A 57,671-nucleotide genomic window follows, 5' to 3' on the forward strand; every position below is an offset into this window, starting at 1 on the left:
GATCTGGTTCGGTATCGACGAGACCGCGAAGATCGTCGTGATCTGGCTCGCGTGTTTCGCGCCGATCGCGATGGCCGCGCGTGCCGGCGTGCGCAGCGCGAGCGTCGAGCAGGTCAACGCGGCGTGGTCGCTCGGCGCGAATTTCCGCCAGGTGGTATTGCACGTGGTGTTGCCTGCCGCCTTGCCCGAAATCCTGACCGGCCTGCGCATCGCGATCGGCTTCGGCTGGACCACGCTGGTCGCGGCCGAAATGGTCGCCGCCACTGCCGGACTCGGTCAGATGGTGCTCAACGCGTCGAGCTTCCTGCGCACCGACGTGGTCGTGATGGGGATCGTGCTGATCGGTCTGATCGCGTGGCTGTTCGATCTCGGCATGCGCGCGCTCGAACGTAGGCTCGTGCCGTGGAAAGGCAAGCAGTAAGCACCTGCCGCATATCTGATTCGCCGCTTAGCTCGTGACGATTCGTTGGTTCGCCATCGCGTGGGGAGTTGTTACAGTCTGCGGGTCGTTGTCGTGAGGCAGTCGTGAATCACGTCGTACACAAAACATCCAATACAAAGGCCTAACCATGAAAATAAAATTCGTTGGCGCAGCAGTGATGGGGTTGCTGCTCGCGATTTCCGGCGCCGCGCACGCCGATCGTCTCGACGACATCAAGAAGGCGGGCGTGCTGCGCGTCGCCACCTTCGACAGCAACGCTCCTTTCGGCTTCGTCGATCCGAAGACCAATCAGATCGTCGGGCTCGACGTCGACTATGCGCGCGCGGTCGCGAACAAGCTCGGCGTGAAGCTCGAAATCCAGCCGACCAATCCGGCGAACCGCATCGCGTTCCTGAAGTCGGGCAAGGTCGACCTGGTGTTCGCGAACTTCACGATTACCGACGAGCGCAAGAAGGAAGTCGATTTCAGCACGCCGTACTTCGCCTCGGGTACGCAGTTCATCGCGAAGAAGGGCGTACTGACGTCGCCGCAGCAGGTGAACAGCTTGCGCGTGGGTGCCGACAAGGGCACCACGAACGAACAGCAGGTGCGCGCGCAATTCCCCAACGCGACGATCGTCGCCTACGACGACACGCCGTTCGCGTTCGCCGCGCTGCGCGCCGGCAACGTGCAGGCGATCACGCAGGACGGCCCGAAGCTCGTCGCACTGCTCGCGAACGTGCCCGACAAGGCGAACTACGAGATCCCGCCGTTCACGATCTCGAACGACTATGAAGGTGTCGGCGTGCCGAAGGGCGAGACGCGTCTGTTGAACGTCGTCGACGATACGCTGAAGGGCCTCGAAGCGGACGGCAGCGCAGCGAAGATCTACGACCACTGGTTCGGACCGGAGAGCCGCGCGCCGTTGCCGCGTCTGTTCAAGATCGGCGATCCGCAGAAGAGCTGATCCGACGGAAACTTTAGAGCCGGCCTGCCGTGTGAAAACGGCGGGCCGCTTTTCATTGCATAACGAAAGCGCTTGAGTAGAAGGGCAGAATGAACGGCTGGCTGGAACCGAAGTACCTTGGGTGGATCGCGCATGGCTTTCTGATGACGCTGGTGTTGTCGGCCTGCGCGGGCGCGGCGGCGACGCTCGCCGGTTTCGGGCTCGCACTCGCGCGAAATGCGCGCAACGGCATGCTCGCGCGTGCGGCCGCGCTCTACGTACTGGCGTTTCGCAATTCGCCGTTGCTCGTGCAATTGCTGTTCTGGTATTTCGGCGCTGCGACGCTGTTGCCGCAGCCGTGGATGGAATGGCTCAATGCATCGCACACGGTGTCGCTATCTGGCTGGACGATTGCGTGGCCGTCGTTCGAATTCGTCGCGGGCTGGGTCGGGCTCACGTGCTATACGACCGCGTTTGTCGGCGAGGAATTTCGCGCCGGTATGCGCGGCGTCAAGGGCGCGCAGCATCAAGCCGCCGCGGCGCTGGGGCTCACGCCGCTCGCGGCGTTCCGTTACGTGATCCTGCCGCAGGCGATCCGGATCGCGACACCGCCGCTCGCGGGGCAATACATGAACCTCGTGAAGAACTCGTCGCTGGCGATGACGATCGGGCTCGCGGAACTGTCGTATGTATCGCGGCAGGTCGATACGGAAACCTTTAAGACGTTTCAGGCATTCGGCGCGGCGACGGTGCTGTATATCGCGATCATCGCGGTCATCGAAGCGGTGTTGCTGGTGTGGAAAAGGAGCGCCGCGCCGCACAGCGGCGCCCGGCGGCTCTGGCAAGGAGGGCATTGATGAGCGAGCTCGAATGGCTGCCGACGCTGCGCTATCTGCTGCTCGGCACGTTCCCCGATGGGCCACTCGGCGGCGCGGCGCTGACGGTCGTGATGTCGATGGTCTCGGCGTTGCTGTCGGCTTTGGTCGGTCTCGCTGGCGGCATTGCATTGTCGATGACGCGCGGCGCCGCGCATCTCGCGCTCACTGCCCTGGTCGGCTTCTTTCGCGCGATCCCGGTGCTGATGCTGATCTTCTGGACCTTCTTCCTGATGCCGATACTGTTGCACATCGACGTGCCCGGCCTCGCAACCGTGGTTTGCGCGCTCGCGCTGATCGGCGGCGCGTATCTGTCGCATTCGGTGCATGCAGGCATCGCGGCGGTTGGCGCCGGACAGGCGCAAGCGGCGGCGTCGCTCGGCATGACGCGCTGGCAGGCGCTGCGATATGTGCAATTGCCGCAGGCGATACGGATCATGATGCCGTCGTTCGTCAATCAGTGGGTCACGCTGATCAAGGACACGTCGCTCGCTTATATCGTCGGCGTGCCCGAGTTTACGTTTCTCGCCAATCAGGTCAATAATCGGCTGATGGTGTACCCGGTGCAGATTTTTCTATTCGTCGGCGTCGTTTATCTGCTGCTTTGTTCGACGCTGCAGTACGGTGCGACGTGGCTGCTGAAGCACCGCTTTCGTGCGGGCCATTCGGCGGCGAACAGCGAAACGAAGGTCAAATGGCAGTTTCCGTTTGGCGTCTAGCTGCAACGGCTAGAAGGTGGCTACTTCCGCGAGCGAAGCAATGAGTTCAACCCTTACGCCGAGCAACCCGATTCGCAGTGAAATCAATCTGGATGCGCAGGGCAAGCAAGCCGGCTATCTGCGGCTGCCGCATTCCGTGCATCGGTCCGCGTATGGATGGCTGCCGATTCCGATCGCTTCGATCCGCAATGGCACGGGTCCGGTCGTGCTGATCATGGCCGGCAATCACGGCGACGAGTATGAAGGACAGATCCTCGTGTCGACGCTGATCCGCGAAATCGACGCGGCTCAGGTTGCTGGTCAACTGATCCTGTTGCCGCAAGCGAACGCGCCAGCGGCCGAGGCAGGTCTTCGCACGTCGCCGCTCGACGACGGCAATCTCAACCGCACGTTTCCAGGCGATCCGCAAGGTTCTCCGACGCAAGTGATCGCGCATTACATCGAGCATGTGCTGCTCGCGCGAGCGGATTATCTGATCGATCTTCATTCCGGCGGCAGTTCGCTGCTCTATCGTGGCAACAACATGCTCGCGATCGATCCGCGCGACGACGGCGACAATGAGCGGCTGCAACGCGCATTACGCGCGTTCGGGTCGCCGAATGCGTTTTTGCATGCGGAAAACCCGGTGCATGCGGCGACGGCTGCGCGACGGCAAGGGGCGCTGTCGATCACGGCTGAGCTGGGCGGTGGGGGAACTGTCGATGCGGCGTTACTCCGCGAAGCGCGCCAAGGCCTGCTGCATTTTCTCGGCGCGATCGGCGCATTGAGTGGTCCGCTCGTGCCCGAGGCGCCGCCTGCGGATACACGTTTTCTTCGCGTCGCGGGCGCCCGTCACTATGTGTACGCATACGATAACGGTCTGTTCGAGCCGCTGGTCGAACTCGGCGATCGGGTAGTCGCAGGGCAGCCCGCGGCGCGCATCCATTTCCCAGACACGCCGCTCAAGGAACCGGTGACCTGTCATTTCGCGAGCGATGGCGAAGTCGTTTGCAAGCGCGTGCCGGCGCTCGTCAGGCGAGGGGATTGCCTATTTCATCTCGCGGAAGAAGTGGTCTGATGAAGCGGGTGGGGGTGCGTTTGGATTTGCCGAGTTCGTGAAGGCCAGGTCTCGAATCATGCGATCGCTGCATGAAGGCCCACGATTTTCATGCGACGAATCAAAAAATATTGGTTCTTCGCGGATTTCCGGGGAGACCGATTGCGGACAGGCTGTAGTCGGGCAGGAATTGTCAGTTCAGCGGCAACCCTATTCCCGATGAGGCACTAGCTATAATGCAGCAGCGACTCGTTACCATGTCCCGATAGCCCGCGGTATGCGGTACTGGGAGGTAATAATTCATGGCGATTCCAACCCCCAGGCCCGGCGTGCAATCAACCGTCGCGCAGACGTTCGCCCGCTTCTGCACCAGCCTCGAATTTGAGGCGCTGCCACCCCTCGTGGTCGAGCGCGCCAAGCATTTCTTTATCGACTACATTGCCATTGCGCTGCGCGGTTCCATTCTGGATTCAAGCCGACCCATGCGCATGTTGGCTGCCGCACGGCCGATCCCCGGTGGGGCCACGCTGCTCGGCCGCCCCGACCCGGTGCACGCGGCGTGGGCCGCGCTGGCAAACGGAATGGCCGCGCACAGCATGGAACTGGATGACACATTCCTTCCAGGCTCGATTCACAATGAGTCGTTCGTCTTTTCCCCCGCATTGGCGTTGGCGGAAGAACGGGGCGCTAGCGGAAAACGCTTCATTACCGCCGTCGTCGCTGGGTTCGAGGTTGCCTGCCGCGTCGCCGCCGCTCTTAAGCCGGCAGTGACTAACGCGCGCGGCTTCCATCCTACCGGCACCACGGGCGCGCTGGGCGCCGCCGCTACCTCTGCCACGCTCCTCGGGCTGGATGCAGCGCAGGTTACAAATGCACTCGGAGTCGCATGCAGCCAGGCGGCGGGGTTGCTCGAATTCGTCACTGATGGGGCCTGGACCAAGCGCTTTCATGGCGGCTGGGCCTCGCATGCCGGCATGATCGCCGCGGAACTGGCGCAGCACGGAATCACGGCGCCGCCTACTTCCATCGAAGGCAAATATGGCTACCTGCATGCTTATTCCGGCGATCCGTTGCCGCAGGCGCTGGCCGTGGGCGAAGGCGAGATGCTTGCCATCGCGCAGACGGCGCTAAAGTTCTATCCCTGCAACTACTATATCCAGTCGATCAACGATTCCGTGCTGCAGCTTGCCGTGCGCGCGGACCTTCCTCTTGAAGCCATCGAAAGCATCGTCGTTCATACGGTGCAGGCGGCAATGCCGCTGGTATGCGAGCCAATCGAACAGAAGCGTCACCCGAGGCTGATGATCGACGCGCAGTTCAGCGTGCCGTTCAACGTCGCCCTCGGTCTAGTCAAGAGACGTGTCTCTTTCGTGGATTTCACGCCGGCAGAATTCACCAACCCGGCGATCGAGCGCCTGATGGATAGGGTAACGTGCTGCGTCGATCCGGCGCTGGACGCACAATATCCAGCGGCGTGGCCTGCACGCGTTGAGATCACCCTGGCCGACGGCCGCACGCTCGCAGTTGCCACCCAGTATGCCAAGGGCGATCCGCGGAATCCGTTGAACCTGGACGAGGTGATTGCCAAGCACCGCAGCATCGTCGCTGGTGTTGTAGACGAGAGCACCGACGACGCGATCCTCGACTTCATTCTGCGTCTTGAGACAAAATCGGATTTCAGCGAGCTGACCCGCGTCTTGAAGAGGTTCGTGCTGCCACGTTAAAAGATCACGAAGAGACGGCCGTTGGATTTGAAAGCGCTCGGTGCCTCGAGTTGAATGACGGGATGGGGTCGTGCTGAGTCGGTCGCGTGAGGCAGAGGTCGGCCATCAGCGGCCATTCGGCTCGGCTCTCGCACAGCCCTGCGAACGTCTGCTCCGCATGTCGTACTTGCCGTATGGCGTGCAGTCAGCATCGCCCAGCTGTCAGCACGTCAATCCCGGGCTTTGCTTGCCCAATAGCGACAGGGGGAAGCATTGATAATGTTCAACGTGGTACGGCGAGGAAGCGCGTCCCGCGCGGTCGGCTCACAAACTTTCGACGGCCCTGAGCAATTCAATAACCGCGGCCTTGACGACCTGCCACGTCGCTTTGATCCGTTCGAATACTGGCGACTGCGCTACGCGCATCTGGATGAGCGGTCCTGTCCCGATCGCAATCGAACTCCTGGCAGCCCACCCACCTCGATCCCCAGTGGTGGAAGGCCTGTGGCGGCAGGCGGAAAGTACTGGTCGCCTCGGACCAGGAGCAGATCCGAGTGACCGGCAGGCGATGGCACCGGCACCGACTCCCAAGAAGAAGCGCCGCGGATTGACACGGTAAAGGTGACGATCCTGCAAGAGAGCACGGTTTGCACGCCAAAGGCGACGAATGCGGTGGCGGAGGCTGGTGGCTCCAGCTCCGAACTTACCCTGCGGCTAACGCGCAACCGCTTCGAAGCCCTCGACCGGTTCCCGATCAATCGCAAAGCTCAAATCCATAGAGGCTCATCGCCGGCCTCTGCCACAGCTGCTTATTGCAATGATGCTCTCGGCCTTTCAGCCGCGACGGCGCGGAGCAGCTTGAAGAGGCGCAACACGACCTCGTCGAATTTCGCTCTCAGCGCCGCGCATAATGCTGTTCGATGCCTTGCGCGAGCTGTGTGACGAGCCGCTGCATCGCCACCTGAGTCCGCCATGCGACATGTGGAGTCACGATCAGATCCTTGCGCGCGCTGGCTAACAGCGGATGATTCACCGCTGGCGGCTCCTGTTCGAGGACGTCGAGCGCGGCATTCGCGATCAGCTTGCGGTCGAGCGCCTCGATCAGCGCCCCCTCGTCGACGATGCCGCCGCGCGCGGCGTTCACGAGCGACGCGCTGCGCTTCATCCGCTCGAATTCGGCGAGACCGAACAAATGCCGCGTTTCGTCGGTAAGCGGGCAGTGCAGGCTGATGACATCCGCCTCGCGCAGCACCTCGTCGAATGCAGCGTAGCCTTCGCGCACCGCCCGGGCGTGCCTGCGCTCGGCGAAGAGCACACGCATGCCGAACGCGCGCGCCAGTTCGGCGAGTCGCTTTCCGCCGTGACCGGCGCCGACGATGCCGAGCGTCGAACCGTGCAGATCCTCGATCGGATGCAGTTCTGCGTAAAAAGTGGCGGACCCGCTCCAGCCTCCAGCATAGACGTCGTTCCAGTAAGGAACCAGGTTGCGGCGCAGCGCGAGCATCAGTGCGAACGCGTGCTCCGGCACGGAGATCGTCGAATAGCCCGGACATGCGACTACTTCGATGTTCCGTTCGCGGCATGTTTTCACATCCAGATGATTGACGCCTGCGGCCGGCACGCCGATCACTTCCAGTTGCGGCAACTGCGCGAGCACCTTCCCGGTCAGCGGCACCTTGTTGGTCACGACGATCTGCGCGTCGCGGCAGCGCTGTACCACCTGTTCTTGCGTAGTGGACGAATATTCGACCCAGCGATGCGGGAACGGAAATTCGGGTAGATCGGCCGACAGCGTCGCGCGGTCCAGAAAGACTATGGTTTTCAACAAGCTACTCCAGGCTCATTAACGTTCGGACCGGCTCGTGGACACGGTGTCGAGCATGCGCTTTTTGCCCGTCTGCACGTGATTCTCGAAAGCCTGTGCAGCCGCGTCGGCCTGACCCGCACGCAGCGCCTCGAAAAGCTCGCGGTGTTCTTTGGCGGAACGCTGCATCTGCGCGAACGAATAGACGCCTTTGTGAATGTAAAGCGTCAGTTCATCTGCGACAGCCTGGTTGATCGTGATCAGCCGCGGATTCTTGGTCGCTGCCATTAGTTGACGGTGGAACTCGGTGTTCAGACTCTGATACAGAGGGGCGTTGCGCTCAGCCACGGCGAAGTCCATCTTGTCAACGAGAAGGCTCAGCGACTGCTCCTCGTCGGTGGTCAGACGCAGAGCGGCGAGACGTCCCGCGGTGCGTGCGAGCCCTGCTCGAATCTCGTAGAGATCCATCGCCTCTTCGAGCGACAGCCGCCGTACTTCGGCGCCACGATTCGGGACGATTCGCACGAGCCCCGCCTGCTCGAGCGAGCGCAGGGCCTCCCGCGCTGAATTACGGCCGACGCCGATCTGGTTTGCGAGCGCCTGCTCATTCACGCGTTCACCGGGGCGCAAGTCGCCCCGCTGAATCATGGCGCGCACCTGTTCGCGAATGTCTTCCAGCTTCGACGCAATTACCTCGGGCGCTCGCGCGTTCCCCTTGCCGTTCAGTTCACTGTCAAACGCGTTTTTCATGTCCATTGCCTTTTTTGTGCCATTCGATACATTTATTTTGCCTGCAGAAAACCCGTCGATACCCACGGAACCAGCACTATCACGATGAGGGCCACCGCCAAAGCCCCCAGATACGGCCAAACGCGGCGCATCGCGGTGGACGGGTCGACCTTGCTGACCGCGCACGCCGCATAAAAGCCAAGGCCAAGCGGGGGGGCGAACAGGCCCAGTCCCATCGCGAACACCACGACCATTGCGTAGTGCACGTCCGAGATGCCCATCGCGCGCGCAATCGGGAACAGGAGCGGCCCGAACAGTACGATTGCCGGAATTCCTTCCAGAAAGCTGCCGAGCATCACGAACGTAATCGCGGAGATCGCCAGGAAGCCCAGTTTGCCCCCGGGCGCAGCCATCATCAACGTGGCGAGTTGCGCGGAGAAGCCTGACTGCGTGAGCGCCCATCCCATCGCCGTGGCACACCCGATGATGATCAGTATCGCGCCAGACAGCGACGCCGTTTCCACCAGAATAGGATAGAGCCGGCTCCAGTCGAAGCGGCGATACAGTAGCAAACCCACCGCACAGGTGTAAGCCACGCCGATTGTCGCCACTTCCGTCGCCGTCGCAATGCCTTCCACCACAGCCGCGCGGATCACGAAGGGCAGCGCGAGCGCAGGCAGCGAGATCAGGAATGCGCGGCCGACCTGGGCCCGCGAGGCCCGTTGCACGCCTTGGAGGATTTCCCCGCGGCTTCTGAACCACACGACTGCCGCGAGTGCTACCGCGCCGACCACGGCCGGCATGAAGCCGCCTGTGAACAGCGCGGCAATCGAAACGCCGGTTACCGATCCAATCGTGATCAGCACGAGGCTGGGCGGAATGGTTTCCGACATGGCCGCCGCCGAACTGAGCATTGCGACGAGGTCGCCTTCATTCGCACCGCGCTTTTTCATTTCCGGGAACAGGCCCGGCGCGAGCGCAGCCATATCGGCCACCTTCGAGCCGGAGATGCCGGAGACGAGGTACATGGCGCCGATCAGCACATAGGCGAGGCCGCCACGCTTGTGCCCGATCAGCGAAGCGAGGAAACGGATCATCGCTTCTGCAAGCCCCATCGCTTCCATGAGCGCGCCTAGCAGGATGAACAGCGGGACGGCGAGCAGGATCAGGCCCGACATCCCCTGATTCATGGTACTCACGACGATCGTCAACGGCGCGCCGGTGACGGCTGCGAGATAAGCAAACGTGCACACCCCGAAGGCGACCATGATCGGCACACCGAGACAGATGATCGTGACTACGCCGACGGCGAAAAAAAGGACCAGGCTGACTGCGGTCAGTGGCGCGAGCGCTTGCCGTGCGAAATAGAGCGCAATTGCGACCGCGGCCACCAGCGCGAACGCCTTCACGCAATCGCGCAGTGACGAGCGCTCGAGCAACCGCGTAACGGCGAGCACGAGCATCAGCACGGCCGCCACGGGAATCGCGGCCGCGGGGATGGCATTCGGCAGATCGAGCGCCGGCGTGCTGATGATCCATTCGTCCATCGCCCAGTCGGTTGCCGGCCGTACCAGCAGCAGCACGAAAGTCATCACGATGAAATTTCCAAGCGTTTCCGCGAACGCGCGGTTTTGCGGGGACATTCTGGCGACGAACATCGTCAGCCGCAGATGTTCGCCGCGCCGCAACGCCACCACTGCGCCGAGCATCGACAGCCAGATGAACAGGATCGACGCGAGTTCGTCACCCCAGATCAATGGAGCCTGCAGCACGTAGCGACAGAAAACGTTGGTGAGCAGCAGCACCACTTCGGCCACTAGCAGCAACGCAGCGGGCACTTCGGTGATCCACTTGATGGCCGTTTCGAGTGCGCTGCCGACGCGCACAACCTTCGATGCCGCATGTCGTTCCTTCGGCGCGCCCATGTCGTGGGCGAACACCTGCTCGGGATGAACTCGGGAAGTCATGACTCGCTCTCCTGAAACTTTTCGGTGGTCCGCGCTCATGCGAGCTTCTGCGTGTACTTCTCGAGCAACGCCCACGCTTCATCGCCGTATTTCTTGCGCCACTGGTCGTAGAAGCCGGCCTTTTGCAGCGAGGCGCGGAACGGCTGGATATCGGGCTTGTTGAACGCCATTCCGTGTGACTGCAACTTCCCGATCAGCGACGTGCTCAGTGCGGCGACGTCCGCGCGTTCAGCCACCGCGGCCGCATTCAGGTGTTTCGCCACGATCGTCTGCAAGTCCGGCGGCAGCTTGCCCCAGGACCGCGCGTTGCCGAGGAACCAGAAGCCGTCCCAGATATGGCCGGTCAACGAGCAGAACTTCTGGACTTCATAGAAGCGTCCGGTTTCGATCAGCGCGAGGGGGTTTTCTTCTGCATCAACGACCTTGGTTTGCAGCGCCGAATACGCCTCGCTGAAGTTGATGCTGGTGGGCGAGGCGTCGAGCGCCTTGAACATCGAGGTCCAAAGGGGGCTGACCGGCACGCGAATCTTTAGGCCTTTCAGGTCGGCCGGGCTTTGCACCGGCTTGACCGAGCTCGTGAGATGCCGAAAGCCGTTGTCCCACGGTTTCTCCATCGCGACGAGCCCGACCTTCGAGATCGCCGTGCGGATGTGGCTCCCGAGCTCGCCGTCCATTGCTGCCCACACCTGGTTGTAGTCCTTGAACGCGAAGCCGATGCCGTTGATCGCCGAGACCGGCACGAGCGTCGACAGCACCACGCCACCCTGGGTCAGGAAGTCGATGGCGCCCGATCGAACCTGCGACAGCATGTCGGTATCCGTGCCCATCTGACCGTTCGGGAAAATCTGCAACTCGACGCGGCCGCCGGATTCCTTGTTGATGGCGTCCGCGGCTTCTTTCGCGCGAACGTTGAGCGGATGGGACAACGCGAGGTTGTTCGCGTACTTCAGCTTGAACTGCGCGGTCTGCGCCCGAGCGAGCGACGGCAAGGCGCCGGTCCCCATCGCCGCCACCGTGGCGGCCCCGAGCGTTTGAAGAAAGGTACGACGGGAATACAAACTCATTTTCGTCTCGCTCCATGGAAAGAAAGTGCTGATGACGCATTCGGCGGCGCCGGTGGCGTTCTTTTTGTGAACCTCGTCGACTGAAAGTGCATGCGACGAATGATATTTCGCTGACACACACTCTAAAAGTGTTGACACTTCGGTGTCAAGGTGTTGATATAAGAAAAAGAGTGCATACAAAGTGAACCCCGGGAAAGCACCTACCAAGCCGGGAACATCTGGGACACCTGTCAGGAGGAAGCAAATGGAACTAGAGGGGCACTACCGCGAGCACGGCTTGCTGCTCGGGGGCCGCTGGCAAGCCGCGACGGCTGACAACGGCCAGCTTTCGATCAATCCGGCGACGCAACAGCGGCTGGGCTATCTGCCGCTGGCTACGCAGGCACAGGTCACCGAGGCCATCGGCGCCGCGACCGACGCGTCAGCCGCAATGCGCAAGCTCACGCCGTGGGAGCGCTCAGCACTGCTGCGCCGGGCTGCGGCGCTCATCCGCGAACGCACGCCGCAACTCGCGCGAATCGTCGCGCTGGAAACAGGCAAGCCGATCGCACAGGCCAGCGGGGAAGCGAATGCGTCCGCAGAGTCGATCGACTGGTTCGCCGATGAAGCGCGCCGTGTGTTTGGTATGTCTTACGAAAGTCGCGTCAAGGGCGGACGGTATCTGGTGCATTACGAGCCGCTCGGGGTGGTCGCCGCTTTTACGCCGTGGAATTTCCCGCTGCTACTGCTGGCCCGCAAGATGGGTCCGGCGCTGGCTGCCGGCAACACGATCGTGATCCGGCCGTCGAACGAAGCGGCCGGGGCGACGATGGCACTGGTGCGCTGTTTCGTCGATGCCGGGTTTCCCGAGGGCGCGGTCAATCTGGTGATCGGCAAAGCCGACTCAATTACGCCGACGATCATGGCCGACCCGCGCGTGGCGAAGATCAGCTTCACCGGCTCGGTGCCTGTCGGCCGTCAGATCGTCGAAATGTCCGCGAAGACCCTCAAAAAGGTCACGATGGAACTTGGCGGCCATGCGCCCGTGATCGTGCATCGCGACGCCGACATCGGCGCATTTGCGCACCTCGCGTCACTCGGCAAGTTCCGCAATGCGGGCCAGGTTTGCGCGTCGCCGACACGTTTTTACATCCACGAATCGATCTTCGACAAGACCGTGAAGGCGCTGGTCGAGCGCTCCAAAGCGCTTCGCGTCGGCGATCCGTTGCAGCAGGACACCGATCTCGGTCCGCTGACCACGTCGAAGCGTCGCGACGCGATCGAACGTCTGGTCGATGAAGCCGTGAGTGAAGGCGCCAGCGTGCTATGCGGTGGCCGGCGCCCCTCGCAATTCGGTCGCGGCTGGTTCTACGAGCCGACGCTCGTCGCCAACCCCGCTTCGCACATCGGCCTGATGAACGACGAGCCGTTCGGCCCGGTCGGAACGCTCACCCCGTTCGCGACGATGGACGAAGTCATCACCGAGGCGAACCGGCTGCCGTTCGCGCTCGCGGCGTACGTCTTCACGCGCTCGATGCGCAACACGCTGGAAACCACGGAGCGCTTGCAGGCCGGCGTGGTAGGCGTGAACACGTTCGTGGCATCGACGGCGGAGACGCCATTCGGCGGCAGCAAGGACAGCGGGTTCGGACGCGAAGGCGGACCGAACGCGATCCGCGACTACATGGACACCAAATTCATCAACCTCGAACTGGCGAACGACGAGCCTCTCGACGGCACCGCCTGAATGGAATCCCTCATGAGAACCATCAAGAATCACGCGAAAGCGCAACTCGCCGCGGGTGAACTGGCACTCGGCATGGGGCTGCGCCAGGCCCGCACCGTCGACATCGCGCAGATCGCGCAGACGGCGGGCTTCGACTGGCTGTTCATCGATATGGAACACAATTCGATGGACGTCGACACGGCCGCGCAGATTTGCGCGGCCGCTCTGGTGGGCGGTGTGACGCCGATCATCCGCGTGCCGGGGCACGAGCCGTTCCACGCCACTCGACTGCTCGATACCGGCGCAATGGGCATCGTGGTGCCGCACGTGAGTACGCCCGAACAGGCCGCGCGGATCGCCGACATGTGCCGCTTCCCGCCTGCCGGCGGGCGGTCGATCCCCGGCATGTTGCCGCAGGTCGGCTTCCAGGCTCTTCCGATCGCCGATGTGGTTCGCGCGATCAACGAAGAGGTGCTGGTCGTGGCGATGATCGAGACCCGCGAAGGTCTCGAGAACGCCGACGCGATCGCGGCGGTGCCCGGCATCGACGTGCTGCTGGTCGGCGCGACCGATCTCGCGGCGGATCTCGGTATCACCGGACAACTCGGCCATGTGCGCGTAGCGGCCGCCGTCGACGCGGTGTGCGCCGCATGTCACCGGCACGGCAAGGTGCCGGGCGTCGGCGGGGTGTACGACGAGGCACTGATGACCGCCTACGTGCAAAAAGGCGCGCGTTTCATTCTCAGCGGCTCGGATCTTGCGTTCCTGATGACGGGGGCGAAGTCGCGTTCGGAGATGCTGCGTGCAATCCCGCTCGGCCAAGCCGAACAAGACATGGCTCAACGCAAGGCGTCCTGATCGGACAAGGAGGAGACAGAGTGAATCCCGAATACGCAAGCAATCTGGTCAACCGGCGTGACCTGAAACCCTATCTGAATGCCGATCAATTCGAATTTCGAGATTCGGTGAATCGGGTGCTGACGCGCCATGCATCGCCGGAGTACGTTCGCCAGTGCGACGAAGAGAAGCGCTTCCCACAGGAACTCGTGAACGTGGCCGCCGCACAGGGCTGGTTCGGCATCACGCTGCCTGAAGCGTACGGCGGCGTCGGCGGCTATCTCGACATGGCCGCCTATCTGGAGGTCGTCGCGTATCACACCATCGCGCTCGCGCGCTTCTGGAACGCCAACGTGAACATGGTGGGCGGCGCGCTGGCGCGGTTCGCTCCCGACGATATCAAGGCCATGGTGTTGCCGAAGCTAGCCGAAGGGCGTGCCTTTCTTGCCTTCGCACTGAGCGAAAACGGCTCCGGCTCGGATGCCGCGTCGCTGACGACGCGCGGCGTGGCCGACGGAAACGACTTCATTCTCGACGGCACCAAGATGTGGATTTCCGGCGCGCTGCAGGCCGACTACATTCTGACCGCGGTGCGCACCAATCCGGAAGCGAAGAAGCACGACGGCATCAGTCTTTTCCTCGTACCGAAGGAATCCGGAGGCCTGAGCATCAATCCGATCGATTTGCTCGGCGGCCACGCTATCCGGACCTGCGAAGTGGTGTACGACGGAGTGCGTGTCCCGAAAGAAATGATCGTTGGCGGCCTGCACGTGGGTTGGAAGAAGCTCACCGCGGTGCTGTCGAAGGAGCGCATCGCGTTGTCGGCGATGTGCGTGGGCGGCGCGCAGGCGGCAATCGATCTTGCGCGCTGGTATGCGAACGACCGCAAACAGTTCGGGCAGTCGATCATCGATTTCCAGGCCGTGTCGCATCTGCTCGCCGATATGCAGACGCGCGTGGATGCCGCTCGCCTGATGGCGTTTCGGGCGGCGAAGCTGCTCGACGAAGGCGAAAGCTGCGACGTGGAGTCGTCGCAGGCGAAGTACTTCGCGTCGGACACCTACGTGCAGGTCGCGACCGACGGCATCCAGATCATGGGTGCCAATGGCTACTCCGCCGAATACGCGATGCAGCGTCATTACCGCGAAGCCAAGATGTTCCAGATCTTCGGCGGCACCAATCAAATTCAGCGCAACATCGTGGCGCGCGCGCTCAAATCGTAAGCGGAGACAGACGTGACGGCAGTTCGGACATTGGAGAAATTCGGCTTTGGCGTCGACTACGCGCAGGCCGACGTAGTGGTGGTCGGCGGTGGCGGCGCGGCGTCGCGTGCTGCCGTGTCGGCGGCACAGGCCGGTGCGAAGGTCCTCATGCTGGCCAAGGCGCCGGTCGGACAGGGTGGCAGCACGGTGCACGGCGCCAGCGAAATCATGAGCATGGGGGCATCCGGCTACGGCAGTCCCGACGACAGCGCAACCGTGCACTACGAAGACACGATGCGTCCGGCAGCCGGCTTCATCGACCGCGACCTGGTGCGCGTTCTGGCGGAGGACGCACCGAAGCGCATCGCAGACCTGATCGAACTCGGCGTGCCGTTCGACCGCGTCGCTGATGGCTATAAGCTCATCCGCAGCGACTTCGGCAGCTTTGCGCGCGCGCTAGGCGTGAAGGGCAAAACCGGCAAGGCCTTCGTGGGCGCGCTCGCCGAACAAGGCAGAAAGCTCGGTGTCGAGACCCGTCAGCCGGCGGCGTTGATCGACCTTCTGCGCGATTCGACAGGGCGCGTGAGCGGCGTGGTTGCGATGGATCTCGATTCGCGGCGGCTGCTGGTGGTCTCGGCGGGGGCCGTCGTGCTTGGCACTGGCGGCGCGCACGGTCTGTTCTCGCAGCAGGTGTCGACAGCGGAGATGACCGGTGACGGCCAGGCGATCTGCTTCCGCCACGGCGCAGAACTCGTGAACATGGAGTTCCACCAGTTCGGGCCGGCGATGGTGCACCCTTACGTGCAACTCTTCAGCAAGTCGTGCTTCATCCTGCATCCGAAGATGCTCAATCGCGACGGTCGCGAATTCCTCCCGGACTATCTGCCGACGGGCGTGACGCCCGAGGCTGCAATGGACGAGAAGGTGTTTCCGTTCACGATCTCGAACGAGTCGCGCTATATCGATATCGCGATCGCAACGGAAATCGCGCAGGGCAGGGGCACGGAACGCGGCGCGGTGCATTTCTCTTTCGCCGACATCGCCGAGGAACGGTTGGCGGCCACCATTCCGAACACCCTGCGCTGGATGCGCGCCAAGGGGCTCGATCCGAAGCGTGATCTGCTCGACGTCGGGATTGCTTTTCAATGCCTGAATGGCGGTGTCCGGATGACCAACACCGACGCGATGTCGACCATCGAGGGGCTCTTCGTGATCGGCGAACTCGCGGGCGGTGTGCGCGGTCCGGATCGTCCGGGCGGCAACTCGCTTGCAGAAGGTCAGGTTTTCGGTCATCGCGCAGGCGTGGGTGCGGCCGCATTCGCACGCGGCAGCGCGGCGCCCGGCACGTCCGATGTGGCGCCGCTTGCACGGCGTCTCGAAACGGCGCTGAAACGGAATGCGTCGTTCGACGCTCGACGTATCGCCTCCGATCTGCGTGCAGCGATGCAGGCGCATTGCCTCGTCGAGAAGACGGAAAGCGGTCTGAACATCGCGTTAGCCGCCGCTCGCGAGGCGCGCGCGGAGTTTGCCGCAGGGGGCGGGGCCACGCCGCCGCAGGTGATCGATGCGTTGACGATCGACAACATGGCGACGACTGCCGACGTGATCGTGCAGGCGTGCATCGAGCGGCGCGAATCGCGCAGCAGCCACTATCGCACCGACTTTCCTGAGCGCGACGACGCCCGTTTCAGTCATGCATTGACCATCACGCGCGGTGAGGCCGACCCGTTCCGCCTCGCCTTCGACGTGCTCGATTACCCCCGTGCCGAACTCACGGACGCATCGCATTCCCAGGTGGCAAATCATGGATAAGAAGCAAGTCGGCCCGTTGTCGGGCTACCGCATTCTCGATCTCACCGTCATGACCGCGGGTCCGGTCGGTACAGTGCTGCTTGCCGACCTCGGCGCGGACGTGATCAAGGTTGAGGAACCGAAGGCCGGTGACCTCTCGCGCAATCTCGGTAATCAATTCGTCGAAGGCGAAAGCGTGCAGTTCCTGTCGCAGAACCGTAACAAGCGCAGCATCCGCCTCGACCTGAAGTCGCCGAAAGGACGCGATGCATTTCTGCGCATGGCGGAGCACGCGGATGTCGTCGTCGAAAATTTCCGGCCAGGCACGGTGGATCGGCTCGGCATCGACTATGAGGCCGTGAAAGCGCGCAATCCGATGATCGTCTATGCAAGCGTGTCGGCGTTCGGACAGACCGGTCCATACGCCGCGTGGCCCGCAAACGATCCCATCGTGCAAGCTGTCGCAGGTCTTATGGACATGACGGGCGAAGCCGGCGGCAATCCGGTTCGGCTCGGCGCGCCGTTGCCGGACTTCGGCGCGGCTGCGCTGCTGGCGTTCGGCATCTCTGCGGCGCTGTTGCATCGCGAACGGCACGGCGAAGGTCAGCGCATCGATACGTCGCTGCTGTCGGCTGCGCTTTTCAGCACCATCCCGCGCGACGGCGAGACGCTGAGAAGCGGTAAAGCGCCGGAGCGCCTCGGCAGCGGCCATCCGACGATGGTGCCGTATCGCAACTATCAGGGCTCCGATGGCCGCTATTTCTTTGCCGCCTGCTTCACCGAAAAATTCTGGCAGAACCTTTGCCGGGCGTTGGGCCGCAAAGACTTGCTGAGCGATGAACGCTTTGTCGGCAACACCGCGCGGACTGCTAATCGGCATGCGCTCGACGTCATCCTCGAACAGCAGTTTCTGCTGCATACCGCCGAATACTGGGTGGCGCATCTGAGCGCCGCGGACGTGCCATGCGCGATCGTGCAGGACTATCACACCGCGTTGACGCAGGACCCGCAGATCGCGCATAACCACGCGGTCGTCGAGATCGAACATCCGCTTGCGGGCAGGGTAACGAACATCGCGAGTCCGGTGAATTTTCACGGCAGCCCGGTAGCTTACCGCCGTGCGCCGCCCACGCTCGGACAACATACGGCTGAAGTACTTGCCGAGTTCGGTTTCGCCGAGGAGGAGATCGCAGCACTCGAAGGTCGTGAACCGGCCGCCGTCGGAGAGAAGTCATGAAATCGTACACAACTGACTACGTGATCGTCGGCGCGGGGACGGCGGGTTGCGTGCTCGCCAACCGCCTGACCGAAGACCCGAACGTCAAAGTGATTCTTGTCGAAGCCGGCGAGCGCGATCGTCACCCGTTCATCCACGTACCGGCCGGCTTCGTGCGCTTGCTCGATCATCCAACCGTGACGTGGCGCTATCGCACGCGGGCCGACGCCGAGACCAGCGGCCGCGCAATCCTGTTTCCGCGTGGACGCGGACTCGGCGGTTCCAGCGCGATCAATGGCCTGCTTTATGTGCGCCCGTTTGCGGAGGATATCGATAGCTGGGAGCAGTCGGGCGCCAGGGGCTGGACCTTCGGCAACTGTCTGCCGTTCTACCGCCGCTCCGAAACGTGGACCGAGGGCAGTAGTCCGCAACGCGGCACGCATGGTCCGATCCAGGTCAGCCGGGTGGAGAATCCGCCGGAGATTTGCGGTGCGGTCGTGCAAGCCGCCCAAAAGGCCGGTCTCGAGTTTCTGGATGATCCAAACAGCGACACGCGCGGTCCATCGATCTGGTACTACCAGCAAACGCGAGACGGACGTCGCCGGTCCAGCGCGGCGCGCGGTTATCTGCGGCCCGCAATGGCGCGGCCGAATCTCACGGTGGTGACCGGCGTCCAGGTGTCCGGGCTCGACATGAACGGCACGCACGTGAGCGGCATCAATGCGACAACGACCGCGGGCGTTCCGATCCAGTTTCGCGCGACCCGCGAGGTCATCCTGAGCGCCGGCGTGATCGGCACGCCAAAGCTGCTGGAAATGAGTGGCATCGGCGATAAGGACGTGCTCGACAATGCGGGCATTCGAACACGCATCGCGTTACCGGGCGTCGGCAACAATTTGCAGGATCACTATGTAGTCCGGCTCGGCTATCGGGTCCGGGGTGCAGGTACCGCGAACGAGCGCTCGCACGGACTCGCGCTCGCGCGCGAGATGATGCGCTACGTCGTGTCGGGGACCGGCGTACTGACCTATAGTGCGGCGATCGTCGGCGGCTTCGCACAGACGCGGCTCGCAACCCGGCCCGACGTGCAGTTCGTGATCGCGCCAGGCAGCTTCGCCGAGGGACGGATCGGAGTGCTGGAGTCGGAGCCCGGCGTCTCCTGCGGCGTCTGGCAGATGCGCCCGGAAAGCCGTGGGCACGTGCACATCACCAGCAGCGAGGTCGCGGCAGCGCCGACGATCGCACCGTCATACCTCAGCAGCGAACTAGACCGCAACACGATGGTGGAAGGGCTCAAGATCGGCCGCCGGATCTTCGCGCAGCCCGAGGTCGCCCGCTATATCGTCGACGAAACCGTACCGGGCCGTCAGGCGGACACTGATGAGGCGTTACTGCAATACGTGCGTGACAATGGCTCGACTGTGTATCACGCGGTTGGCACGTGCCGGATGGGAGAGGACGAAATGAGCGTCGTCGATTCTGAAATGCGGGTGCGTGGAACGACCGGCCTGCGCATCGTCGACGGCTCGGTGATGCCGTCGATAACCTCGACCAACACCAATGCGACGGTGCTAATGCTAGCCGAGCGCGCAGCTGACATGATCCGTTCGCCGATGACTGCGCGCACGGCTTCGGCAGATTCGAAGGAGACGGTATGAAAGTGCTGGTAGGTGTAAAGCGAGTGGTCGACTACAACGTGAAGGTCCGGATCAAGTCGGACGGCACGGGTGTCGACATTGCAAACGTGAAGATGTCGATGAATCCGTTCGACGAAATCGCGGTTGAGGAAGCGGTGCGGTTAAAGGAAGCCGGCGTGGTTAGCGAGGTGGTGGCGGTTTCTTGCGGTGTTGCTCAGGCGCAGGAGACGCTGCGTACGGCGTTGGCGATAGGCGCGGATCGTGCTGTCTTGATCGAGTCATCCGAAGACCTGCAGCCTCTGGCCGTTGCCAAGCTGCTCAAGGCGCTGGTCGACAAGGAACAGCCTTCGTTGGTATTGCTGGGCAAGCAGGCCATCGACGACGACTCGAACCAGACCGGGCAGATGCTCGCCGCTTTGGCTGACCTTCCGCAAGCGACGTTCGCTTCGGAGGTCGTTGTGGCTGACGGGAAGGCGACCGTGTCCCGCGAAGTGGACGGCGGAGCTGAAACGCTGTCGCTGACGCTTCCCGCCGTGGTCACCACTGATCTACGCCTGAACGAGCCGCGCTACGTGACATTGCCGAACATCATGAAGGCGAAGAAAAAGCCGCTGCAAACGATCAGGCCCGAAGACCTCGGCGTCGATGTCACGCCGCGTCTTAAAACACTGAAAGTCGCCGAGCCGCCCAGGCGTTCCGCCGGGGTGACAGTGCCGGACGTAAAGACGCTGGTCGAGAAGCTGAAGACCGAAGCGAAGGTGCTTTAGATAGAACGGCAACTATGTTGCATGGGACTGGAGTAAGCGCTAAAGCGCTAACTCCAGTCGACACGGAGACAAAGCAAATGACGAATCTGGTTAGCTTGGTAATAGCAGAACACGATAATGCGTCGATCAAGGCAGCGACGCTGACTACCATTGCCGCGGCGAAGAAGATCGGCGGTGAAGTTCACGTGCTGGTCGCGGGTCACAATGCGCAGCCCGTAGCCGACGCGGCAGCGAACATCGTGGGCGTTAGCAAAGTATTGCTGGCCGATGCGCCGCAACTCGAAGTGGGCCTCGCGGAAAACGTCGAAGCGACGGTGCTGAATATCGCAAAGAACTATTCGCACATCCTGGCTCCGGCCACCGCCTACGGCAAGAACGTCGTGCCGCGTATCGCCGCGAAGCTCGACGTCGCTCAGATCAGCGACATCACCGCAGTCGATTCACCCGATACGTTCGAGCGTCCGATCTACGCGGGCAACGCAATTGCGACAGTGCAATCTCAAGACCCGATCAAGGTCATCACGGTACGCACGACTGGCTTCGATGCCGTCGCAGCGGAAGGCGGCAGAGCTTCGGTCGAGGAGCTCGAAGCCGCAGCCGACGCAGGCATCTCGCAGTTCGTGAGCCGCGAAGTGACGAAGTTCGATCGTCCGGAACTGACGTCGGCAAATATCATCGTGTCGGGCGGCCGGGGTCTCGGCAGCGGCGAGAACTACACGAAGGTGCTGGAGCCTTTGGCAGACAAGCTCGGTGCAGCGATGGGCGCATCGCGTGCAGCCGTCGATGCGGGCTACGTGCCGAACGACTATCAGGTCGGTCAGACGGGCAAGATCGTCGCGCCGCAACTGTATATCGCGGTCGGCATTTCGGGTGCGATCCAGCACCTTGCGGGCATGAAGGACTCGAAGGTGATCGTCGCGATCAACAAGGATAAAGAAGCGCCGATTTTCAGCGTCGCGGATTACAGCCTCGTCGGTGACCTGTTCACCGTCGTGCCCGAACTCGTCGGAAGCCTATGAGGCCCTTGATGACTGGCTGCTCGCGTTCACTGGGCGGAGAAACCATTGGATCATTCACAAGAGATCCGGCGAAGCGCAGCGATTGCGGCGAACGCCGAAGATGCGGACATCTGGCGATGGTTTGCTAACCTTGTCGAGGAACGCCGCATTCGCTGGTGTCTTGCCAATGGTAGCTGGTTGGTGAGCGTCGATCATCGTCACGTCGCCACGGATAAAAACTTCGACGAGGCAATTCGTGGTGCCAGACTCCGCACTCAAAGAAGGGATGACGAAACGGTTCGGGGCAATCTTCTACGACGACGCGTCGCGTGAACTGGCATAGCTTGCTGCCGTGCCCTGTCGCCAATCGAAACCTTGTACCGCCGACGTTGCCGTAAGCGATCGCGCGCTTTTTCGCTTTTTCAACATTGGGATACCTGGTGTTCATACCGGCATCATCGACGCCGTTGCCTAACTGTCGGCTTTGACCGGTGTCCTTGAGTGACGGCACAGAACGTCCGTTCCCGCGCTGATACCTGCCTTTTAATCTGCGACGGCCCCCACCGGCGACAATGGGTCGGTTTGGTGCATTCGCCGGCGCGACGGAGGCCGTCACGAAAAAACGTTCGCCAGCAGGCAGGACCCGGCCAACTGCGGTCGATCGTCGATTCCGCAGACTGGCGATTTGAAAGACTGCTTTGCAGCTCAGAGCTGACACCGGACACAGATCATACTTTCACCCAAGAGGAGCAAACGAAAAGTCGCGAATAATTCAACGACATTTAAGTCGCTACATCCCGACGGCGCGCCGGCGCACGCCCAACAATCCGTCGTTCTTCGCTACCGAATTGTCGGGCGCTGATCGCTCACCGCGGTTGTAACGATCCGGGCTTCAAAGCCCCAACTCGCTCAGTCCCGGATGATCGTCCGGCCGACGGCCCAAGGGCCAGTGATACTTGCGCTCGGATTCCTTGATCGGCATATCGTTGATGCACGCATACCGGCGTTGCATAAGGCCATCCTCGCCGAACTCCCAGTTCTCATTGCCGTAGGAGCGGAACCAGTTGCCCGAGTCGTCGTGCCATTCGTAGGCGTAGCGCACGGCAATGCGATTGCCGCCGAACGCCCACAGTTCCTTGATCAGACGATACTCGTGTTCCTTCTTCCATTTGCGCTCGAGGAACGCCTGCGCTTCCGCGCGATTGTTCGCGAACTCTGCGCGATTGCGCCATTTCGTGTCGAGCGAATAGGCGAGCGCGACCTTGGCGGCGTCGCGCGAATTCCAACCGTCTTCCGCGAGACGGACTTTCTCGATGGCCGTCTCCAGCGTGAACGGGGGAAGCGGCGGGCGAATTGCTGCGGGTGAAGTCATTTCGGATCTCCTTGTAGGGTACAGCGCGTTGCTGGTGCTCGACGTGGAGCGCGGCCTCGTCATCGTGCAACCCGAGAGGGCAAGGCCGCCCGAAGCAAGCGCGGCACCGGTGCTCAGTAAGAATTTTCGTCTATGCATCATTGGGTTCAGAACGGCTTGGTCGGCAGATACTTGCCGTTGAGCGTGATGACGGCGCGCTCGCCGCCTTCGGGGTCCGGAACCTTCTGGATATCGAGCTTGAAGTTGATCGCGCTGATGATGCCGTCGCCGAATTTCTCGTGAACCAGCGCCTTCAACGTCGAGCCGTAGACCTGCACCATTTCGTAGAAGCGGTAGACGGTGGGATCGGTCGGCACGCCACCCGGAATGCTGCCGCGCACGGGAATGGTTTGCAGCAGGCGCACGGCGTCGGCGTCGAGCCCGAGGCGTTCCGCGACCAGCTTCGCCGCGTTCTCCGGCAGCGCATGCTGACCGAGCAGCGCGGCTGTCGTGTATGCGAGGCTCAAGCCCGTGCCTTCGTTGATGGCTTCGAAGGTGAGGTTCTTGCGCACCTTCGCGTCGACGATCGTTTCCGTCAATGCTTCGCGTGCGTTCGGTGTGACTTGCGATTGGGTCATGATGTTGCTCCTTGGGTAAAAATCAACCTGGTGAGATCGACAGTCGGTGTGACGAGCCGGGAATCAGAGCGCAGCCACGCACTCGGCGGGCGTCGCGGTGACATCGGGATGCGCAGCGAGCGGCACGAACTGGCGGGTCGCGGCGTCGAGCGCGTCGATCGAGCCGGATTCGATGTCGTAGACCCATCCGTGCAAATTCAGGCGGCCTTGCGCGAGTCCCAGTGCAACTGAGGGGTGGGTCTTGAGGTTGTCGAGCTGGGCGATGACGTTCTCGCGCACCATCGAGTCGACGCGCTCGCGCTCGCCCGCATGTTCACGCGCCTCGTTGACGAGCCTCGCCGAGTCGGCGTAGCGCAGCCAGTTCGCGACAGCGGGCATATGGTCGAGGCACTTGCACGTCGCGACGGCCGTCATCGCGCCGCAGTCCGAGTGGCCGCATATCACCACATCCGTCACGCCGAGCGCGGCCACCGCATATTCGACCGTTGCCGACACACCGCCGGGCTCAGGACCGAACGAAGGCACGATGTTGCCGGCATTGCGGATCACGAAGAGATCGCCCGGTTCGCGCTGCGTGACCAGTTCGGGAACCATGCGACTATCGGAACAGGAAATGAACAGTGTGCGCGGCGTCTGACTGGTGGCCAGCTTGCGGAACAACTCCCTGCGCGCGGGCATGATGTCCCGCTGAAACTTCAGAAAACCGTCGATGATCTCTTGCATGGTCTGCTCCATTCAATCTGGCGTTCGTTGCGGTGTCGCTCAGTGCGATGCGTTGAACAGAGAATGAACCTGTTCCGTCATAGTGTCCAAGACGGGTTTATGATGCTCACCATAGGCAATGCCAATAGTTATCGAGAACGAGGAAATTCGCCATGCTGTTGCGTCATATCCGTTACTTCCTGGCCGTCGCGGAACACCGCAATTTCACGCGCGCCGCCGAGGCGCTGCACGTTTCGCAGCCCACGCTGTCGCAGCAGATACGGCAACTGGAAGACACGCTGCGCACGCAGCTGCTAGACCGTTCGGGGCGGAACGTGCACCTCACGGATGCCGGCGCGGCGTGGATGCGCTATGCGAAGCTCGCGCTACAGGATCTGGAGGCGGGCGGGCGGGCGATACATGACGTCGGCGAACTGAGCCGCGGCAATCTGCGCCTTGCCGTGACGCCGACCTTCACGGCGTATCTCGTGGGGCCCGTGACCGATCGTTTTTATGGCCTGCATCCCGGCATCGCGATCGACATTCAGGAAATCGCGCAGGACCAGATCGAAGCGCAACTTGCCGATGACAGGCTCGACGCCGGGATCGCGTTCGAGCCCGTCCACACAGCGGAAATTGAAAGCGAGCCTTTGTTTCGCGAGACGCTGAGCCTCGTCGTCGGCAGCGGCCATGCGCGTGCGACGCGCCGCAAGCCGCTGTCCGCGCAGGACTTCGCCAACGAACGGCTGGTGCTGCTGAACAAGGCGTTCGCGACGCGGCGTTACATCGACGAATACTGCACTCGGAACCGGATTCGCCCGCAGGTTGCCATCGAGGTCAGTTCCATCAGTGCGATCGTCGAGATCGTGCGGCGTGGGCAGCTCGCAACCGTACTACCCGACGGCATCGCGCGCGAGCATACCGAGCTGCACCCCGTGCTGCTCGACCCGCCGCTGCCGGCGCGCACGGCCGTGCTGCTGCGACGCAAGGACGCGTATCGGACGGCAGCGAGCAAGGCCTTCGTCCAGGTGTTGATGGAATTGACGGAGAACTTCCGACGCTAATGGAGATCGCGGCGCGCGACGCGCGAAGCGAGGAGATCGACACGTAACGCGCTCTCCGTTAGCTCCGACACCTACGCCGCTTCGCACAACCTGCGCCGGTGGTGTCGGCATCGCAAAGCTTCAGCTGAAGAGCATGACCGTGCGGTGAGACGGTGAGGAGTGGGCGCTCGACTTCGGCCAGGAACTGGATTGTGATTTACGCGGCGTTGAAGACAGCTGGGGTTGGCACTAAGCAACTCGAGCACCGGGCCTAGATTCGGCAATCGCGGGACGGAAGCTAGCAACGGCGCATTCCGAGAAGTCTGCAGTCTGGTCAGAAAACGGGCTTCTCAACCCATCACCAGAAGTATTAGCTTAGCCTATAGAGAACATAGGATATCGGTCTTAGACCCTATAGCCGGATTGATGCATTCTTGCTCCGTCGTCACTGTTTCTTTGGAGAGAATCATGAAATCTCGCTTCCTTGCCGTACTCGTTATCGCTGCATCTGTCACCAGCCCCGTTTTCGCAGGCACTGACACATCCGGATTGACTCGCGCCCAGGTTCACGCGGAACTCGCGCAACTGCGTGCTGTGGGCTACGACCAGTCTCGTGGAGAAGACCCCAACTACCCCGCCGAGATTCAGGCGGCCGAAGCACGCCTGGCAGCGCAACGCGGGGATGCGAGCTATGGCGGTGTCGCCGAGGCAGGCTCGTCGTCAGCGGGTGTTCCCAAGACTGCTCGTCACCTCGACAACGACGGCATGCAGCCAATCTATTTCGGCCAATAGCCGTCCAACGGCAGCGCGGATACTAGACGCCACGCGATCTGAAGTATCGCGCAAGTCCTGGCATGTCCGCGTGCTTCATTCTCGCCACATTCAGTCGTAACGATTCGCTCGCTAGTTTGCCTGGCGAACGAACCGAACCCGGGCAATCGCGTCGCCCATCGGATACAGGCCGGTCTACATCATATGAAGGTCGGTACTTCACGGAGACTGTCATGAGCCACTCACATTACGAAGTCGCTGTCCTTCATCAAGCTCTGCAGTCGGACGAGCCAAACTTAGCCACATGGCGCTGGTACAGCGATCTGGTCGACCACCAACGACTCGCGCTACGCCTCAAAGAAGACCAGTGGGTCGTCGCGATTGACGGCAGCGACTTTGCGTGCGCCGAGGGCCTGTACGCGGCCGTGCGTTGGGCGCACATCATGACGCACTCTGGCGGTTACATCACCTTTGCGGCGTAAGCGAGCGAAGTCCGCCATGTACACGGGTTAATCGCCAGACCGAGCGATCAAGGACTCGCAGCACTGCTCTTATCCAACCTTCGGCCCGGTCTCGGGTCTTCATCCACCAACCACTGAGGTAATACCATGTCGACTAATACTGAAATCCGTCCGCCGCTCCCTCCTTTCACACGCGAATCCGCCGTCGAGAAAGTGCGCCTGGCCGAGGATGGCTGGAACACCCGCGACGCTGCCAAAGTGTCCCTCGCATATAGCCTGGACACTCGCTGGCGCAACCGTGCTGAATTCGCAAACGGCCGCAATGAAGCCCGAGGGTTCCTTGAGCGCAAATGGTCGAAGGAGCACGAGTATCGTCTCATCAAGGAGCTGTGGGCGTTCACTGGTAACAGGATCGCCGTGCGTTATGCCTACGAATGGCGTGACGACTCTGGTAACTGGTTCCGGTCCTATGGCAACGAGAACTGGGAGTTCCGCGAGGACGGTCTGATGGTGAATCGCTACGCTTGCATCAACGATTTGCCAATCAAGGAAGAAGAGCGGAAGTTCCATTGGCCGCTCGGCCGCCGTCCGGATGATCATCCCGGCTTGTCAGATCTCGGCCTCTAATAGCCAGGCTGATCGTATCGCTTCGATTGGATGCACTCGGGGAAGCAAAGGCAAAGGTGAGACAGCTTCTGCGACGGCCTCCCGAAGCTCGCAATGAGGGAGCAACCCCGCCCCCGCTTGGGGGTTCCTGGGCAGCAATCGTTTGAGGGCGGACTAGGTGAGAAGGACAGCGAGACGAGGGGATGACCGAGAAGGGTCGTACTGGGCCTTTCGAAGGGAGGTGTCAGGAATTTTGTGTGCCGAGGTCGGTTAAAAGATCTCAGCTCATGGCGTTCGTGAACCGCTCGCCGAACATAATGGCGAACTGATTTGACTGCCTGCCGCCAGGTAATAGGCGGCATCTTCCAATCCTTTTCGATGTTGCGCAAGGCCAGATACAGCAGCTTGCTGGCGGCTTCGTCGCTGGGGAAGTGGCCGCGATTCTTGACGATCTTGCGCAACTGCATGTGCATGCTTTCAATCGCGTTTGTCGTATATATGATTTTGCGCACCTCTGGCGGATAGGCAAAGAACGGGATGACTTGCTCCCATTGGCGTTGCCACATCGGCGCGACGGTGGGGAATTTGCGGCCCCACTCGCTTTGTGCGAAGACCTCGAGCGCCGCTGCCGCCGCTGCGGCCGTGGCGGCCTGATAGATCGGCTTGAGCGCGGCCGCCAGCAGCTTGCGGTCCTTCCAGCCCGCCAGATTCAGCGAATTGCGGATCAAATGCACGATGCAGGTCTGGATCTGCGCGGCCGGATACACCGCCTCGATCGCTTCCGGAAAGCCGCGCAGGCCGTCCACGACCGCAATCAGAATGTCGTGCAACCCGCGGTTCTTCAGTTCGTTGAAGACCTTCAGCCAGAACTTGGCGCCTTCGGTCTGTTCGATCCACAAGCCGAGCACTTCCTTGCGGCCGTCGGCCCGGATGCCCAGCGCCAGATAGACGGCCTTGTTCTTGACCGTGCCTTCGTCGCGGATCTTCAGCCGAAGCGCGTCGAAATACACGATCGGATACATCGCTTCGAGCGGGCGTTGCTGCCACTGCTCGACCTCGGCCAGTACTTCATCTGTGACGGTCGAAATCAGATCAGGCGACACCTGCAGACCGTACAGCTCCAGCAAATGGCCCTGGATCTCGCGCACGCTCATGCCGCGCGCATACATGCTGATGACGTGGTCGTCAAAGCCCGGCAGGCGGCGTTGATACCTGCCGACCAGTTGGGGCTCGAACGTCGCCTCCCGATCGCGTGGAATGTCCAGCTTCAGCTCGCCGTTGGGCGTGATGACCGTCTTGGGGCTGGTGCCGTTGCGGTGATTGCTGCTCCTGCCTTGTCCGGCCTCGCTCTCCAGGTGGTGCGTCAGTTCCGCCGCGAGCATGCGCTCGGCCAGTTGCTTCTTTAGTTGGCCGGCCAGGCCTGATTCGCCCAGAATCGACTCGGCATCCTTGCTTTGCACCTGCGCCAGCAGTTGATCGATCAACTCGTCGGGGAACAGCCTCGGCGCCTTCGGGTTCTTGCTCTTCTTGGTCACTGTTGTTTCGGTCATAGGACGTTATTTCCGTTATCGTCTCATGACCTCGGCACACTAAAAATCTGACAGGCTCTTTCGAAGCGCTCCACACACCGGCCATTCAGAGTGGATCACTGCCGCCCACGCGGTTCGACAACATCCCCAGGCCTCATGCCCGCGTATCCAGACATCGCCGAACCCTCATCAGTACAGGGGTTCAGGCGTCTATCCGGACCACCACCTTACCGAAGTGCTGTCCGGACTCAAGATGCCTGTACGCGGCGGGCGCGTCGTCAAAGCCAAAGACGTGATCGACCACCGGCCGGATTCGATGCGCGGACACGAGCCTGACAACCTCGTCGAGCATCGAGCGGCTGCCCACCATGATTCCATGCAACCGCTTGATGCCCCCGATCACCGGCAGGAGTCCAAGCTCCGGTCCACTGAAGCCGCTCACACCACCGATGACCGACACGAGGCCGCCCATTTTCGTCGCGGCCACCGAGCGCGGCAGTGTGTCCCGTCCACCGATCTCCAGCACGATATCCGCGCCTACCCCATCGGTCAGCCGGAGAACCTCGTTCTGCCATTCCGGCTTGGCGCGGTAGTTGATCGTCTCATCGGCGCCGAGTTTCCGAGCGCGTTCCAGTTTTTCATCGCTCGACGACGTGATGATCGTGCGCAGACCCGCCGCGCGCGCCAGCTGCAGCGCGAAGATCGACACCCCGCCTGTGCCGAGCAGCACCACCGTGGAACCGGGTTTCGCGTCGCCGTCCACGAATAGCGCGTTCCACGCGGTGACGCCGACGCACGACAACGTGGAGGCTTCTTCATAACCCAGGTGTGCCGGGATCGCCGCAAGAGCCGTTTCGTCGACGAGGAACCGCTCGGCCAGCACGCCGTTGACTTTGGCGCCGGGAGAACTGTCGACTTTCCACGGTGCCGGAGCGCCGTCGATCCAACGCGGGAAATATGTGTTGACCACGCGATCGCCCGATTTGAAGCGGCTCACGTCGCGGCCGGTCTCGACGACTTCGCCCGCGCCATCGCACAGCGGGATCAGCGGCGCATCGCCAATGCCGAGATAGTCACCGCGGGCGAACATCAGGTCCCGATAGTTCAGCGACGCCGCGTGAACCTTGACAACGACCTCGGTCGGCCCCGGCGATCGCATGGTCGCGTCGCTGCGCTTCAGGCCGGAGATACCGGCGCCGGGTTTCAGTTTCCATGCGTTCATAGCAACTCCTCATCGGGTAGAAGCACCTATGTTAGTGTTGCGGGAAAGGACACATTGACGAGATTTTGACGACTTATCGTCGCCTGGCAGGAAACATAAACCGCGGTATCGGGAGCTCGCACGATGGACGATCGGCTAAGAGGCATTGCGGAATTTGTGGATGTCGTGGATGCCGGCACCTTCGCCGCAGCGGGCGAACGCCTTGGTGTCACGCGCTCGGCGATCGCGAAGATTGTCGCGAGGCTCGAGCAGCGTCTCGGAGTGAGACTGCTGCAGCGAACCACCCGCCATCTGAGCCTAACCGACGAAGGACATGCGTACTATGAGCAGTGCCGACGCGTGATGGCCGAACTCGGCGCGGTCGAGGCGACACTGGAGGCGGGCCGCCGCGATCCGTCCGGGCGGCTACGCATCACCGCGCCGGTGCTGTTCGGCAGGCAGTGCGTCGCACCCGTGATGCTGAAGCTGGTCGAGCGCCATCCGTTGCTCGACGTCGAGATGTCGTTCAGCGATCGCGTTTCGGACCTGGTCGAGGACGGCTTCGATATCGCCGTGCGGATTGGACCGCTGCCGGACCATGCAACCCTTGTCGGGCGCCGGCTCGGCGTTCAGCGGATGGGCATTTGCGCGTCTCCGGCCTGGCTCGATCGACACGGGCGGCCGTCGGGCCTCGCCGAACTCGGCTCGCACGTCAGCATCGCTTACGGCCGCGGTGGACAAAGCACACCATGGCGAGTGCTCGGCGCCGACGGCGAGGTGCAGGAGTGCCGACTGTCCGCGCGCCTGCGTTATGACGACCTCCAGGCCATCGCCGACGCAGCGGCTGCGGGCGCAGGCCTCGCCTGGTTACCATGCTGGCTCATGGCGCCCTATCTGCGTGACGGCCGGCTGTCGCTCGTGATGGATAGCAACAGCGTGCAGGGCGCCGAGGTTCACGTCATCCGCCCGCAATCGCGACATCTGCCCTCGAAGGTACGCGTCGCAATCGACGCGCTTGTGGACGAGATACCACGAGTGCTTGCCCGGGTCTGAGCCGTAGATCGCATTGAATCTGTCAACGTTGCGACGATAAATGTGTCAATGCGCGTCCTCGCCCATCCGCAACGCGCAAAACCCACCGTCGATGCTATAAGCGACGCACGCCATGCCACCATCCAGTACGTGCGTCGCAAGATAATTACTGCCGCGCCGCTATCCGCACGCGCTCGCCCGCTTTGGTTCGCGCCGACGCGATCGACATCCCCAAGCCGAGCAACGTCAGGCAAACGACGGGCACGAGCATCGGAGCACTTGCGTTGCCCGCGACCTTTCCTATGTAAGGCATCAGGTTCTGCGCGAAGAAGCCTCCGAGATTGCCAATCGAATTGATCGCCGCAATGCTGGCTGCAGCGCGGGCGCCCGTGAAGTATCGCGGGGGCAGCGACCAGAAGCATGGATAGAGCAGGGGAATGCATGCGCCGCCCAGCACGAGCGCGGCAAATTGCAGCGGCAGACCCGGCAGCACGAGACTTAGCGCGAAGCCGATCACGCCGACGCCCGCAACCAACGCCATCGAGCTGAGCACCACACCCTCGCGTTTCAGCTTCGCGGGCAGCCACAGCAGAAGCAGCGCGGAGAGCATCCACGGAATCATGTTGAGCAGGCCATTGAGCGACGAATGCGAGACGCCGCCGCTTTTCAGCAGCGTGGGCAACCAGTAGGTCACGCCGTAGAGCGAGGTGGACATCAGCATGTAGCCGCACGCGAACATCAGCACACGTTTGTCGACGAGCGCCCGCCATGGATGCCCGGCGGCCGCTTGCGCCGGCGCCTCGCGCCGTAGCGCCGCGATCATCAGGGCCTTTTCTTCGTTCGACAGGAACGGGGCGCGTTCGACGGACTCAGGCAGAAAGCGCAACGCAACGAGTGCGACGAGGACAGCAGGTATCCCGGTTGCCACGAACACCCATTGCCAGCCGGCGAGACCCAGATTGCCGTCCAGCGACAACAGCAAGCCGCCCGCGAGTGAGCCGAGCATGTTGGCGAGCGCGCTGCCGAGCGTGAAGAAGCCGAGCATGCGTGTGCGATGACTCTGCGGAAACCAGAGCGTCAAATAGAAGATTACGCCCGGATAGAAGCCAGCTTCGGCGACGCCCAGTGCGAACCGGAACACATAGAAAAGTCCCGTTGAATGCGTGAATGCCATCGCCACGGTAATGGCGCCCCAGGTCGCCATGATGCGTGCGAGCCAAAGGCGAGCGCCGAAACGATGCAGCGCAAGCGTGCTCGGCACCTCGAACAGCAGGTAGCCGATAAAGAAGAGCGACGCGCCCAGACCATATGACGCTTCCGACATTCCCAGCGCGTGCACCATCTGCAGCTTGGCAAAGCCGACGTTCTGCCGGTCGATAAAGGCGATCAGGAACATCACGATCAACAGCGGCATGAGCCGCCAGGCGACCTTTTTCACGACAGCCTGCTCGGCACTCATGGTTTGGCTCACAATCAATCTCCGCTCAAAAATTCATATATATGTTTAGGCGAATCTGTTTTCTCGACAATGAGTACAAACCCGCTGGAAGCCAAATCTAAAGGTAAGCATAGGGTTATCACCGATCTACCGTCGGCCTTGATCATGAAATCATATATATGAATTGAACGGAGACTACGATGCCTGCCGATGAACGGTTGCCCCGCTACCAGCGTTTGCGCGACGAAATGGTCGCTCTGATCGCGGCCCGCCATTGGCGGCCGGGTGAAGCGATCCCTACCGAGCAGGCGCTCGCCAAAAGCTACGACGTGGCGGTCGGGACGGTCCGCAAGGCTGTCGATCTGCTCGTCGCGGAAGGCCTGCTGGAACGTTTTCAGGGCAGAGGGACGTTCGTGCGCCGCGCGAGCTTCGACAGCTCCCTGTTTCGTTTCTTCCGCTTCCAGACGCGGCAAGGCGAACGACGCATTCCAGAAAGCCGCATCTTGCGACGCGAGGTCGTCGATGCGTCGTCGGCTGTCGCCGCGATCTTGCAGATTTCGAGTAGCGCGCGCGTGATCCAGATGACTCGCCTGCGGCTGATCGACGACGTGCCGATGCTCGCTGAAGAAATCTGGCTGCCCTATGTCCGTTTTGCGGCGTTTGCGCAGATGGACCTGAATGAAGTCGGTGACTTGCTGTATCCCGTGTACGAGGCGCAATGCAATCAGGTCGTAGCGTCCGCCACGGAAACACTGACCGTCGAAGCCATTGGCCCGTTGCATGCACGGCTGTTACGCATCGAGCCTGGTACGCCCGCCGTCGTCATCGAGCGTCTTGCATACGGCTACGACAGACAGCCGCTCGAATGGCGCCGCTCACGCGGGCCTGCCAGCGAATTCATCTATCAGGCCGAGATCCGCTAGCGATCGCGCGCCCTCACAAACACGTTGTTCCCACGCAGGAACGACGAGGTAGGAGACTGGAATGTTCAAGTGGTTCAGCCAGATTTCAGGCAATGAACGCCGGACGTTTTGGGCGTGCTTCGGCGGATGGGCCCTTGATTCGCTCGATGTGCAGATGTTCAGCCTCGTGATTCCGGCGATCATCGCCGAGTGGTCGATCAGCCGCACGCAAGCGGGGCTCGTCAGCGGCGTCACGCTGGTGGCGTCGGCGCTGGGTGGCTGGATTGCGGGCATGATGTCGGACCGGCTGGGACGCGTAAAGACGCTGCAATGGACCGTCGCGTGTTTTTCCGTGTTCACGTTCCTGTGCGCGTTCGCGCAGAACTATCCGCAGTTCCTCGTGCTGAAGACACTGCAGGGGTTCGGCTTCGGCGGAGAATGGGCGGCGGGCGCCGTGCTGATGGCCGAGACCATCAGCAACGAGCATCGCGGCAAGGCGATGGGCAGCGTGCAGAGCGCATGGGCGGTCGGCTGGGGCGCAGCGGTGCTGCTGTATGCACTGATGTTCTCGCTGCTGCCTGCGGATACTGCGTGGCGCGTGATGTTTGGGGTTGGCATCGTTCCGGCGCTTCTGATTCTGTACGTCCGACGCGGCGTGCAGGAGCCTGCCGCGCCGGCCCGCGCAGCGCGCAATACGCGGGCGCGTCAGCAGCCGACGCCTGGCCTTGTCGTCGGCATCTTTTCTCCGCAAGTGCTGCGCATGACGCTGCTCGGCGCACTGCTCGGCGTTGGTGCGCATGGCGGCTACTACGGGCTGATGACCTGGCTGCCGACGTTTCTGAAAAGCGAGCGCCATCTGTCGGTCTTGAGTACGGGCGGCTACCTCGCCGTCGTGATCGTCGCGTTCTTTTGCGGGTGCCTCGTGAGTGCGCAGCTGCTGGATCGCATCGGACGCCGCAAGACCATACTCGCGTTTGCGATCTGCTGCGTGATAACGGTGATCGCCTATCTGTTCCTACCGCTCGGCAATACCGCGATGCTGTTCTTCGGTTTTCCGCTAGGCTTTTTTGCAGCGGGCATTCCGGCAAGCATGGGCGCGCTGTTCAACGAGCTGTATCCGCGCGGGATGCGTGGCACTGGCGTCGGGTTTTGCTACAACTTCGGCCGCGTCGTGTCGGCGGGATTTCCGGTGCTCGTCGGGCACATGTCCGCGACCATGTCGCTTGGAACGGCGATCGGCATCGATGCGGGACTCGCCTACGCAATTGTCGTCCTGTCCGTGCTGATGTTGCCCGAGACACGCGGCCGCATGCTGGACGAAGCCACACTCGAGCCCGAACACACAGGCGCGCTTTCTCACGCGCAAAGGCATTGACGCGCGAGACACTTGCCGTAACCGCGCAAGAATGGTGATGAAGGAACGTCCATGATGGAGAAGTCGGGGATAGAGGCGAGCCACCGGCAGGCTGTGCATCGTCCAGCCCACATTGCATCTGTCGATACTCATGCTCACGTATTCGAGCGCAGCCTGCCGCTCGCCGAAAAGTGTCGCTACGTGCCCGACTACGACGCCACGCTCGACGCATACCTTGCCCAACTGGACACGCACGGCGTATCGCACGGCGTGCTTGTGCAGCCCAGCTTTCTCGGCACCGATTGCAGCTATCTGCTCGATGCGTTGCGCCGCGCGCCGCAGCAGCTACGCGGTGTCGCGGTGATCGAGCGTGATTGTAGGATCGACACACTGACGGAGATGGCGAATGCGGGCATTGCAGGGATTCGGCTGAACCTGATCGGACATCCCGATCAGCCGCTCGACAGATGGGTGAGCGCGCAAACGCTCGCCCATGTCCGCGATCTGAAATGGCATGTCGAAGTGCATGCGGAAGCTGCGCGGCTGCAGGGCATCGTCGAGCCGCTTCTGGACGCCGGCATGAATGTCGTCGTCGATCATTTCGGCAGGCCCGATCCGGATATCGGTGTAAGAGACGTAGGCTTTCGCCGTCTTCTTGAACTGGCCGATACGCAGCGTGTGTGGGTGAAGATATCGGCCGCGTACCGGAATCGACGGCAGCTTCGCCCGGATGACCATGATGCGCAGCAGGCATTTCATTTTCTGAAAGCGGCCTTTGGCGTGCATCGCCTTATGTGGGGCAGCGACTGGCCGCATACGCAGTTTGAAGCAGACGAGGATTTTACTCACGCGCTCGAACTTCTACGCGTGCTTCTCCCGGTTGAAGAAGAGCGCAGGGTTGTCCTGGCAGACACGCCTACAAGACTTTACAGGTTCGATCTCGCGTGATCCACATGGCGCATCGCAAGGGCAGGACTGGCTAAACGGGCTGCCGAGCCGCACAGCGGCGACCAGGTTTCAGTGCGGCCCATAAGCGGACGAATGTGACGTGGCTATTCCATGCCCCGAGGCAGCAACACCGTTTTGCGCCGCGCGATGCGTAACAACGCATCCAACTCTGGTCTGTGTTGCGCATCCCTGTAGGCGAGGCCAAATCCGATCCAGAATTCCCTTTCCTTGAGTGGCCTGAAAGTCGCACCGGCGCGCCGCATCTTCGTCATCGACTTAGGTATGAAGCCGATGCCCCGTCCGTTTGCCACTTCGGCCAGCAGGAGGTGGTGATCCGCGGGTTCCGTCAGTCTGCGGCTCGGCGCATGTCCGAGCTTCGCGAACACTTCCTCGTAGTAATCGAAGAATCCGGGATTTGTTCGGCGCTGCGGCCAGAACACGGGTTGGTCATTCAACTGCGCGATCGACAGGACTTTGTGCCGCGCGAGCGGATGCCGTGCAGGGATTACCGCGACCAGCGGCTCTTTGTGCAGCGGTTCAACCACCAGCTCCCCTGTTGCGGTGGGCAGTCCGATCAAGGCGACATCGAGCGCGCCACGCCGCAGGCGCCGGATGAGCTCGACGGAAATGGCGGCAACGAAGACCAGCGACCCGTCAGGAACCGCTTTCTTGAAGGCAGGCTCGAGGGAGGGGAAGACCTCCGGGTCGAAGACCTTGGAATAACCGACCCTGAGCTGCCGGGGCCTTCCCGTTGAATGCCGTCGTGCGGTTTCGATCGCCTCTGCGGCCTGAAGCAGCGTCTTCCTGGCCCCCTTCAGGAAGGCGCGGCCCGCCGTCGTAAGTTCCGCGCCCGCCGAATCGCGAGTGAGCAGTGTCACCCCAAGTTCGCTCTCGAGCTGTTTGATCTGGCGGCTTAAAGGCGGCTGTGACATGTGCAGTCGTTCGGCCGCGGCGCGGAACGTGCCTTCCTCCGCCACTGAAACGAAGCACTCCAGCTGGCGTAGATCGATTCGTAGTCTCATGCAGAAAAGGTATCACGAATTTGGTCTTGGCCTGTTGCATCTTCCTGCCCGTATGCTCCATTCCGCGGACTTCGAGAAGGAGCAAATCAGACATGGATACGTGCAAGCGCAGTGGCATTCTGCAGAGGATCACAGCAGCCAGAACGCTGGCAGCAGCCGCTTTCGCGCCGATTGAAGCGGGTCGACAAATCACCGATGGCAAAACACAGATGAATGGATCTACGACAGGCATGACGGCCCTCTTGGGCGCATCCGCTGGCGAAACCAGCGCAGAACGTTTTACCCGCGGTATCGAGGTGCTGAAGAGGATCGGTGGCGCGGGCTACGATATCCCTGTTAACCGTCTGGCGCAGGTTGCCCCGGATTTGGCACGACTCACGGTTGAATTTGCCTATGGAGACATCCTGTCGCGGCCGGGGCTCGACCTGGGCCTTCGCCAGATCGCGACCGTTGCCGCGCTGATGGCCCATGGCAGCGTGCAACCGCAACTGAAATATCACATGACCGGCTTCCTCAATGCCGGCGGCGAGCCCGCGGAACTGGTCGAAATGCTGTTCCTGGCGATTGCCATCCTTGGGTTTCCGGTCTCGATCAACGCAGTAGGTATCGTTCGCGAGATCTTTCGGGAGCGCGGTCTGGCTTTCGATCCGATCGCCCCGGTGTCCGACGATGGCACTGCGCGATATCAGCGGGGTCTCGAGGTACTCGACGGTTTGATGGCCAATCCGGAGAAGTACGTGGAAAAGCTGGCAAGCACTTCACCCGAGCTCGCCCGCTGGTCGGTCGAGTTCGCGTTCGGTGAGATCTTCGTTCGCGAAGGACTCGATCCAAAGGCAAGACAGATCGCGAGCATCTCGATGCTTGCGGCAGCCGGCAATCGCAGCGATCTGCTCGGCCTTCATATCGAAGCCGGGCTCGAGTCGGGCCTGTCCCGCGCCGAGATCACCGAAGCCCTGATGCAACTGGCCGTATATGCCGGGTTCCCGAGCGCGCTCAATGCCTTTGGCGTTGCGGACGCCGTGTTCACCAAGCCGGAGCAGAAAGAGAAAGAAGGGGCAGGTGGCCGGGTAAGCGCGAATGCAATCGTCTCCGAAACTCGCAAGGCTCGCAGCGAACGCGGATTGGCGACACTCGCGAGGACTTCTGCCCAGGCGGGCGAGGCCGTGGTCAACAGCTTCAACGACCTGGCTCCGGATATCGGCCGCGCGATCGTCGAGCACTCCTACGGCGACATCTTTAGCCGTGCCGGGCTCGACGCGAAGACGCGCGAGCTTGCCGCATGCTCGGCGCTCGCCGCGGTGGCAAGCAAAGCGACGGAGACGCCGCTGCGGGTCCATGCGAATGCGGCGCTGACGGCGGGCGCGACGCAGGCGGAAATCGTCGAAACGCTGCTAAACGTCCTTCCGTATCGCGGATATCCCGCAGTCGAGGAAAGCATGCGTGTCGTCGGCGAGGAATTCAGAAAGCGCAGCGATCACGCCCAACAAGGGGCGGGAGAACGGCAATGAATGCCACACGCTTTCGGACACGCGGCCGGTCCGACGGCGGCACCATCGGTGGCGCTATCTCACGCTAACTTTCAATGCCGCTACTCCCAGGTAGCGGCGTCTGCCGCGCGAAAAACAATTCACGGTTCTTTACTTCTTTACTTCGACAGATGCAGCTTCTTCGATAGCACGATACCCCGCTGCGGGCTCACCAGCCAGATGGCGTGAATGTTGGTGTAGAGGGTCGAGGTTCTTTTTGTGATGTCTGTGGGCTCGTCGTTGGTGGGATCGCTATGTTCGCGTCGGTCGGTCAGGTAAGGCGGCGCCATGCTACACATCAGCACAATCGCGAAGTCTCCATTCGCTTCGTGGAACGCCGTCTGCGAGAGTGTCACGCGTCCGTGAACCCTGGTTTTGCTCCGTTCGCCCGACTTGAGCTCAATCAGATCGATATGTTGGATGTACCCCTTGGCCTTCGCCTCTGGCGCCACCACAAGCCCGCGACCGCGTTGTCCGGTGATGGTTTTCTTGAGTAGGATCGCTCCCGGATTGTTGTCATCGGACAGATCGATGTCTACCGTCAACAGGTGCGTCTTTGACTGATATCGTATTCCGTAGGGCGCAGGTACGACGAAAGCCAGGTCGCGCCCGAGACTGGCTTTCGTCGAGTCGAGCCCGCTTGGCGCCTTAAGGACCGGGACGTGGATCAGCTTCCTGATGCGATCGCTCAACGAAGGCGAGTTGGTATTCAAGCTCTGGCCCGCCAAAGCGTCCCTGATGGCAACCGGGTCGTCGCCGACGAAAGGCCGAGTCGACAGGACATCTGCAGAGGCAGAAATTTCAGGCTCAGTCGCATTGGGAACAGCGGCCGGGTCTGCCGACGTCTCGGCGTGCGCCAGCAGCGACATGCAAACCAGGGCGCAAGCGACATTCGAACGGACCAGCATAGTTTTAAGATCAGCCACGACACTCCTCCAGGATCATGGCAGTCTATCGCAAAGCCTTGCATGGTCAACTCGACCGCGCGACAGCGGCCGTAGGCACCGGCTCGATCCGTTCTTCGTCAGTTCAGCAATCCCCTGTTGCGTTGCGCGCCAGCCTGAGACTTGCCGGTCACGCAAAAAGCGCGACTCGTGCGTTTACCCCCGTGTTCGGCCTGTCGACGTTCCGCGAGCGCGCGTCCGGTACTGAGGGTAGGACACAATGAATGTGAAGCTGTCCATTGTCGTCGGGTAGGTTTCCCGATGGTTACCTACGGCGTCTGGCAAGCGAATCCGCGTAGGCTTGGGCGCGAGCTGCAAAGATTTCGTCGGTTGGACGGATGATGCCGTCGGCGAGGTTCGATGGATTAAAGAACGTTGCGTCACACGCCTCATCGTCCGAGAGTGCATCGATCACGATCGTACCCAGCTTGACCGCCTCGCGGTCGTCCTCGTTCGGCCACCTCTGCGTAACGTCCTCCGTCGGATCGCCTGGCTGCCCCAGAATAGCCAGCACATGAAACCGGACACCGCCATGCCCGATTCGCTCCGCCAGATCCTGAAATAGAAAGTCCGCGGAGAGTGCATTAGCCTCCTCGTTTTCTACGAAAAATTCTCCGGCGGCCGGCACAACTTTAAACTTGATCAGGCGAGTTTCACCGAGCACATTAATGGCCTTGAACGAATGTACGCCCCAATAGGTGGTTCCAGCAAAACTGCCTGGTAAGGAACGCGCCGCGATGTATTTTGCCTGATTCAACGTCTCAGGATTGGCCTCGGAAAATTCTTTGACCTTTTCCGGACTAGGCTGCCCGTTGGAGCCTGGGAAACGCGCGCGTAAAAAGCCAAGCATCTGATCGAGCGATTTGGCGAAGTGGACGGGTGCATTCTCCACGAGCAGGTCGGATGACTCCGCACCCTCGCCGACATGGAGCGCAAGTCCACGCAAGACGAGTTTGTTTGTGTCCGCTACATTCGGGTTGCCGCCTCCCATGGAAAACCGCCCACGCACAACCGAGGCGTGAGTAAAACTCGCGGAGCGCGTGATCGTCGCAGCATCAACGGTGGGTTCGAAACGGCCGCGCACGCATTGTCCTTTTGCGAAGCTCGCACGGACTTTCGGTGGATTGCCAGCCACGCTCTTGAGAGCATCGACGATGGCAATGGGAGTGGCACCACTTTCTTTTCCGTCTAATGCCGGGTTCGAATCTTCGATTGGTGACTGGCTCATCGCAAAGACTCCATGGTCAGAATGACTTCAGGGCGCAAAGAGCAAGGGACCGGTTCACGTCGCGCTTCGCATGCGCCATCAAGTCAACCGTCACGCCCTTCGACGAGACTCCGATGCACAGCGCTGCACAACGCGTCGCGCCGCTTGCTACCCGCCGTAAAATTACGTAAGCATAGGTGAAAACCAGCCTTCGACAGCCAGGTATTTTCCGGAGCAAGAACGGCTTTCCAATGTGCGACAGCGCATTGACTGCTACCTGCGTTCGCATGCAGAGCGGACGCGAACTCGGACTTCATCCGCTCGGCCCCACGAGTAAAGCTGCCCGCTATGCCGTGGTATCGCACGAATTAGCTGAAGCTCCTTCACGGGGGCATTTTTACGACGAACCAAAAAAAATCCCCTCCGAAGAGGGGACGATGAACCGCTTGCAATGCGTGCCTTGTACTGGCTCAAAGCGCCATCAATGGTCCTCACAACCAAACCTTTGGGGAAATCCCCGTGAACCTCGCCGTCACACCAGCTTGATCGATGTCGGGTCTGCCGTCAGATAACCGACCGCTGAGCCGAAGCGATTCCGGTAGTTCGCGCGTACGAGCGGATCGAGCGTGGCCTGCACTTTCGAGTGCAGGGAAGTCCAGTCGCCCGCATGCTGGAAATTGCTCATGATGTAGGTCCAGCCATTGATTTCGTCGACGGCATGCAGCCCTGTCGACTCCGCACCTGCCGGACACGACAGCACGCGCGACAACGCCTTCGTGTCGACGTTATAAGCCCACAGGAAATTGTTGACATGCATGCCGCTGTCCTCACCGATGAACAGAGTACGCAGCTTTTCCGAGAACTTCAGGTTGTCCGGATTCGCGATCTTCTCCGGATTCGCGGTATTACCGAGACCGTCCGCACTCGCCAGGTCTTCGCCAACCAGTTCAGCCGGCGCGCCCATATCGATGGGAACCCATTCGCTGTCAATCGCGGCGCCGTCGAGATCGCGCTGCCCGCCCTTCATATTCAGCGCGTAGACGGCGCCCGATGTAATGGCCTTGTTGAGCGCGACATCGGTCGAATGGTCATTGCCCCGCACCATCGACGCCGTAATCTGCGACATGGCCGAATACAGAATCTTGTCTTTCGCGTTGACCGTCGTACCTTCGAGTTTCGTGAAACCCATGCTCGCGCCGCGCAGTGCGGCGTAGCGGTGCGTCTCAAGAAATGCGGCGGCTTTCTCCATGCCAGGCTTCAGGCGGACCCAGTTGAATTTGCCGCCGAAGTGAATCCGGGTGAACGTCGGATCGGTCGGCGGATTCTTCTCGTCGGTGACGATGTCCATGATGTCCGTGATCGTCAGCGTATCGGCGAGCGCCTCGATTTCATCGCTGGTCGCGTGACCGATTTTGAGCCATGTCAGCGTCGCGGCGCCGGCACCGGCCGACGAGCTCTGCGCCCACTTTGCGACGTACAGCGTGCCCGCCGACAGGTCGGCTTGTTTGTCCGCGATGAACATGAACAGGCCGCCGTTGGTCGCGTCGTCGCCCATCAGCACGGTGCGCTTGTCGGGCATCACCTGAATCAGCTCATGCGAGATGCGGCCGAGGCAGTAATGCTTCTTGACCGTCCCCGTGCCATCAGGATGCACGGTCACTTCCGGCAGATGGCCATAGTGATACGGCCGCGCCGCTGATGCGCTGCCGTACAGATTCCGGCTGTACGCCTGGAACTGCGTGTTCGTCGCGATCGTCGCGGCATCCGGCTCGTACTCTTCGCTCGACAGATGCGTATTCCACGGCGACAGGCTCGCGCCGCACGTGATCCACAATCCATGCGCGCCCGATGTATCGACGTTCGAATAGCTGACCAGTGTGAGCTTGCCGGTCGTCGGGTCCTGATCGAGCGTCAGCACGGCAATCGGCGACGGCAACTTGCCGTACATGTCGCCCGCGGCGGTTTCCGTCTGGTCGCGCGTCGCGTATTCGAACTGCACGACAGCGAACACCGCGTTCCCCTTGACGCCCTTCACCACCGGCTTGTCGAGCCGGATCAGCGAGGTGCCGTCCGGGCAGTCGGAGAAGAACTGGCGCTCCTTGCCGGGTACCGATGTGTCCATGATCGGCTGGTTGTTGATGTCGAAATACCCGCCTGCCACGATCACGCCGCCCGTCGTGTTGACGACCGTGTCGCCCGTCACGAAGAACGGCTGATACGCGAGTTTGTAGGTACGGCTGCTGCCGTCGCTGTACCGCGTGGTCAGCGTCGATCCGACCGTGGTCGCCGCCATCGCAGCAGGATTCGCCAGCGAGGGCGCTGCCATCCCGGCGAACGACGCTGCCGTGAAGGTCGCTGCCGTGGGGGCGGGCGTGTTGCCCGCTGCAAGGTCGCTACTGCCGCCGCAGCCCCCGAGAAGCGTTGTCGCGGCGGATGCACCGAGGGGCAGCATCGGCGCGCCTGCGATGATCCTGAGAGCCCTGCGGCGTGAGTAGTCGAATGATTGCACCATGTTCTCCTGGTTCCTTGTTGTGGGGATGTACCGGGGACTCAGGATCGGGATGACCATGGCGCGCCGGATTGACGCGTTACTTTATGGAATGAATATGAAAAGTATTTGACAGCAGCCTGTAATGTGTTCGGCGGACCGTGCTGACGTAGGTCACCGGTATCCTTCGCGCGTACGTGTATATGCATCTCGACGTGACATGGGCGTTTCGATACGCAATTGCAGCGCGTTTGCCGCGATCGCAGCCAATCGCGAGACCAGATAAAGATAGAGAAATTGCTTGGTTAGCCGCAAAGCGGCTGCACGCTATCGTATGAGCTCCTGACTATCCGACGACCTCGTGTCGATCGTTCATGAGCACTCTCGTCGTTGACACCACGCCGCTCGATCCCCGTTCGCAACCACTGCTCGACGCGCTGCTGCACGAATACGCGAGCCGCTACGAAGATTATCGAAAGGACGGCGGCGCGGCCGCCGCGCAAGAGATGGCGCGCTATCCGGCCGACCTGTTCGCACCGCCGCACGGCGCATTCATTCTGCTGGTCCGCGACGGCGAGACGATCGGCGGCGGCGCGTTCAAGCGCTATGACGCGCGTACGGCGGAACTCAAACGCATCTGGACGCGTGACGATCTGCGCCGCCAGGGACTCGCGCGACAGGTCGTGCAGGAACTGGAAGCGCGTGCGCTCGCGCAGGGCTACTCGCGCATCTATCTGACTACCGGCTTCAAACAGCCGGAAGCATGGGCGCTGTACGAACGAACCGGCTATACGAAGTTGTTCGATACCGCGTTGCCTCCCGAAGTGCACGTGCATCTTCGCTTCGGCAAGAACCTGCTCGCGCCGCAACGCCTCGACACGCTCGACGACCTGCGCGCGAAAGACGCCGATCTGGCTGCCCGATAAAGGGCGCACTCCTATCTCCTCACACTTCAACGGATATCACATGAAGACAGGTCTACAGTTGTCGTCGCTCGTGTTGGCGGTCATGTTTTACGTCAGCGGCAACGCGTTCGCCGCGACCGGTTTCGATCTGAGTCCCGACCAGCACGGCCGCGTCCGTGCCGAACAGGATGCGGCCGCGACGAAGGCGGTGCCCGCCAACTTCCCATTCGTCGCGAAAGACGAGCTGACCGTCGGCATCGTCGTCGCGCATCCGCCGATCAGCACCTATGCAACCGATGCGAAGACCGTGGTCGGCTTCGATCCCGATCTCGCGCAACTCGTCGCGGACAGCCTCGGCCGCAAGCTCAATGTCGTGATCCTCGCGTGGCCGGATTGGCCGCTCGCGCTCGCGTCCGGCAAGGTCGACGCGGTGATTTCGAACGTGACCGTGACCGAGGAGCGCAAGGCGAAGTTCGACTTCTCGACCTACCGGCGCGACGAGGTCGGCTTCTTCGTGAAGACCGATAGCCCGATCAAATCGATCCGCGAACCCAAGGACGTCGCGGGCCTGCGCGTGATTACCGACGCCGGCACGAATCAGGAAAAGATCCTGCTCGAATGGGACAAGCAGAACGTCGCACATGGATTGAAGCCGATCCAGGTGCAGTACTACGACGACGATGCGGTCAAATCGGTGGCGCTGCAATCGGGGCGTGCCGACGCGATCTTCAGCGTCAACGCGGCGCTGCTCTACGACTCGGCCACGCATGGCAAGACGCGCCAGGTGGGCACGGTCAGCGGCGGCTGGCCGCGTACCGCTGAAGTCGCGGTGACGACGCGCCGCGGCAGCGGTCTCGCCGCGCCGGTAACGATCGCGCTGAACGATCTGATCGGCAAAGGCCAGTATCGCGCGGTGCTCGAGCGCTGGAATCTCGGCTCCGAAGCGATCGACAAGGCCGCGACCAATCCGCCGGGATTGCCGAAATCCTGAGTGCGTCAGCGCTTTTGATCTTTCTTCGTCGATCTGCCATCCCATGACCTTTTCGCTATCGCTGCTGGATAAAAGCCCGATTGCCGCCGGTGCGAGCGCGGCCGAGGCGTTGCGCTTCACGGTCTCGCTCGCGAAGCGCGCCGAAGCGCTCGGCTTCAAACGCTTCTGGATCGCCGAGCATCACGGCGCATCCAACCTCGCGAGTTCGGCGCCGGAGATCGTCGTCTCGCACGTACTCGCGCATACGTCGCGGATTCGCGTCGGCTCGGGCGGTGTGATGTTGCAGCACTACAGCCCGTTCAAGGTCGCCGAGACGTTCAGGCTGCTCGCGGCGCTCGCGCCCGGGCGCGTCGATCTCGGCATCGGCAAGGCGCCCGGCGGACTGCCGCAGACCACGCGCGCGCTGCAATGGCTGCACGACAAGAAAAACAAGCCCGGCTTCAACACGCAGCTTGCGCAACTCGATGCGTTTCTCGGCGCGGGCGTCGAACCGGACCATGCGCTCGCCGGTGCGCTCGCGTTTCCGGCTCCGCCGACGCTGCCGGAGCGCATTCTGCTCGGTGGCAGTCCGGATAGCGCGGCGCTTGCGGCAAAGCAGGGCTGGCAGTTCTGCTACGCCGGACACTTCAACGGCGACGAGGCGAACATCGAGCGCACCGTGCAGACCTACCGCGCTGCGAGCGGCCGCGCGCCACTGCTCGCGCTGTACGCGGTCGCCGCGGCGACGCGCGACGAAGCCGAGCGGCTCACCGGGCCGCTGCGCATCTTCAGGCTGCAACTGGCCAGCGGCCAAAGCCTGAATCTGGCGACGGCCGAAGCCGCGGAAGAATACGCGCGCCAGGCGGGCGCGAGCGGCTACACGATCGAAGAGCGCCATCCGCACGTCGTCAAGGGCACGGCCGACGATGTACGCGACCAGCTCGACGCCTTGAGCCGCCGCTACGGCATCGACGAATTCGTCATCGATTCGCCGTTGCAACACTATCCGGCGCGCCTGCGCTCGGTCGAGCTGCTCGGCAGCACGATCGAGCCGGCCTACGCGTGATCTTTCCAACGAACACTCAACGATTGGCGGACTATCCGATGAGCCATCGCAAACTCAATTTCGGCATCATGCTGCAGGGCGCCGGCAGCCATATGAATTCGTGGAAGCATCCGGCCGGGCCCGCCGATGCGAGCGTGAACCTGAACTTCTTCGTCGATACGGTGCGCAAAGCCGAGGCACACGGCATCGCGTTCGCGTTCGTCGCCGATGGTCTGTACATCAACGAGAAATCGATTCCGCACTTTCTGAACCGCTTCGAACCGATCTCGATCCTGTCGGCGCTCGCGACGGTCACGTCGAAGATCGGGCTCGCGGGCACCGTGTCGACGTCGTACAGCGATCCGTTCACCGTTGCGCGCCAGTTCGCTTCGCTCGATCTGATCAGCGGCGGGCGCGCGGGCTGGAACGTCGTCACGACGCCGCTCGAAGGCACCGCGAAGAACTACGGCGGCTCGCATCCCGAACATGCGCTGCGCTACGAGATCGCCGACGAATACCTGAGCGTCGCGCAAGGCCTGTGGGATAGCTGGGACGACGACGCGTTCGTGCGCGACCGTGAGCGTGGTGTGTTCTTCGAGCGGGACAAGCTGCATACGCTCGACCACGAGGGCAAGTTCTTCCAGGTGGCGGGGCCGCTCAATATCCAGCGCTCGGCGCAGGGGCAGCCGGTGATTTTCCAGGCGGGCTCGTCGGACGCCGGCATCGCGCTCGCCGGCAAATATGCGGACGCGGTATTTACGCATTCGGTGTCGATCGAAGAAACGCGCGCATTCGCGCAGCGCGTAAAAGACAGCGCGGTCGAACATGGCAGAAGCCGCGACGACGTGAAGATCTTCCCCGGCATCAGCCCGATCGTCGGCGCGACAGTCGATGAAGCGGAAGCGAAATACCGCGCGATTCGCGAGCTTTTGACGATCGACGAAGCGCTCGCCTATCTCGGCCGCTATTTCGATCATCACGACTTCACGCGGTATCCGCTCGACGAACCGTTCCCCGAGCTAGGGGAGATCGGCCGCAACAGTTTCCGTTCGACCACCGACCGCATCAAGGCGGAAGCGCGCAGGAAGGGCTCGACATTGCGCGAGGTCGCGCTCGAAGTCGCGACGCCGCGCACGCATTTTCTCGGCACGCCCGCGCAAATCGCGGACAAGCTGATCCGTTGGCTCGACGCCGGCGCGGCCGACGGTTTCATCCTCGGCTTCGCGGTGCAAGCGCAGGGGCTCGACGATTTCGTGCGCTACGTGCTACCCGAACTCGAACGACGCGGGCGCTACGAGCGCACGTTGACGGGTTCGACGTTGCGCGATCATCTCGGTTTACCACGCAAGGCGAGCCGCTATGCGGCGGCGGCGGCGGGGTTGGCAGACCCGGCAGACCCGGCCGACACGGCCAACGCGGCTGCCGTGGCCTGAGAGCGCGGAGCAGACGACGATGAACGACACCGCTGAACTCGCGAATCCGCAACTCGCCGCCGCGCACGCCGACGCGTTGCGCGAGCGCGCCGACTATCGCATCGTGCCCGCGAAGAACCGCGCGCGCCTCGCCGGTACCGTGGCGGCCGTGCTACTGATTGGCACCGTGCTCGAATCGGTATTGGGCAATCCGCGCTGGGGCTGGAATGTCTTCGCGGAATGGTTTCTGTCCGAGCCGGTATTGTCCGGGCTCGGCCGCACGCTGCTGTTGACCGCGCTCGGCGCGGCGTTCGGCTTCGCGCTCGGCGTCCCGATCGCGCTCGCGCGCGTGTCGCGTTCGCCGCTGCTCGCGGGCTGCGCGTGGGCGTTCGTGTGGCTGTTTCGCTCGATTCCGCTGATCGTGCTGCTGTTGATCCTGAACAATCTCGGCTATCTGTACGAGACGGTGCATCTAGGCGTGCCTTTCACGAGCCTCGTCGTTCTCGATGTGCCGACCACCGAGCTGATCAGCCCGTTTCTAGCCGCGGTGCTCGGCCTGACGCTCAATCACGCGGCGTTTTCGGCGGAAGTGATTCGCGGCGGCATTCAGTCGGTCGACCACGGTCAGCTCGAAGCGGCCGCCGCGCTCGGCTTGCCGCGCGAGCGCCAGGCCCGGCGCATCGTGCTGCCGCAGGCGATGCGCGCGATCGTGCCGACCGCGTTCAACGATCTGATCGCGCTCGCGAAGGGCTCGTCGATGGTCTATGTGCTCGCGATGCCGGAGCTGTTCTACACGGTGCAGATCATCTATCGACGCAATCTCGAAGTGATTCCGCTGCTGATGGTCGCGACGGTCTGGTATCTGATCATTCTGACCGTGCTGTCGGCGATCCAGGTTTATGTGGAGCGGCATTTCTCGCGCGGCGTGAAGCGTAGCGCGGTGCCGTCCGCTTTCGGCGCGCTGCTGAAAAGCATGGGCATTGCGCGCGGTGGCGACGTTGCGCACGTCGAGCCGTTTGGAGATGCAAAAGACAATGCACGTGCAGGCGCCTCCGCCTCCCTGGATCAACGCTGGGCCGATCAACGCGACGGCGCACGCATCACGATCCAGCAGGTATCGAAGAGCTTCGGCACGCTGAAGGTGCTCGACAACGTGTCGCTGACGATGCGCCCCGGCAGCGTCACCGTGATTCTCGGTCAATCGGGCTCTGGCAAATCGACGCTGCTGCGCACTATCAATCATCTGGAGCGCGTGGACTGTGGCCTGATCGATATCGACGGCGAGCTGATCGGCTATCGACGCGACGGCGATACGCTGTACGAGCTCAAGGAGAAAGAGGTCCTGCGACGCCGCGTCGAGGTCGGCATGGTGTTTCAGAGCTTCAATCTGTTCCCGCATCTGACCGTGCTGGAAAACATCATCGAGGCGCCGGTCGCGTTGGGACGTCTGTCGCGCGCGGAAGCGGAGAGCCTTGCGCTCAGTCTGCTCGCGCGTGTCGGTCTCGAAGCGAAGGCGCATGCGTGGCCGCGTCAGTTGTCGGGAGGGCAGCAGCAGCGCGTGGCGATTGCGCGCGCGCTGGCGCTGAAACCGAAGGTGCTGCTGTTCGACGAGCCGACCTCGGCGCTCGATCCCGAACTCGTCAACGAAGTGCTCGACGTGATCAAGGCGCTCGCGCGTTCCGGCACGACGATGGTGATCGTCACGCACGAGATCGGTTTTGCGCGCGAAGTGGCTGACACGATCGTGTTCATGGATCGCGGACGCGTGATCGAGTCGGGCCCCCCCGCGCAAGTATTGAACGAACCGCGCCATGCGCGCACGCGCGAGTTTCTGTCACGCGTCCTGTGAATGCAGACTGATCCCTCTCAATGACCAATCGACGACAATTCATTCTCACCGGTACGGCGCTCGCCGCGCTGCTTGTGCGCAACGCGCTCGACGTAGCACACGCGGCGCAGGCGCCGCACGGCACGGTGGACCTGAGCCCGGAGCAGCCGGGCCGCATTCGCGTGCCGAAGAATCCGGCAGCGATCGCGGCTATCGGCAACCACTATCGCTTTGCGAACGACGGCAACTTCACGGTCGCGATTTCGCCACACTTGCCGCCGACGGCGACCTATGCGACCGATGCGCGTACCGTCGTCGGCTCAGATGCCGACTATGCGCAACTGATCGCCGATTCGCTTGGATTGAAGCTGAACCTCGTGCCGATCGCATGGGCCGACTGGCCGCTCGGCCTCACCTCGGGCAAGTACGACGCGGTGATCTCGAACGTCGGCGTGACCGAGCAGCGCAAGGAGAAGTTCGATTTCACGACTTACCGGCAAGGTCTGCACGGCTTCTATGTGAAAACCGCGAGTCCGATCAGGAAGATTGCGCAGCCACAGGATATTGCGGGCCTCCGGCTGATTACGACCTCGGGCACGAACCAGGAAAAGATCATCCTCGAATGGAACCGGCAGAACATCGCGAAGGGTTTGAAGCCGGTCGAGTTCCAGTACTTCGACGATGACGCCGCGAGCCGTATCGCGTTGCTGTCGGGCCGCGCCGACGTCGTATTCAACCCGAACGCGCCGCTTGCCTACGATGCGGCCACTACCGGCGCGATCCGCGAGGTGGGTACGCTGAACGCCGGCTGGCCGGCGCGCGCGGATGTGGCGATCGCCACACGCAAGGGCAGCGGCTTGATGGATGCGCTGACGGTCGCGACGAACGGACTGATCGCGAATGGCGTCTATCAGCGGTCGCTCGCGCACTGGGGTATCGAGTCGGAAGCGTTGGCGCGCTCCGAAAGCAATCCGCCGGGTTTGCCGAAGTTCTGATGCGTCGAAGGACATTGCAGCATCGGGTTTATCACTCCAGCAGATAACCGTATCGGATTTGCTTCGTTGGCATTGCTCGCGCGGGCCGGTACATTCGTCGCACTGACCGCGCCGTTCGGCGCCCGCTGATTAGTTTCGACGAAGAGACGCCTGTGACGACTACCGCCGCTGCTTTTACCGCTACCCCGACGCAATCCTTCGAGATTCGCGCGTTCGATGCGCCGCTCGGCGCCGAAGTGCTCGGCCTCGATCTCGGCCAGCCGCTCGGCGACGACGATTTCGCGCGCATCCACCGCGCGCATCTGGACCACCACGTTCTCGTGTTTCGCGACCAGCGCATCACGCCGGAGCAGCAGATCGCGTTCAGCCGCCGCTTCGGTCCGCTGCAGATTCACGTGCTGCATCAGTTTGGCCTGGCAGGTTATCCCGAGGTGCTGGTCGTATCGAACGTGATCGAGAACGGCAAGCCGGTCGGTCTCGGCGACGCCGGCCACTACTGGCACTCCGACCTGTCGTACAAGGAAAAGCCGAGCCTCGGCTCGTTGCTGCACGCGCAGGAGCTGCCGGCCGAAGGCGGCGATACGCTGTTCGCGAACATGCATCTGGCGTGGGATACGTTGCCCGCGCATCTGCGCAGCGCGGTGGAAGGGCGCAGCGCGGAGCACACGTACCTGGCGAAATACGCGGAGCTGCAGAAGCGCAGCCCGTGGCGGCCGAATCTGTCGGCCGAGCAGATCGCGCAGGTGAAGCCGGTCGTGCATCCGATCGTGCGCACGCATCCGGAGACAGGGCGCAAGGCTTTGTTCGTCAGCGAGCACTTCACGACGCGCGTGATCGGTTTGCCGGAAGACGAGAGCCGCGCCTTGCTCGACGAACTGTTCGCGCACAGCGTGCGGCCCGAGCATCTGTATCGGCATCGGTGGGCCGAGCACGACATGGTGTTCTGGGACAACCGCTCGTTGATGCACCTCGCCGCCGGCACGCCCGACCACCTGCGCCGCAAGCTGTATCGCACGACGATCGAGGGCGACGTGCCGCGCTGAGCGACGCTTTCCATCACAACGACACCCATCACACCGTACGCCGACTGGAGTTTCAATGCTGAGCCGATTTCGTCCGACCGCCGCACGGCCGTCGTCTTTCCGCCGTTTGACGGCACTACTGCTGAGTCTGTCGATGGGCGCCGTCGTCAGCGCTCCCGCGCATGCCGAGGGCGAGATTCGCGTGGCCGAGCAGTTCGGTATCGTGTATCTGCTGCTGAACGTGGCGCGGGATCAGCATTTCATCGAAAGCGAAGGGCGCAAGCAGGGCCTCGACATCAAGGTCGATTGGGTCAAGCTGTCGGGCGGCGCGGCGGTCAACGACGCGTTGCTGTCGGGCGCGGTCGATATCGCCGGCGCGGGCGTCGGCCCGCTGCTGACGATCTGGGATCGCACGCACGGCAAGCAGAACGTGAAGGGCGTCGCGTCGCTCGGCAATCTGCCGTACTACCTGGTCAGCAACAATCCCGACGTGAAGACGATCGCGGACTTCACGCAGAAGGACCGCATCGCGCTGCCGGCGGTCAACGTATCGGTGCAATCGCGCGTGCTGCAATACGCGGCCGCGAAGCGCTGGGGCGACAAGGAATACGACCGGCTCGACAAGTACACGCAGGCGTTGCCGCATCCGGACGCGGCCGCGGCGATCATCGCGGGTGGCACTGAAATCACCGGGCATTTCGGCAATCCGCCGTTCCAGGAGCAGGAACTGGCCGGCAATCCGAAGGCGCATATCGTGCTCAATTCGTACGATGTACTGGGCGGCCCGAGTTCGGCGACGGTTCTCTATGCGACCGAAAAATTCCGCCATGACAACCCGAAGACGTATCGCGCGTTCGTCGATGCGCTCGCCGATGCGGCGAAGTACATCAACGCCAATCCGCAGGGCGCGGCCGATATCTATATCCGCACCAATCAGTCGAAGATCGATCGCGAACTGCTCGTGAAAATCATCACGAATCCGCAGGTCCAGTTCAAGATCGTGCCGCAGAACACGCTCGGGCTCGCGCAGTTCATGCATCGCGTCGGCGCAATCAGGAACGAGCCGTCGTCGTGGAAGGACTATTTCTTCGACGATCCGGCGACGGCGGCGGGGAGCTGAGCATGACGTCTCGCGCATTCGTGGCGCTGCGCGGTACGCGGCAACACTCGCCGGTTGAGGCGGTTTACTCGCAGGGAGCGCTTTGATGGTGGCCAATCCCACGCTTCTGTTTCCACACGACGGCGAGCGGAGCGCCGCGGCAACCAGCGGCAAGCTGCTCGCGGTCGAGAACGTGAACCTCGAATACCGCACGCGCGAGCGGATCGTGCGCGCGACTCACGACGTCAGCTTCGACGTCTACGGCGGCGACCGCTTCGTGCTGCTCGGGCCGTCCGGTTGCGGCAAGTCGACATTGCTGAAGGCGGTAGCCGGTTTCATCGAGCCGAGCGCGGGCAGCATTTCACTCGACGGTCAGCGCGTGCGCGGACCGGGCGCCGATCGCATCGTCGTGTTTCAGGAGTTCGATCAGTTGCCGCCGTGGAAAACGGTCGTGCAGAACGTCGCGTTTCCGTTGCGCGTCGCGAAGAAGCTGTCGAAGGCCGAAGCTCATGAACGCTCGCTGCATTACCTCGACAAGGTCGGCCTCGCCGCGTTCGCGGGTGCGTATCCGCACACGTTGTCGGGCGGCATGAAGCAACGCGTCGCGATCGCGCGTGCGCTCGCGATGCAGCCGCGCGTGCTGCTGATGGACGAACCGTTCGCCGCGCTCGACGCGCTGACGCGCCGCAAGATGCAGGAAGAACTGCTGCGGCTATGGGAAGAAGTGAACTTCACGCTGCTGTTCGTCACGCATTCGATCGAAGAGGCGCTGGTGGTCGGCAACCGGATTCTGCTGCTGTCGCCGCATCCGGGCCGCGTGCGCGCCGAACTGAACAGCCATCAATATTCGCAGGACAGCTTCGGCCGCGCCGATTTTCAGCGCAGCGTCGCGCGGATTCATCACCTGCTGTTCGAACAGACGGAGGCCGTGCAATGAGTACGCCTGTCAGGTTGCTGCCGCCGGTGCGCGACGAATACGAACGTCCGCTCGAAGCACCCGGCGATCTCGCGATCGAAGCGCCGTTGCCCGCGGCCGGGCGGATCTTCGCGCACGGCTGGCTGCGCAAGACACTGATCGCGCTCGTGCTGATCGCCGCGTGGGAAATCGCCGCGCGCGTGATCAACAACGATCTGCTGCTGCCGACCTTCGGCGCTACCTTGACCGCGTTCGTGCAAGGCGTGTGGTCCGGCGAACTGCTCGCGAAGACGGCGGTATCGATGTCCGTGCTGCTGCGCGGCTATCTGCTCGGCGCCGGGTTTGCATTCGTGCTGACATCGCTCGCGGTGTCGACGCGCGTGGGCCGCGATCTGCTGTCGATGCTGACCGCGATGTTCAACCCGCTGCCGTCGATCGCGTTGCTGCCGCTCGCGTTGCTGTGGTTCGGACTCGGCACCGGCAGCCTGCTGTTCGTGCTCGTGCATGCGGTGTTATGGCCGCTCGCGCTCAATACCTATTCGGGCTTTCAGTCGGTGCCCGCGACGCTGAAGATGACCGGACGCAATTACGGTCTGACGGGCCTGCGTCATGTGCTGTTGATCCTCGTGCCGGCGGCGCTGCCGTCGATCCTGGCCGGCCTGCGCGTAGGCTGGGCGTTTGCGTGGCGCACGCTGATCGCCGCGGAACTCGTGTTCGGCGCGAGTTCGGGCAGCGGCGGACTCGGCTGGTACATCTTCCAGAATCGCAACGAGCTATACACGGATCGCGTTTTCGCGGGGCTCGCGGCCGTGATCGTGATCGGTCTGCTGGTCGAGCATCTCGTGTTCGATACGCTCGAACGCGTGACCGTGCGGCGCTGGGGCGTGCAGCAGTAACGCGTTCCATCGGAGCGAATTCGCCCTTCCCGGCGTCGGCGCGAGCGCTTGCGGCGCGGTGCGCCTGGTCGTCGGATCGCACCCTGCGTTCGGGTGCAAATATCCGGTTGCGTCCGTCGCTGTCGTGAACTACAAATGTAAGGTTACGCGCTGGCTCGATTTTTGGCGGGCCGGGCTTCCGTTCAGAACCGTTCAGAACGACAGGAGTGCCGTCATGGGAATGCGCCCCGATCCTACCTTTCATGCATCGCCGAAGCTCGCGATGGATGCGCCGGCGGAAGAATACGCGTACACGGTGCTGTTGAGTCCGGATTCGTCGCAGCCCGACGCGCTTGCCGTGATCGACGTGAAGCCCGGTTCGGCGAGCTATAGCCAGGTGGTGCACACGGTGCCGATGCCTAACAAGGGCGACGAATTCCATCACTTCGGCTGGAACGCGTGTTCGTCCGCGTTGTCGCCATTGACGGGCCACGCATTTCTCGAGCGACGCTATCTGATCATTCCGGGCATGCGCTCGTCGCGCATCTATATCGTCGATACGAAACCGCATCCCACCCAGGCGAAGATTCACAAGATCATCGAGCCGGAGGAAATCTTCCGCAAGACCGGCTATTCGCGTCCGCACACCGTGCATTGCGGACCGGAGGGCATCTACGTGAGCACGCTCGGCGGTGGCGGCAAGGACGGCACCGACGGGCCGCCCGGAATCTTCATCATGGATTGCCAAACGTTCGAGGTGCTGGGACGCTGGGAAATCGAGCGCGGCGCGCAGGAAAAGCACTACGACTTCTGGTGGAATCTGCCGCGCGATTACATGGTGTCGACCGAATGGGCGCTGCCGCCGCAATTCGAAAACGGCATCGTGCCTGAAGACCTGCTTTCGAACAAATACGGCCACCGCGTGCACTTCTGGGATCTGCGCGCAAGACGCAACGTGCAGACGCTCGATCTCGGCGCGAACCATCAGATGGCGCTCGAAGTGCGGCCCGCGCACGATCCGAGCCGCGAGTGCGGTTTTATCGGCGTCGTGGTCGACACCACCAATCTGGAAGGATCGATCTGGACCTGGTGGCGCGAAGGCGGCCACTTCCATATCGAAAAGACCGCGACTATTCCGCCGGAGCCCGCGCACGCCGACGAATTGCCGCCGTTGCTGCAAGGTTTCGGCGCGGTGCCGCCGCTCGTCACCGATATCGATCTTTCGATCGACGATAAATTCCTCTATGTCTCGTGCTGGGGTACCGGCGAGATGCGCCAGTACGACGTGACCGAACCGCGCAAGCCGAAATTGACCGGCTCGGTGCGCATCGGTGGGATCGAACGTTGTACGCCGCATCCGAACGGCAAGGCTTTCGCCGGTGGTCCGCAGATGGTCGAGATCAGTCGCGATGGCAAGCGCGTCTACTGGACCAACTCGCTCTATTCGACGTGGGACGACCAGTTCTATCCGGATGGCGTGCCGGGCGTGCAAGTGATGGCGCATGCCGATCCCAATGGCGGTCTCAAGCTCGCCGAAGATTACTTCGTCGAATTTCCCGCCGGCTATCGCGCGCACCAGATCCGTCTCGAAGGCGGCGACTGCTCGACCGATTCTTTCTGCTATCCGTCGGTGGGCGTTTGAGCGGCGCGGTGTCGCCGCAAGCGGCACTGTGGCTCGCCGTCGTCGCGAGCGGCGCATATCACGGAATCAATCCGGCGATGGGGTGGCCGCTCGCGGTGTCGAACGCGCTGATGCAGCGGCGCTCGCAAGCGCTGGTCGTCGCGCTTCTCTATCTCGCGGCCGGGCACGCGCTCGCGATACTGCTGATGATGCTGCCGTTTGCGATGCTCGCGAGCGTGCTCGCCTGGCAGCGTCAGATGCAGATCGGCGCGAGCGTGCTGGTGATCGGCTTCGGTCTGGTGCTGCTGATGCGCCGCCGTCATCCGCGCGTGCTGGCGAGAATTCCGCCGTCGCGGCTCGCGCTGTGGTCGTTCGCGGTGGCGATCGCGCACGGGGCCGGCTTGATGCTGGTGCCGATCTATCTCGGTCTGTGCCGCGCCGACGCAATGGACAGCGCGCACAAAGCCGCCCAGGCGCTGATCGAAACGAGTCTGCGCATGGCGCTGTCGGTCTCCGCGGTGCATGCAGCCACGATGACGGTGGCCGGCGGCGTGCTCGCGTGGCTCGTTTATCGCTACCTCGGGCTCAGGTTCGTGTCGCGCAGCTGGTTCAATCTCGATGCGGTGTGGGCGTCCAGTCTGATTCTGGTGGGGAGCGTGTCGCTGGCGTTGAATGCGACGGCAACGGGCGTTTCCGGGTGATTTTGGCGAGACCGACGAGGTCGCGGGCACAGCGTATGCTGCGCAGTCTCGGTGCAGGAACGCCATTCCGTGCGGGTCCTGATTTTTCCTCTCGTCATTTACACTGGAGAAGATCATGCCGCTGAAGAAAGGTACGTCGAAAGAGACCGTGTCGCACAACATCAAGACCGAGTCGAAGCATGGCAAGCCGCACAAGCAGGCTGTCGCGATCGCATTGAATCAGGCGCGCAAGTCGGGCGCGAAGATTCCGAAGAAGAGCGAGAAATAGGCTGCTGCTTCAGCACGCACGGTCGCACCCATGACCGACAGGCCGCAGAAAAAGCGCGCGCATGGCGACGCGCAGTCGGAGCCAGCGGATGTCGAACCCGATCAACATCCGGCGAAGCTCGGCGATTGCCGTCGTTGCGCGCTCTGGCGCAACGCGACTCAGGCCGTGCCCGGCGAAGGGCAGCGGCACGCGTCGATCGTGCTGGTCGGCGAGCAGCCCGGTGACATGGAAGATCTGCAGGGCAAGCCCTTCGTCGGGCCGGCCGGCGCGTTGCTCGACAGAGCGCTCGAAGAAGCCGGCGTCAAGCGTAACGACGTCTACGTGACGAATGCGGTCAAGCATTTCAAGTGGATTGCACGCGGCAAGCGTCGCTTGCACAAAACGCCCGCTCAGCGCGAAGTGGATGCATGCAGCTACTGGCTCGAGCAGGAACTCGACATGCCGGATGTGCGGGTGGTCGTGGCACTCGGCGCGACTGCGTTGAAAGCGGTTGTCGACGATCCGCACGCGCGTTTGCAGGATGCGTTCGATAAAACGCTCGAACGCGGCGAGCAACGTGTGGTCGCGACGTATCATCCGTCGTTTGCGCTGCGCGCGCCGGACCCTGAAACGCGTCGCGAGGTGTACGAGCGAATCGTCGCGGCGCTGCGCACCGCACAGAAGCTGGCCCACGGCGGCAAGCGATCAGGGTAACGCCGGCGCGTGTGTCGCTTGCAACCTGAGGTTTTTCATCAGCCGTTGCGCGTCGAACGGCGCTCGCGCTTTCACATCGTTGTCGAAGTAGCAGTAGACGTCTCGCGCGGCTCGGCGCGGCGGCGCGAGTTGCGGCGCGATCAATCGCGCATCGGCCGGTTGTGAACCGCCGCGCCATGCATCGATTCGCTCGGCCCATCGTTGCAGAGCTTCGTCCCCATATGAACCCGAGTATTTGGCTTCGCTGCCGTGCAGCCGGATATAGACGAAGTCCGCTGTCAGATCTTCGGCGACGGGCCACGGTTCGGTGGAATCGGAAACGACGAGTGCGACGCCGTATTGCCGCAGCAGCGTCACGAACGCGGGATCGACAAAGCTCGCGTGGCGCACTTCGACCGCGTGACGCAACATCCGCTTGCGATCGATGTCGACGTAGGGCGTTTTGACACGTTCATCGTGTTGCCTGGCGAGCGCCATTGCGCTCGCGGTATCGGGCGGCAGCTCGCGCAGAAAGCGTTCCATTGCGTCGGGCTCGAATCGGAACGACGGCGGAAATTGCCACAGGATCGGACCGAGCTTTTCGTTCAACGCGAGCAGGCCCTGCGCGAAGAAGTTCGCGATGCCGGCGCGCGCGCTCGCACCGCGAAACCGCAGCATATGAGTCAGATAACGCGCGCCTTTGATGCCAAAAACGAAGCCGCCAGGCGTTTGCGCATACCAGCGCTGCCAGCTATCGAGCGA

Annotated in this window: 52 protein-coding genes and 1 pseudogene (2 of these 53 running past the window's edge); 38 read left to right on the plus strand and 15 right to left on the minus strand. The window is 62.3% G+C overall.

Annotated elements, in window-relative coordinates; translation table 11 throughout:
* The 6 genes from GCT19_RS14655 to GCT19_RS14680 form a co-directional block, all read left to right on the plus strand.
* Positions 1-421: the final stretch of an ABC transporter permease subunit gene (locus GCT19_RS14655; protein ID WP_018437306.1), read on the plus strand. 464 nt of this gene lie to the left of the window's left edge; only the last 421 of its 885 coding nucleotides appear in the window; its start codon lies beyond the left edge, outside the window; it ends in the stop codon at positions 419-421.
* A 148-nt stretch (positions 422-569) separates the two neighbouring features.
* Positions 570-1,388, plus strand: coding sequence for an ABC transporter substrate-binding protein (locus GCT19_RS14660; RefSeq protein ID WP_152852347.1), 819 nt, complete (start codon positions 570-572; stop codon positions 1,386-1,388).
* Between the two features lie 89 nt (positions 1,389-1,477).
* Complete coding sequence (locus GCT19_RS14665; RefSeq protein WP_018437304.1) at positions 1,478-2,224, plus strand: amino acid ABC transporter permease; 747 nt, start codon at positions 1,478-1,480, stop codon at positions 2,222-2,224.
* On the plus strand, positions 2,224-2,961 hold the full coding sequence (locus GCT19_RS14670) for an amino acid ABC transporter permease (RefSeq protein WP_018437303.1): 738 nt from the start codon (positions 2,224-2,226) through the stop codon (positions 2,959-2,961). Before GCT19_RS14665 ends, GCT19_RS14670 begins: the two co-directional genes overlap by 1 nt.
* A 40-nt stretch (positions 2,962-3,001) precedes the next feature.
* On the plus strand, positions 3,002-4,018 hold the full coding sequence (locus GCT19_RS14675) for a succinylglutamate desuccinylase/aspartoacylase family protein (protein ID WP_018437302.1): 1,017 nt from the start codon (positions 3,002-3,004) through the stop codon (positions 4,016-4,018).
* A 281-nt stretch (positions 4,019-4,299) separates the two neighbouring features.
* On the plus strand, positions 4,300-5,721 hold the full coding sequence (locus tag GCT19_RS14680; RefSeq protein ID WP_035492003.1) for an MmgE/PrpD family protein: 1,422 nt from the start codon (positions 4,300-4,302) through the stop codon (positions 5,719-5,721).
* Between the two features lie 874 nt (positions 5,722-6,595).
* Here the strand turns inward: GCT19_RS14680 and GCT19_RS14690 are convergent.
* The 4 genes from GCT19_RS14690 to GCT19_RS14705 form a co-directional block, all read right to left on the minus strand.
* The gene (locus GCT19_RS14690; protein WP_018437299.1) at positions 6,596-7,525 is read right to left on the minus strand and encodes a D-2-hydroxyacid dehydrogenase; all 930 of its coding nucleotides are present in this window, start codon (positions 7,523-7,525) and stop codon (positions 6,596-6,598) included.
* A gap of 18 nt (positions 7,526-7,543) precedes the next feature.
* Entirely contained in the window at positions 7,544-8,254 is a 711-nt protein-coding gene (locus tag GCT19_RS14695) for a GntR family transcriptional regulator (RefSeq protein WP_152852349.1), read from the minus strand.
* A 32-nt stretch (positions 8,255-8,286) separates the two neighbouring features.
* Entirely contained in the window at positions 8,287-10,158 is a 1,872-nt protein-coding gene (locus tag GCT19_RS14700; RefSeq protein ID WP_018437297.1) for a TRAP transporter large permease, read from the minus strand.
* 77 nt (positions 10,159-10,235) lie between these two features.
* Positions 10,236-11,264, minus strand: a complete 1,029-nt coding sequence (locus GCT19_RS14705; RefSeq protein ID WP_026229041.1) for a TRAP transporter substrate-binding protein — start codon at positions 11,262-11,264, stop codon at positions 10,236-10,238.
* A gap of 244 nt (positions 11,265-11,508) precedes the next feature.
* Here GCT19_RS14705 and GCT19_RS14710 point away from each other — a divergent pair, with 244 nt between their 5' ends.
* From GCT19_RS14710 to GCT19_RS14750, 9 genes are all read left to right on the plus strand, one after another.
* Positions 11,509-12,990 (plus strand): NAD-dependent succinate-semialdehyde dehydrogenase, encoded by a 1,482-nt coding sequence (locus GCT19_RS14710; protein ID WP_018437295.1) that lies wholly within the window; start codon positions 11,509-11,511, stop codon positions 12,988-12,990.
* 12 nt (positions 12,991-13,002) lie between these two features.
* Complete coding sequence (locus tag GCT19_RS14715; protein WP_018437294.1) at positions 13,003-13,827, plus strand: HpcH/HpaI aldolase family protein; 825 nt, start codon at positions 13,003-13,005, stop codon at positions 13,825-13,827.
* A gap of 20 nt (positions 13,828-13,847) precedes the next feature.
* Positions 13,848-15,029: an acyl-CoA dehydrogenase family protein gene (locus GCT19_RS14720; protein WP_018437293.1), complete on the plus strand. Its 1,182-nt coding sequence runs from the start codon at positions 13,848-13,850 to the stop codon at positions 15,027-15,029.
* Between the two features lie 12 nt (positions 15,030-15,041).
* The gene (locus GCT19_RS14725) at positions 15,042-16,820 is read left to right on the plus strand and encodes an FAD-binding protein (RefSeq protein WP_051106792.1); all 1,779 of its coding nucleotides are present in this window, start codon (positions 15,042-15,044) and stop codon (positions 16,818-16,820) included.
* Positions 16,813-18,036 carry a CaiB/BaiF CoA transferase family protein gene (locus tag GCT19_RS14730; RefSeq protein WP_018437291.1) on the plus strand — a complete coding sequence of 408 codons (1,224 nt, stop codon included), beginning with the start codon at positions 16,813-16,815 and terminating at the stop codon, positions 18,034-18,036. Before GCT19_RS14725 ends, GCT19_RS14730 begins: the two co-directional genes overlap by 8 nt.
* On the plus strand, positions 18,033-19,673 hold the full coding sequence (locus GCT19_RS14735; RefSeq protein ID WP_018437290.1) for a GMC family oxidoreductase: 1,641 nt from the start codon (positions 18,033-18,035) through the stop codon (positions 19,671-19,673). Before GCT19_RS14730 ends, GCT19_RS14735 begins: the two co-directional genes overlap by 4 nt.
* Entirely contained in the window at positions 19,670-20,419 is a 750-nt protein-coding gene (locus tag GCT19_RS14740) for an electron transfer flavoprotein subunit beta/FixA family protein (protein ID WP_152852350.1), read from the plus strand. Before GCT19_RS14735 ends, GCT19_RS14740 begins: the two co-directional genes overlap by 4 nt.
* An 86-nt stretch (positions 20,420-20,505) precedes the next feature.
* On the plus strand, positions 20,506-21,438 hold the full coding sequence (locus GCT19_RS14745; RefSeq protein ID WP_152852396.1) for an electron transfer flavoprotein subunit alpha/FixB family protein: 933 nt from the start codon (positions 20,506-20,508) through the stop codon (positions 21,436-21,438).
* A 45-nt stretch (positions 21,439-21,483) separates the two neighbouring features.
* The gene (locus GCT19_RS14750; protein WP_227749262.1) at positions 21,484-21,750 is read left to right on the plus strand and encodes a hypothetical protein; all 267 of its coding nucleotides are present in this window, start codon (positions 21,484-21,486) and stop codon (positions 21,748-21,750) included.
* Between the two features lie 559 nt (positions 21,751-22,309).
* Here GCT19_RS14750 and GCT19_RS14755 read toward each other — a convergent pair.
* The 3 genes from GCT19_RS14755 to GCT19_RS14765 form a co-directional block, all read right to left on the minus strand.
* Positions 22,310-22,789 (minus strand): nuclear transport factor 2 family protein, encoded by a 480-nt coding sequence (locus tag GCT19_RS14755; RefSeq protein ID WP_010808884.1) that lies wholly within the window; start codon positions 22,787-22,789, stop codon positions 22,310-22,312.
* Between the two features lie 146 nt (positions 22,790-22,935).
* The gene (gene cynS / locus GCT19_RS14760) at positions 22,936-23,406 is read right to left on the minus strand and encodes a cyanase (RefSeq protein WP_018437285.1); all 471 of its coding nucleotides are present in this window, start codon (positions 23,404-23,406) and stop codon (positions 22,936-22,938) included.
* A gap of 63 nt (positions 23,407-23,469) precedes the next feature.
* Positions 23,470-24,129, minus strand: a complete 660-nt coding sequence (locus GCT19_RS14765) for a carbonic anhydrase (RefSeq protein ID WP_036661880.1) — start codon at positions 24,127-24,129, stop codon at positions 23,470-23,472.
* Between the two features lie 152 nt (positions 24,130-24,281).
* Between GCT19_RS14765 and cynR the strand changes: the two genes are divergently transcribed.
* The 4 genes from cynR (at position 24,282) to GCT19_RS14785 (ending at position 27,010) form a co-directional block, all read left to right on the plus strand.
* Entirely contained in the window at positions 24,282-25,172 is an 891-nt protein-coding gene (cynR, locus tag GCT19_RS14770; protein ID WP_018437283.1) for a transcriptional regulator CynR, read from the plus strand.
* A 447-nt stretch (positions 25,173-25,619) separates the two neighbouring features.
* Positions 25,620-25,943, plus strand: coding sequence for a DUF4148 domain-containing protein (locus GCT19_RS14775; RefSeq protein WP_018437282.1), 324 nt, complete (start codon positions 25,620-25,622; stop codon positions 25,941-25,943).
* 212 nt (positions 25,944-26,155) lie between these two features.
* Complete coding sequence (locus GCT19_RS14780; RefSeq protein WP_018437281.1) at positions 26,156-26,404, plus strand: hypothetical protein; 249 nt, start codon at positions 26,156-26,158, stop codon at positions 26,402-26,404.
* A gap of 126 nt (positions 26,405-26,530) precedes the next feature.
* Positions 26,531-27,010, plus strand: a complete 480-nt coding sequence (locus GCT19_RS14785) for a nuclear transport factor 2 family protein (RefSeq protein ID WP_018437280.1) — start codon at positions 26,531-26,533, stop codon at positions 27,008-27,010.
* A gap of 259 nt (positions 27,011-27,269) precedes the next feature.
* Here GCT19_RS14785 and GCT19_RS14790 read toward each other — a convergent pair.
* Positions 27,270-28,539 (minus strand): annotated as a pseudogene (locus tag GCT19_RS14790) (IS256 family transposase).
* Between the two features lie 181 nt (positions 28,540-28,720).
* Positions 28,721-29,740 (minus strand): zinc-dependent alcohol dehydrogenase family protein, encoded by a 1,020-nt coding sequence (locus GCT19_RS14795; RefSeq protein ID WP_152852351.1) that lies wholly within the window; start codon positions 29,738-29,740, stop codon positions 28,721-28,723.
* A gap of 123 nt (positions 29,741-29,863) precedes the next feature.
* Here GCT19_RS14795 and GCT19_RS14800 point away from each other — a divergent pair, with 123 nt between their 5' ends.
* Complete coding sequence (locus GCT19_RS14800; protein ID WP_018437278.1) at positions 29,864-30,772, plus strand: LysR substrate-binding domain-containing protein; 909 nt, start codon at positions 29,864-29,866, stop codon at positions 30,770-30,772.
* A gap of 145 nt (positions 30,773-30,917) precedes the next feature.
* Here GCT19_RS14800 and GCT19_RS14805 read toward each other — a convergent pair whose 3' ends face one another.
* A complete protein-coding gene (locus tag GCT19_RS14805; RefSeq protein ID WP_152852398.1) occupies positions 30,918-32,210 on the minus strand; it encodes an MFS transporter in 1,293 nt (430 codons plus the stop codon).
* Between the two features lie 179 nt (positions 32,211-32,389).
* On the opposite strand from GCT19_RS14805, the gene GCT19_RS14810 reads away from it, so the two are divergent.
* The 3 genes from GCT19_RS14810 (at position 32,390) to GCT19_RS14820 (ending at position 35,393) form a co-directional block, all read left to right on the plus strand.
* Complete coding sequence (locus tag GCT19_RS14810; RefSeq protein WP_152852352.1) at positions 32,390-33,112, plus strand: GntR family transcriptional regulator; 723 nt, start codon at positions 32,390-32,392, stop codon at positions 33,110-33,112.
* Positions 33,113-33,173: 61 nt separating this feature from the next.
* Positions 33,174-34,466: an MFS transporter gene (locus GCT19_RS14815; protein WP_152852353.1), complete on the plus strand. Its 1,293-nt coding sequence runs from the start codon at positions 33,174-33,176 to the stop codon at positions 34,464-34,466.
* A gap of 51 nt (positions 34,467-34,517) precedes the next feature.
* Positions 34,518-35,393, plus strand: a complete 876-nt coding sequence (locus tag GCT19_RS14820; protein WP_152852354.1) for an amidohydrolase family protein — start codon at positions 34,518-34,520, stop codon at positions 35,391-35,393.
* A gap of 104 nt (positions 35,394-35,497) precedes the next feature.
* On the opposite strand, the gene GCT19_RS14825 is transcribed toward GCT19_RS14820, so the two are convergent.
* Positions 35,498-36,415, minus strand: coding sequence for a LysR family transcriptional regulator (locus GCT19_RS14825; RefSeq protein ID WP_152852355.1), 918 nt, complete (start codon positions 36,413-36,415; stop codon positions 35,498-35,500).
* A 92-nt stretch (positions 36,416-36,507) separates the two neighbouring features.
* Between GCT19_RS14825 and GCT19_RS14830 the strand changes: the two genes are divergently transcribed.
* Positions 36,508-37,923 carry a carboxymuconolactone decarboxylase family protein gene (locus tag GCT19_RS14830; protein WP_227749263.1) on the plus strand — a complete coding sequence of 472 codons (1,416 nt, stop codon included), beginning with the start codon at positions 36,508-36,510 and terminating at the stop codon, positions 37,921-37,923.
* Between the two features lie 137 nt (positions 37,924-38,060).
* Here GCT19_RS14830 and GCT19_RS14835 read toward each other — a convergent pair whose 3' ends face one another.
* From GCT19_RS14835 to GCT19_RS14845, 3 genes are all read right to left on the minus strand, one after another.
* A complete protein-coding gene (locus GCT19_RS14835) occupies positions 38,061-38,849 on the minus strand; it encodes a hypothetical protein (RefSeq protein WP_152852402.1) in 789 nt (262 codons plus the stop codon).
* Positions 38,850-39,150: 301 nt separating this feature from the next.
* Positions 39,151-40,113 (minus strand): catalase family peroxidase, encoded by a 963-nt coding sequence (locus tag GCT19_RS14840; protein ID WP_152852356.1) that lies wholly within the window; start codon positions 40,111-40,113, stop codon positions 39,151-39,153.
* Between the two features lie 511 nt (positions 40,114-40,624).
* Positions 40,625-42,604, minus strand: coding sequence for a PhoX family protein (locus GCT19_RS14845; RefSeq protein WP_018437269.1), 1,980 nt, complete (start codon positions 42,602-42,604; stop codon positions 40,625-40,627).
* A 350-nt stretch (positions 42,605-42,954) separates the two neighbouring features.
* Between GCT19_RS14845 and GCT19_RS14850 the strand changes: the two genes are divergently transcribed.
* From GCT19_RS14850 to GCT19_RS14910, 14 genes are all read left to right on the plus strand, one after another.
* Positions 42,955-43,506 (plus strand): GNAT family N-acetyltransferase, encoded by a 552-nt coding sequence (locus GCT19_RS14850; protein ID WP_013091118.1) that lies wholly within the window; start codon positions 42,955-42,957, stop codon positions 43,504-43,506.
* Positions 43,507-43,546: 40 nt separating this feature from the next.
* Entirely contained in the window at positions 43,547-44,476 is a 930-nt protein-coding gene (locus GCT19_RS14855) for an ABC transporter substrate-binding protein (RefSeq protein WP_152852357.1), read from the plus strand.
* A gap of 43 nt (positions 44,477-44,519) precedes the next feature.
* Entirely contained in the window at positions 44,520-45,521 is a 1,002-nt protein-coding gene (locus GCT19_RS14860; protein ID WP_018437266.1) for an MsnO8 family LLM class oxidoreductase, read from the plus strand.
* A 38-nt stretch (positions 45,522-45,559) separates the two neighbouring features.
* Positions 45,560-46,933: an LLM class flavin-dependent oxidoreductase gene (locus GCT19_RS14865; protein WP_152852358.1), complete on the plus strand. Its 1,374-nt coding sequence runs from the start codon at positions 45,560-45,562 to the stop codon at positions 46,931-46,933.
* 19 nt (positions 46,934-46,952) lie between these two features.
* The gene (locus GCT19_RS44620; RefSeq protein WP_152852359.1) at positions 46,953-48,761 is read left to right on the plus strand and encodes an amino acid ABC transporter permease/ATP-binding protein; all 1,809 of its coding nucleotides are present in this window, start codon (positions 46,953-46,955) and stop codon (positions 48,759-48,761) included.
* A 20-nt stretch (positions 48,762-48,781) separates the two neighbouring features.
* Entirely contained in the window at positions 48,782-49,735 is a 954-nt protein-coding gene (locus tag GCT19_RS14875; RefSeq protein WP_018437263.1) for an ABC transporter substrate-binding protein, read from the plus strand.
* A 152-nt stretch (positions 49,736-49,887) separates the two neighbouring features.
* Positions 49,888-50,778, plus strand: coding sequence for a TauD/TfdA dioxygenase family protein (locus GCT19_RS14880; RefSeq protein WP_018437262.1), 891 nt, complete (start codon positions 49,888-49,890; stop codon positions 50,776-50,778).
* A gap of 55 nt (positions 50,779-50,833) precedes the next feature.
* Complete coding sequence (locus tag GCT19_RS14885; protein ID WP_013091125.1) at positions 50,834-51,877, plus strand: ABC transporter substrate-binding protein; 1,044 nt, start codon at positions 50,834-50,836, stop codon at positions 51,875-51,877.
* 85 nt (positions 51,878-51,962) lie between these two features.
* Positions 51,963-52,793 (plus strand): ABC transporter ATP-binding protein, encoded by an 831-nt coding sequence (locus GCT19_RS14890; protein WP_018437261.1) that lies wholly within the window; start codon positions 51,963-51,965, stop codon positions 52,791-52,793.
* A complete protein-coding gene (locus GCT19_RS14895; RefSeq protein ID WP_026229034.1) occupies positions 52,790-53,668 on the plus strand; it encodes an ABC transporter permease in 879 nt (292 codons plus the stop codon). The genes GCT19_RS14890 and GCT19_RS14895 overlap by 4 nt, the downstream gene beginning before the upstream one ends.
* A gap of 214 nt (positions 53,669-53,882) precedes the next feature.
* Complete coding sequence (locus tag GCT19_RS14900; RefSeq protein ID WP_152852363.1) at positions 53,883-55,289, plus strand: selenium-binding protein SBP56-related protein; 1,407 nt, start codon at positions 53,883-53,885, stop codon at positions 55,287-55,289.
* A gap of 8 nt (positions 55,290-55,297) precedes the next feature.
* Entirely contained in the window at positions 55,298-55,969 is a 672-nt protein-coding gene (locus GCT19_RS14905) for a hypothetical protein (protein ID WP_321576809.1), read from the plus strand.
* Between the two features lie 115 nt (positions 55,970-56,084).
* On the plus strand, positions 56,085-56,237 hold the full coding sequence (locus GCT19_RS42735) for a DUF6496 domain-containing protein (protein ID WP_018437257.1): 153 nt from the start codon (positions 56,085-56,087) through the stop codon (positions 56,235-56,237).
* A gap of 30 nt (positions 56,238-56,267) precedes the next feature.
* Positions 56,268-56,930 (plus strand): UdgX family uracil-DNA binding protein, encoded by a 663-nt coding sequence (locus GCT19_RS14910; protein ID WP_018437256.1) that lies wholly within the window; start codon positions 56,268-56,270, stop codon positions 56,928-56,930.
* Here GCT19_RS14910 and GCT19_RS14915 read toward each other — a convergent pair.
* Positions 56,922-57,671 carry the 3' portion of a DUF72 domain-containing protein gene (locus tag GCT19_RS14915; protein WP_152852365.1) on the minus strand. The gene runs 162 nt beyond the window's last position, so only the last 750 of its 912 coding nucleotides appear in the window; its start codon lies off the right edge, out of view; the stop codon is at positions 56,922-56,924. The genes GCT19_RS14910 and GCT19_RS14915 overlap by 9 nt on opposite strands.

It is taken from the genome of Paraburkholderia atlantica (assembly GCF_009362785.1).
GTDB lineage: Bacteria > Pseudomonadota > Gammaproteobacteria > Burkholderiales > Burkholderiaceae > Paraburkholderia > Paraburkholderia atlantica.

Excerpts from the sequence above, each read along its gene's own strand:
- GCT19_RS14730 (WP_018437291.1), top strand. The coding sequence starts at position 16,813 with ATGGATAAGAAGCAAGTCGGCCCGTTGTCGGGCTACCGCATTCTCGAT.
- GCT19_RS14715 (WP_018437294.1), top strand. The coding sequence starts at position 13,003 with ATGAGAACCATCAAGAATCACGCGAAAGCGCAACTCGCCGCGGGTGAA.
- GCT19_RS14660 (WP_152852347.1), top strand. The coding sequence starts at position 570 with ATGAAAATAAAATTCGTTGGCGCAGCAGTGATGGGGTTGCTGCTCGCG.
- GCT19_RS14865 (WP_152852358.1), top strand. The coding sequence starts at position 45,560 with ATGAGCCATCGCAAACTCAATTTCGGCATCATGCTGCAGGGCGCCGGC.
- GCT19_RS14705 (WP_026229041.1), bottom strand. The coding sequence starts at position 11,264 with ATGAGTTTGTATTCCCGTCGTACCTTTCTTCAAACGCTCGGGGCCGCC.
- GCT19_RS14670 (WP_018437303.1), top strand. The coding sequence starts at position 2,224 with ATGAGCGAGCTCGAATGGCTGCCGACGCTGCGCTATCTGCTGCTCGGC.
- GCT19_RS14830 (WP_227749263.1), top strand. The coding sequence starts at position 36,508 with ATGGATACGTGCAAGCGCAGTGGCATTCTGCAGAGGATCACAGCAGCC.
- GCT19_RS14675 (WP_018437302.1), top strand. The coding sequence starts at position 3,002 with ATGAGTTCAACCCTTACGCCGAGCAACCCGATTCGCAGTGAAATCAAT.
- GCT19_RS14780 (WP_018437281.1), top strand. The coding sequence starts at position 26,156 with ATGAGCCACTCACATTACGAAGTCGCTGTCCTTCATCAAGCTCTGCAG.
- GCT19_RS14815 (WP_152852353.1), top strand. The coding sequence starts at position 33,174 with ATGTTCAAGTGGTTCAGCCAGATTTCAGGCAATGAACGCCGGACGTTT.
- GCT19_RS14850 (WP_013091118.1), top strand. The coding sequence starts at position 42,955 with ATGAGCACTCTCGTCGTTGACACCACGCCGCTCGATCCCCGTTCGCAA.
- cynR (WP_018437283.1), top strand. The coding sequence starts at position 24,282 with ATGCTGTTGCGTCATATCCGTTACTTCCTGGCCGTCGCGGAACACCGC.
- GCT19_RS14885 (WP_013091125.1), top strand. The coding sequence starts at position 50,834 with ATGCTGAGCCGATTTCGTCCGACCGCCGCACGGCCGTCGTCTTTCCGC.
- GCT19_RS14785 (WP_018437280.1), top strand. The coding sequence starts at position 26,531 with ATGTCGACTAATACTGAAATCCGTCCGCCGCTCCCTCCTTTCACACGC.
- GCT19_RS42735 (WP_018437257.1), top strand. The coding sequence starts at position 56,085 with ATGCCGCTGAAGAAAGGTACGTCGAAAGAGACCGTGTCGCACAACATC.
- GCT19_RS14710 (WP_018437295.1), top strand. The coding sequence starts at position 11,509 with ATGGAACTAGAGGGGCACTACCGCGAGCACGGCTTGCTGCTCGGGGGC.
- GCT19_RS14700 (WP_018437297.1), bottom strand. The coding sequence starts at position 10,158 with ATGGGCGCGCCGAAGGAACGACATGCGGCATCGAAGGTTGTGCGCGTC.
- GCT19_RS14735 (WP_018437290.1), top strand. The coding sequence starts at position 18,033 with ATGAAATCGTACACAACTGACTACGTGATCGTCGGCGCGGGGACGGCG.
- GCT19_RS14845 (WP_018437269.1), bottom strand. The coding sequence starts at position 42,604 with ATGGTGCAATCATTCGACTACTCACGCCGCAGGGCTCTCAGGATCATC.
- GCT19_RS14665 (WP_018437304.1), top strand. The coding sequence starts at position 1,478 with ATGAACGGCTGGCTGGAACCGAAGTACCTTGGGTGGATCGCGCATGGC.
- GCT19_RS14835 (WP_152852402.1), bottom strand. The coding sequence starts at position 38,849 with ATGCTGGTCCGTTCGAATGTCGCTTGCGCCCTGGTTTGCATGTCGCTG.
- GCT19_RS14800 (WP_018437278.1), top strand. The coding sequence starts at position 29,864 with ATGGACGATCGGCTAAGAGGCATTGCGGAATTTGTGGATGTCGTGGAT.
- GCT19_RS14680 (WP_035492003.1), top strand. The coding sequence starts at position 4,300 with ATGGCGATTCCAACCCCCAGGCCCGGCGTGCAATCAACCGTCGCGCAG.
- GCT19_RS14900 (WP_152852363.1), top strand. The coding sequence starts at position 53,883 with ATGGGAATGCGCCCCGATCCTACCTTTCATGCATCGCCGAAGCTCGCG.
- GCT19_RS14755 (WP_010808884.1), bottom strand. The coding sequence starts at position 22,789 with ATGACTTCACCCGCAGCAATTCGCCCGCCGCTTCCCCCGTTCACGCTG.
- GCT19_RS14840 (WP_152852356.1), bottom strand. The coding sequence starts at position 40,113 with ATGAGCCAGTCACCAATCGAAGATTCGAACCCGGCATTAGACGGAAAA.
- GCT19_RS14855 (WP_152852357.1), top strand. The coding sequence starts at position 43,547 with ATGAAGACAGGTCTACAGTTGTCGTCGCTCGTGTTGGCGGTCATGTTT.
- GCT19_RS14825 (WP_152852355.1), bottom strand. The coding sequence starts at position 36,415 with ATGAGACTACGAATCGATCTACGCCAGCTGGAGTGCTTCGTTTCAGTG.
- GCT19_RS14875 (WP_018437263.1), top strand. The coding sequence starts at position 48,782 with ATGACCAATCGACGACAATTCATTCTCACCGGTACGGCGCTCGCCGCG.
- GCT19_RS14695 (WP_152852349.1), bottom strand. The coding sequence starts at position 8,254 with ATGAAAAACGCGTTTGACAGTGAACTGAACGGCAAGGGGAACGCGCGA.
- GCT19_RS14860 (WP_018437266.1), top strand. The coding sequence starts at position 44,520 with ATGACCTTTTCGCTATCGCTGCTGGATAAAAGCCCGATTGCCGCCGGT.
- GCT19_RS14765 (WP_036661880.1), bottom strand. The coding sequence starts at position 24,129 with ATGCAAGAGATCATCGACGGTTTTCTGAAGTTTCAGCGGGACATCATG.
- GCT19_RS14795 (WP_152852351.1), bottom strand. The coding sequence starts at position 29,740 with ATGAACGCATGGAAACTGAAACCCGGCGCCGGTATCTCCGGCCTGAAG.
- GCT19_RS14890 (WP_018437261.1), top strand. The coding sequence starts at position 51,963 with ATGGTGGCCAATCCCACGCTTCTGTTTCCACACGACGGCGAGCGGAGC.
- GCT19_RS14820 (WP_152852354.1), top strand. The coding sequence starts at position 34,518 with ATGATGGAGAAGTCGGGGATAGAGGCGAGCCACCGGCAGGCTGTGCAT.
- GCT19_RS14895 (WP_026229034.1), top strand. The coding sequence starts at position 52,790 with ATGAGTACGCCTGTCAGGTTGCTGCCGCCGGTGCGCGACGAATACGAA.
- GCT19_RS14775 (WP_018437282.1), top strand. The coding sequence starts at position 25,620 with ATGAAATCTCGCTTCCTTGCCGTACTCGTTATCGCTGCATCTGTCACC.
- cynS (WP_018437285.1), bottom strand. The coding sequence starts at position 23,406 with ATGACCCAATCGCAAGTCACACCGAACGCACGCGAAGCATTGACGGAA.
- GCT19_RS14910 (WP_018437256.1), top strand. The coding sequence starts at position 56,268 with ATGACCGACAGGCCGCAGAAAAAGCGCGCGCATGGCGACGCGCAGTCG.
- GCT19_RS14740 (WP_152852350.1), top strand. The coding sequence starts at position 19,670 with ATGAAAGTGCTGGTAGGTGTAAAGCGAGTGGTCGACTACAACGTGAAG.
- GCT19_RS14805 (WP_152852398.1), bottom strand. The coding sequence starts at position 32,210 with ATGAGTGCCGAGCAGGCTGTCGTGAAAAAGGTCGCCTGGCGGCTCATG.
- GCT19_RS14810 (WP_152852352.1), top strand. The coding sequence starts at position 32,390 with ATGCCTGCCGATGAACGGTTGCCCCGCTACCAGCGTTTGCGCGACGAA.
- GCT19_RS44620 (WP_152852359.1), top strand. The coding sequence starts at position 46,953 with ATGAACGACACCGCTGAACTCGCGAATCCGCAACTCGCCGCCGCGCAC.